49 protein-coding genes and 2 tRNA genes (2 of these 51 cut by a window edge) are annotated in these 57,671 nt (G+C 34.8%); 24 read left to right on the forward strand and 27 right to left on the reverse strand.

All coding sequences use genetic code 11. The features are described from left to right. Both MJQ71_RS03505 and MJQ71_RS03510 read right to left on the reverse strand, forming a co-directional pair. Positions 1-580: the 5' portion of a DUF6503 family protein gene (locus tag MJQ71_RS03505; protein ID WP_238804487.1), read on the reverse strand. The gene continues 134 nt to the left of window position 1, outside the view; only the first 580 of its 714 coding nucleotides appear in the window; its start codon is at positions 578-580; its stop codon lies beyond the left edge, outside the window. Between the two features lie 12 nt (positions 581-592). Then, entirely contained in the window at positions 593-862 is a 270-nt protein-coding gene (locus MJQ71_RS03510; protein ID WP_238804488.1) for a hypothetical protein, read from the reverse strand. 188 nt (positions 863-1,050) lie between these two features. Between MJQ71_RS03510 and MJQ71_RS03515 the strand changes: the two genes are divergently transcribed. Further along, the gene (locus MJQ71_RS03515) at positions 1,051-1,326 is read left to right on the forward strand and encodes a hypothetical protein (RefSeq protein WP_238804489.1); all 276 of its coding nucleotides are present in this window, start codon (positions 1,051-1,053) and stop codon (positions 1,324-1,326) included. Positions 1,327-1,383: 57 nt separating this feature from the next. Here MJQ71_RS03515 and MJQ71_RS03520 read toward each other — a convergent pair whose 3' ends face one another. Both MJQ71_RS03520 and MJQ71_RS03525 read right to left on the reverse strand, forming a co-directional pair. After that, positions 1,384-2,172, reverse strand: coding sequence for a DUF3108 domain-containing protein (locus MJQ71_RS03520; RefSeq protein ID WP_238804490.1), 789 nt, complete (start codon positions 2,170-2,172; stop codon positions 1,384-1,386). A gap of 30 nt (positions 2,173-2,202) precedes the next feature. After that, positions 2,203-3,279, reverse strand: a complete 1,077-nt coding sequence (locus tag MJQ71_RS03525; protein WP_238804491.1) for an aminopeptidase — start codon at positions 3,277-3,279, stop codon at positions 2,203-2,205. Between the two features lie 179 nt (positions 3,280-3,458). Between MJQ71_RS03525 and MJQ71_RS03530 the strand changes: the two genes are divergently transcribed. Further along, entirely contained in the window at positions 3,459-4,001 is a 543-nt protein-coding gene (locus tag MJQ71_RS03530) for a hypothetical protein (RefSeq protein WP_238804492.1), read from the forward strand. A gap of 66 nt (positions 4,002-4,067) precedes the next feature. On the opposite strand, the gene carB is transcribed toward MJQ71_RS03530, so the two are convergent. Then, positions 4,068-6,911, reverse strand: a complete 2,844-nt coding sequence (gene carB, locus MJQ71_RS03535; RefSeq protein WP_238804513.1) for a carbamoyl-phosphate synthase large subunit — start codon at positions 6,909-6,911, stop codon at positions 4,068-4,070. 312 nt (positions 6,912-7,223) lie between these two features. Between carB and MJQ71_RS03540 the strand changes: the two genes are divergently transcribed. After that, the gene (locus tag MJQ71_RS03540) at positions 7,224-7,682 is read left to right on the forward strand and encodes a hypothetical protein (RefSeq protein WP_238804514.1); all 459 of its coding nucleotides are present in this window, start codon (positions 7,224-7,226) and stop codon (positions 7,680-7,682) included. 51 nt (positions 7,683-7,733) lie between these two features. Here the strand turns inward: MJQ71_RS03540 and MJQ71_RS03545 are convergent, their stop codons facing one another. From MJQ71_RS03545 to MJQ71_RS03555, 3 genes are all read right to left on the reverse strand, one after another. Continuing rightward, positions 7,734-9,524, reverse strand: coding sequence for a hypothetical protein (locus MJQ71_RS03545; protein ID WP_238804515.1), 1,791 nt, complete (start codon positions 9,522-9,524; stop codon positions 7,734-7,736). A gap of 155 nt (positions 9,525-9,679) precedes the next feature. Beyond that, positions 9,680-9,752, reverse strand: a tRNA-Thr gene (locus tag MJQ71_RS03550). A gap of 216 nt (positions 9,753-9,968) precedes the next feature. After that, positions 9,969-12,170 carry a DUF349 domain-containing protein gene (locus tag MJQ71_RS03555; protein ID WP_238804516.1) on the reverse strand — a complete coding sequence of 734 codons (2,202 nt, stop codon included), beginning with the start codon at positions 12,168-12,170 and terminating at the stop codon, positions 9,969-9,971. A 135-nt stretch (positions 12,171-12,305) separates the two neighbouring features. Between MJQ71_RS03555 and pdxH the strand changes: the two genes are divergently transcribed. Next, positions 12,306-12,950, forward strand: coding sequence for a pyridoxamine 5'-phosphate oxidase (gene pdxH, locus MJQ71_RS03560; protein WP_238804517.1), 645 nt, complete (start codon positions 12,306-12,308; stop codon positions 12,948-12,950). Positions 12,951-13,080: 130 nt separating this feature from the next. Then, on the forward strand, positions 13,081-14,682 hold the full coding sequence (locus MJQ71_RS03565) for a GMC family oxidoreductase (protein ID WP_238804518.1): 1,602 nt from the start codon (positions 13,081-13,083) through the stop codon (positions 14,680-14,682). Positions 14,683-14,764: 82 nt separating this feature from the next. On the opposite strand, the gene MJQ71_RS03570 is transcribed toward MJQ71_RS03565, so the two are convergent. Beyond that, positions 14,765-15,931, reverse strand: coding sequence for a WG repeat-containing protein (locus MJQ71_RS03570; protein ID WP_238804519.1), 1,167 nt, complete (start codon positions 15,929-15,931; stop codon positions 14,765-14,767). A gap of 344 nt (positions 15,932-16,275) precedes the next feature. Between MJQ71_RS03570 and pheT the strand changes: the two genes are divergently transcribed. Further along, positions 16,276-18,708: a phenylalanine--tRNA ligase subunit beta gene (gene pheT, locus MJQ71_RS03575; protein WP_238804520.1), complete on the forward strand. Its 2,433-nt coding sequence runs from the start codon at positions 16,276-16,278 to the stop codon at positions 18,706-18,708. Positions 18,709-18,755: 47 nt separating this feature from the next. Here the strand turns inward: pheT and mce are convergent, their stop codons facing one another. Continuing rightward, positions 18,756-19,160, reverse strand: coding sequence for a methylmalonyl-CoA epimerase (mce, locus tag MJQ71_RS03580; RefSeq protein ID WP_238804524.1), 405 nt, complete (start codon positions 19,158-19,160; stop codon positions 18,756-18,758). 106 nt (positions 19,161-19,266) lie between these two features. Between mce and MJQ71_RS03585 the strand changes: the two genes are divergently transcribed. From MJQ71_RS03585 to MJQ71_RS03615, 7 genes are read left to right on the forward strand one after another with little or no spacing between them, the layout of a single operon-like run. Next, the gene (locus tag MJQ71_RS03585; RefSeq protein WP_238804525.1) at positions 19,267-19,620 is read left to right on the forward strand and encodes an S-adenosylmethionine decarboxylase family protein; all 354 of its coding nucleotides are present in this window, start codon (positions 19,267-19,269) and stop codon (positions 19,618-19,620) included. Next, positions 19,621-20,919, forward strand: a complete 1,299-nt coding sequence (locus MJQ71_RS03590) for a DUF4178 domain-containing protein (RefSeq protein WP_238804526.1) — start codon at positions 19,621-19,623, stop codon at positions 20,917-20,919. 1 nt (position 20,920) lies between these two features. Continuing rightward, positions 20,921-21,094, forward strand: a complete 174-nt coding sequence (locus MJQ71_RS03595) for a hypothetical protein (RefSeq protein ID WP_238804527.1) — start codon at positions 20,921-20,923, stop codon at positions 21,092-21,094. A gap of 44 nt (positions 21,095-21,138) precedes the next feature. Then, the gene (locus tag MJQ71_RS03600) at positions 21,139-21,357 is read left to right on the forward strand and encodes a DUF350 domain-containing protein (RefSeq protein WP_238804528.1); all 219 of its coding nucleotides are present in this window, start codon (positions 21,139-21,141) and stop codon (positions 21,355-21,357) included. Continuing rightward, positions 21,350-22,867 (forward strand): polyamine aminopropyltransferase, encoded by a 1,518-nt coding sequence (locus MJQ71_RS03605; protein ID WP_238804529.1) that lies wholly within the window; start codon positions 21,350-21,352, stop codon positions 22,865-22,867. The genes MJQ71_RS03600 and MJQ71_RS03605 overlap by 8 nt, the downstream gene beginning before the upstream one ends. Continuing rightward, a complete protein-coding gene (locus tag MJQ71_RS03610) occupies positions 22,849-24,507 on the forward strand; it encodes an NAD(P)-binding protein (protein WP_238804531.1) in 1,659 nt (552 codons plus the stop codon). Before MJQ71_RS03605 ends, MJQ71_RS03610 begins: the two co-directional genes overlap by 19 nt. After that, entirely contained in the window at positions 24,470-25,492 is a 1,023-nt protein-coding gene (locus MJQ71_RS03615) for a hypothetical protein (RefSeq protein WP_238804542.1), read from the forward strand. Before MJQ71_RS03610 ends, MJQ71_RS03615 begins: the two co-directional genes overlap by 38 nt. A 47-nt stretch (positions 25,493-25,539) precedes the next feature. On the opposite strand, the gene MJQ71_RS03620 is transcribed toward MJQ71_RS03615, so the two are convergent. After that, complete coding sequence (locus tag MJQ71_RS03620; RefSeq protein WP_238804544.1) at positions 25,540-27,255, reverse strand: GMC oxidoreductase; 1,716 nt, start codon at positions 27,253-27,255, stop codon at positions 25,540-25,542. 181 nt (positions 27,256-27,436) lie between these two features. Here MJQ71_RS03620 and mutS point away from each other — a divergent pair, with 181 nt between their 5' ends. The 3 genes from mutS to MJQ71_RS03635 all read left to right on the forward strand — a co-directional run bounded on the left by mutS (position 27,437) and on the right by MJQ71_RS03635 (position 31,455). Then, positions 27,437-30,079 carry a DNA mismatch repair protein MutS gene (gene mutS, locus MJQ71_RS03625; RefSeq protein WP_238804546.1) on the forward strand — a complete coding sequence of 881 codons (2,643 nt, stop codon included), beginning with the start codon at positions 27,437-27,439 and terminating at the stop codon, positions 30,077-30,079. 22 nt (positions 30,080-30,101) lie between these two features. Then, positions 30,102-30,668 (forward strand): thioredoxin family protein, encoded by a 567-nt coding sequence (locus tag MJQ71_RS03630; RefSeq protein WP_238804548.1) that lies wholly within the window; start codon positions 30,102-30,104, stop codon positions 30,666-30,668. Positions 30,669-30,750: 82 nt separating this feature from the next. Continuing rightward, a complete protein-coding gene (locus MJQ71_RS03635) occupies positions 30,751-31,455 on the forward strand; it encodes a matrixin family metalloprotease (RefSeq protein ID WP_238804556.1) in 705 nt (234 codons plus the stop codon). A 160-nt stretch (positions 31,456-31,615) separates the two neighbouring features. Here MJQ71_RS03635 and MJQ71_RS03640 read toward each other — a convergent pair whose 3' ends face one another. From MJQ71_RS03640 to MJQ71_RS03660, 5 genes are all read right to left on the reverse strand, one after another. Next, positions 31,616-31,918, reverse strand: a complete 303-nt coding sequence (locus MJQ71_RS03640; protein WP_238804558.1) for a hypothetical protein — start codon at positions 31,916-31,918, stop codon at positions 31,616-31,618. A 216-nt stretch (positions 31,919-32,134) separates the two neighbouring features. Further along, positions 32,135-32,208 (reverse strand) — tRNA-Arg (locus tag MJQ71_RS03645). A 79-nt stretch (positions 32,209-32,287) separates the two neighbouring features. Further along, positions 32,288-32,593: an NADH-quinone oxidoreductase subunit NuoK gene (gene nuoK, locus MJQ71_RS03650; RefSeq protein WP_290370155.1), complete on the reverse strand. Its 306-nt coding sequence runs from the start codon at positions 32,591-32,593 to the stop codon at positions 32,288-32,290. Beyond that, complete coding sequence (locus MJQ71_RS03655) at positions 32,590-33,144, reverse strand: NADH-quinone oxidoreductase subunit J family protein (RefSeq protein WP_238804560.1); 555 nt, start codon at positions 33,142-33,144, stop codon at positions 32,590-32,592. The genes nuoK and MJQ71_RS03655 overlap by 4 nt, the downstream gene beginning before the upstream one ends. 1 nt (position 33,145) lies before the next feature. Further along, on the reverse strand, positions 33,146-34,255 hold the full coding sequence (locus MJQ71_RS03660) for a 4Fe-4S dicluster domain-containing protein (protein ID WP_238804562.1): 1,110 nt from the start codon (positions 34,253-34,255) through the stop codon (positions 33,146-33,148). A gap of 317 nt (positions 34,256-34,572) precedes the next feature. On the opposite strand from MJQ71_RS03660, the gene MJQ71_RS03665 reads away from it, so the two are divergent. The 3 genes from MJQ71_RS03665 (at position 34,573) to MJQ71_RS03675 (ending at position 40,467) form a co-directional block, all read left to right on the forward strand. Then, on the forward strand, positions 34,573-36,168 hold the full coding sequence (locus MJQ71_RS03665) for an NAD(P)/FAD-dependent oxidoreductase (protein ID WP_238804564.1): 1,596 nt from the start codon (positions 34,573-34,575) through the stop codon (positions 36,166-36,168). Positions 36,169-36,228: 60 nt separating this feature from the next. After that, a complete protein-coding gene (locus MJQ71_RS03670; RefSeq protein ID WP_238804567.1) occupies positions 36,229-36,852 on the forward strand; it encodes an NUDIX hydrolase in 624 nt (207 codons plus the stop codon). 264 nt (positions 36,853-37,116) lie between these two features. Beyond that, positions 37,117-40,467 carry a ThuA domain-containing protein gene (locus MJQ71_RS03675; RefSeq protein ID WP_238804570.1) on the forward strand — a complete coding sequence of 1,117 codons (3,351 nt, stop codon included), beginning with the start codon at positions 37,117-37,119 and terminating at the stop codon, positions 40,465-40,467. Positions 40,468-40,567: 100 nt separating this feature from the next. Here MJQ71_RS03675 and MJQ71_RS03680 read toward each other — a convergent pair whose 3' ends face one another. From MJQ71_RS03680 to MJQ71_RS03690, 3 genes are all read right to left on the reverse strand, one after another. Further along, entirely contained in the window at positions 40,568-41,071 is a 504-nt protein-coding gene (locus MJQ71_RS03680) for a hypothetical protein (protein ID WP_238804572.1), read from the reverse strand. A 69-nt stretch (positions 41,072-41,140) separates the two neighbouring features. Next, positions 41,141-42,043 carry a DUF6454 family protein gene (locus MJQ71_RS03685; protein ID WP_238804575.1) on the reverse strand — a complete coding sequence of 301 codons (903 nt, stop codon included), beginning with the start codon at positions 42,041-42,043 and terminating at the stop codon, positions 41,141-41,143. Between the two features lie 112 nt (positions 42,044-42,155). After that, positions 42,156-42,764 carry a porin family protein gene (locus MJQ71_RS03690; RefSeq protein ID WP_238804577.1) on the reverse strand — a complete coding sequence of 203 codons (609 nt, stop codon included), beginning with the start codon at positions 42,762-42,764 and terminating at the stop codon, positions 42,156-42,158. Positions 42,765-43,025: 261 nt separating this feature from the next. On the opposite strand from MJQ71_RS03690, the gene radA reads away from it, so the two are divergent. Together radA and MJQ71_RS03700 are read left to right on the forward strand one after the other, a co-directional pair. Continuing rightward, a complete protein-coding gene (gene radA, locus MJQ71_RS03695) occupies positions 43,026-44,405 on the forward strand; it encodes a DNA repair protein RadA (protein ID WP_238804579.1) in 1,380 nt (459 codons plus the stop codon). Positions 44,406-44,523: 118 nt separating this feature from the next. After that, on the forward strand, positions 44,524-45,426 hold the full coding sequence (locus MJQ71_RS03700) for an aldose 1-epimerase family protein (RefSeq protein WP_238804581.1): 903 nt from the start codon (positions 44,524-44,526) through the stop codon (positions 45,424-45,426). A 10-nt stretch (positions 45,427-45,436) separates the two neighbouring features. Here MJQ71_RS03700 and MJQ71_RS03705 read toward each other — a convergent pair whose 3' ends face one another. Then, complete coding sequence (locus tag MJQ71_RS03705) at positions 45,437-46,459, reverse strand: helix-turn-helix transcriptional regulator (RefSeq protein WP_238804583.1); 1,023 nt, start codon at positions 46,457-46,459, stop codon at positions 45,437-45,439. A gap of 126 nt (positions 46,460-46,585) precedes the next feature. Here MJQ71_RS03705 and MJQ71_RS03710 point away from each other — a divergent pair, with 126 nt between their 5' ends. Both MJQ71_RS03710 and MJQ71_RS03715 read left to right on the forward strand, forming a co-directional pair. Then, a complete protein-coding gene (locus tag MJQ71_RS03710) occupies positions 46,586-47,638 on the forward strand; it encodes a T4 RnlA family RNA ligase (RefSeq protein ID WP_238804585.1) in 1,053 nt (350 codons plus the stop codon). Beyond that, entirely contained in the window at positions 47,635-48,558 is a 924-nt protein-coding gene (locus MJQ71_RS03715) for a phosphatase domain-containing protein (RefSeq protein ID WP_238804587.1), read from the forward strand. Before MJQ71_RS03710 ends, MJQ71_RS03715 begins: the two co-directional genes overlap by 4 nt. 40 nt (positions 48,559-48,598) lie before the next feature. Here MJQ71_RS03715 and MJQ71_RS03720 read toward each other — a convergent pair whose 3' ends face one another. Next, positions 48,599-50,497 (reverse strand): YgiQ family radical SAM protein, encoded by a 1,899-nt coding sequence (locus tag MJQ71_RS03720; RefSeq protein WP_238804588.1) that lies wholly within the window; start codon positions 50,495-50,497, stop codon positions 48,599-48,601. 362 nt (positions 50,498-50,859) lie between these two features. Between MJQ71_RS03720 and MJQ71_RS03725 the strand changes: the two genes are divergently transcribed. Beyond that, positions 50,860-51,408: a hypothetical protein gene (locus MJQ71_RS03725; RefSeq protein ID WP_238804590.1), complete on the forward strand. Its 549-nt coding sequence runs from the start codon at positions 50,860-50,862 to the stop codon at positions 51,406-51,408. Between the two features lie 129 nt (positions 51,409-51,537). On the opposite strand, the gene MJQ71_RS03730 is transcribed toward MJQ71_RS03725, so the two are convergent. The 6 genes from MJQ71_RS03730 to MJQ71_RS03755 all read right to left on the reverse strand — a co-directional run. Next, complete coding sequence (locus MJQ71_RS03730; protein WP_310587513.1) at positions 51,538-52,788, reverse strand: DEAD/DEAH box helicase; 1,251 nt, start codon at positions 52,786-52,788, stop codon at positions 51,538-51,540. A 128-nt stretch (positions 52,789-52,916) separates the two neighbouring features. Beyond that, the gene (locus MJQ71_RS03735; RefSeq protein WP_238804592.1) at positions 52,917-53,816 is read right to left on the reverse strand and encodes a TraB/GumN family protein; all 900 of its coding nucleotides are present in this window, start codon (positions 53,814-53,816) and stop codon (positions 52,917-52,919) included. 175 nt (positions 53,817-53,991) lie between these two features. Next, the gene (locus MJQ71_RS03740) at positions 53,992-54,684 is read right to left on the reverse strand and encodes a hemerythrin (RefSeq protein ID WP_238804594.1); all 693 of its coding nucleotides are present in this window, start codon (positions 54,682-54,684) and stop codon (positions 53,992-53,994) included. Between the two features lie 191 nt (positions 54,685-54,875). After that, a complete protein-coding gene (locus MJQ71_RS03745) occupies positions 54,876-55,439 on the reverse strand; it encodes a YceI family protein (protein ID WP_238804596.1) in 564 nt (187 codons plus the stop codon). Between the two features lie 158 nt (positions 55,440-55,597). Continuing rightward, on the reverse strand, positions 55,598-56,455 hold the full coding sequence (locus tag MJQ71_RS03750; protein WP_238804598.1) for a dienelactone hydrolase family protein: 858 nt from the start codon (positions 56,453-56,455) through the stop codon (positions 55,598-55,600). Positions 56,456-56,755: 300 nt separating this feature from the next. After that, positions 56,756-57,671 carry the end of a TonB-dependent receptor gene (locus MJQ71_RS03755; RefSeq protein ID WP_238804605.1) on the reverse strand. Its footprint extends 1,622 nt past the window's final position, so the window shows 916 of its 2,538 coding nt (coding positions 1,623-2,538); the start codon falls outside the window, past its right edge; the stop codon is at positions 56,756-56,758.

A 57,671-nucleotide genomic window follows, 5' to 3' on the forward strand; every position in this document is an offset into this window, starting at 1 on the left:
TTCCTCCAACCGTTTGGCGATTTTTAACTTTTCTGAATCGCGGTCCACCATTGGCGTAAGCAATATAATCTAATGTATGGGTTTCTTGATTGAACCAATAGCAGTAAATATCTTCAAAATCGTTTCCTCCGCCTTCTTTATCGAACCAAACTTTAATTTTATCGTATTTTTTATTTTCTATAAGCATTTCGCCAAGATATTCTAAATTGACTGCTTTATCACGAAGTTTATAAGGTAGTAAAACAAAATATGCTACCGAATTGACCGCATTGGTATATTTAGTTATGTCTTTCGCTGATAATTTTACTTGATTTCCGTTAATTATTCTCAAAAAACCTTCATTATTAACAATATCCCAAATTTCATTGTTAGCAGTATCTTTTGATATTCTTTCGTATTGAAACTTGCCATTTTCGTGCATAAGTTTTACATGAAATTTTCGAAAATCAAATTCAGCAATAAAACTATCATACTTTTTCCCACCATGGACTTCTATACTTTTTTCAACTATACTCGTTTCTTTGTCTTTGCATGAGACAAGTCCAATAATCACGATTGAAAACAAAATAAGTTTTTTCATAAAATATGTTTATCAAAAATAGGAGGCAATAACCTCTTGTATTTTACTCATGGGTACTATAAATGGTTTTTTTGTAATTGTGATGGCTACTTTGGTTTGTGGACTATTGGGGTCTGAAAGTACTTGATAAGTGCCTTTTACTAAACCAATTAATGTCTGTAAACTAAATGAACCCGTTGTAGGATTTCCATCAAAAATGCCACCTTTATTTTTAATTGCATTAGTTGCACTGAGTACAAATTGATGCGGTGTTCCTGGAAAATCAATACTGAATGATGCCATAATTTTTGATTGAATACTTTTTCTAAGGACTCCAATTTTTAAGCCTAAGATAATATTTTCAAGACCAATGCAATTTAATGTTTTTTTAATTTAAAAAATGGGGGAAAACAGAAAATTAATTGTCTTAGTGATATATTATTTTAAACCATTTAACGTTTTGTTAGTCTAAAATAAAAATATTACAAATTATGAAAAATCAATCTAAATTTCGTTTGCTTACTTTAGTTGGAGTTTTTGCAATTTTATCGGTAAGTCTTTCGAGTTGTTTTTATGGAGGTTATGGCTATCGTGACCGCTATTACAGCCGTCCATCTTATGGATATGGCTATCGTTCTTATTCGAGACCGCAAGTAAGAGTTTATTCGGCACCACCAAGAAGATATTCACATCACGATAATTATAGAAGCTATAATAACAGAAATCACGATAGTTATCGTGGAAATAGTAGATATGGTCGTCGATGAAATTTAGCAAAAACGCCTCTCAAATAAATTTTGAGAGGCGTTTTTATGAAAAAAATGTTAGTTCCAGTCAAAAGCATATTTAACATTACGATATTCCTTTAATTCCATTGTTGCTGATCCAACAGCAAAGTCAACTTCAATTCTTATTGGTACTCTGTTTTTATCATCTGAAACCCAAATTCTGATTGCGTCTTCACCTTCAAACATTTTGTTTTTTGGCAAAACAGGATTCAATTTTATTACTTTAATTTTACCGTATCGCGTTCTGATAACACTTCTACCATTATAACGCACTTTCATGTTATAAATTTCGTCGTCAAAAAACATATTTGACGAAACCGAATCTCCCGCTTTTACTTTAGAGAAATCAATGGTACGTAAAAAATAATAGCCCGAAACCACATCGTGAATATTATCTGGCAATTTAAAATTCTTTTTTTCTTTGTTTCCTTCTCGCACAGCAACGTTACTCACATGGTCAAAAATAATTGTTTGTTCTTTTCGATAATTATTTTCTTGTAAATCCATCAAGAATTTTTGGGGTAAAATAGCAGCTGTATCAAGATATGAACGATAGGTATTACGAATATGAAAAAGGTCTGTTAAGCCCGTCGTACGCCCAAAAATATTTACTCGGTAGCAAGGTCGATTATTGACCAAAAATATTTGTGGACTTACGTCAACGGTTGCTTCTCCGATACTTAGAAACCCATATTTTACTTTATATTCAAAATATTCACCTGCTTTGAAGGCGTTATTGGGCAAAATACGGTACGAATCTCCTGTCACAAAAGAACAAGTTGAAAGTAGAAGTCCAATAAATAGTATTTTTTTAAGAAAATTCATTTCTGTGCAAAATTTTATTAGTGCGGCTTTTTAAAAAACAATGCTACTTGGATATTGTTTCTTTAGGAATGTTAAATAACTGTTAAAATCGTTCTTAAACCTGTTTTTAAATTCTTCTTTAAACTGATTTTGTTTACTCTGATAGGTAAGATAACCAATAAAGTACGCATTATTAGGTAAATTATTGTCATTTAAAGACCATTTTTTACGATTTATTAATTTTTTTTGAAAATCTCCTGCGAGTAAAGTGTCGGTCGAATTGATGATTTTTTTAATTAGGTTGATTTTTTGTTCTTTTTTTGATTCAATCGAAAGATTGCTATCAAAATGTACATATAAACTATCTAGTTTTTTTGCCCCACGAATCAGATGTTGACTATACGCATCGTTGTATTTTTTTGAGAACTGATAACGAAGTATTTCTTTTGAATCTTTTCCATATTTTGCTTCAAGGAAGCGAATTGCACCATAATCACCCACAAAATCGGCTAGATTTTCATTAAATTCTAAATTACTTTTTACAAAAAGTGTACCATGTGTAAGTTCATGAATAATTAATGCTGCCAAACGACCTTCAGATTTATCAAGCATCGAACTGAGAATAGGGTCTTTCAAATAACCCAAAGTACTCCACGCTGAAACTTCATTCAGTTGCGTATCAAAACCTTGTCTTTTCAAGGCTAAGATTTCTTGGTCAGCAATTTCTTTCTCAAAATGCCCTTTATAGCTAAACGTACCTATAATTGGGAATTGCCATTTTCTAGCTTTGAGTTCAAAAGGCTCACAAGCCGTCATTACCCAAAGAATAGGTCTATTATGTTGGTCATAGAAAGTTGTATAATTTTTTGAAGGATTGAGTCCCAAAGAATCAATGGCAAATTGTTTGATTTCTTGAATCAATTTGATTTTGTTTTTTAGGGAATCAGGAAAAGTTTTATCAGACAAAACATCCTTAACTGGGCGAGTATTAAAAATAATGCTTAACTGACCTTTTGCTTGCCGATAAGCATAAATTGTTGAATCATAGTTGTAAGCCAAGAAAATGCTGAATACAGTAAATGCTCCTATAAGGATATATTTTAGTATTTTAATTGTTTTTTGTAACATACATTAGAATTATATTGTCTAGTATTTTTAACATAAATAATGCTTTTTACATTCAACGAAAAAGAAAAAATTATATTTCACAGTAAAATAATGCAATTAAAAGTTGGAATATTCATTTATATTTCTTTACTTTTGAATGTGATTCTCATCCGTCAATTCTTCTTTAAACCCTAATTCCTATGAAAAAAGTAGTCATTGCGTCCATCGTTGGAGGTTTACTCCTCTTTATTTGGCAAACGTTATCTTGGACTGTTCTTGAATTGCATAGTCCGATGCAAAGTTATACGCCTAAACAAGATGAAATACTGAAATTCCTCAATGAAAATCTTGATGAAGGAAATTATTTTTTACCGACAGTTCCAGCAGGAACATCTATGGAAGAAAGTGATAAAGCCATGACTGCTGCAGCTGGAAAACCTTGGGCCGATATTCGTTTTCATAAAGCAATGAATATGCAACAGAATATGGGCATGAATATGATAAGAGGCTTTCTAATTGATATTATTGCGGTATTTTTACTTTGTTGGTTTTTACTAAAAAATACCTCTGATTTTAAAACTACCTTATTGTCATGTGTTGCATTGGGTCTGATTTCCTATTTGACAACTGATTATACTTTTCAAATTTGGTACGAAACCAAAACTATTCCAAATCTAATTGATGCGATAGCAGGTTGGGGTTTGTGTGGAATATGGCTTGGATGGTGGCTTTCGAGGAAGTAATTGTTAGCCACAAAAAAGGTCGTTTGTTATTTACAAACGACCTTTTTTAGATATTATAAACAGAGATTATCTACTTAAATATAGGTTTCTTTCAGAATAAATATTCAAGAAGAAATCATCGTTTAAGTCATCAATGAAGTAAATTCCTTCACCTGTTGATTTCATTTCTGGCCCAAGCTCTTTGTTTACATTCGGGAATTTGCTGAAAGAAAACACAGGAATCTTGATGGCATATCCTTTTTTAATTGGTTTGAAATCAAAATCAGTTACTTTTTTCTCTCCTAACATTACCTTCGTTGCATAATTTACATAAGGCTCTTGGTATGCTTTACAAATGAAAGGAACGGTTCTTGAAGCACGAGGGTTAGCTTCAATCACATAAACCTTTTCATTTTTTATTGCAAACTGAATATTTATTAAGCCGACGGTATTTAATCCTACTGCGATTTTGCGAGTGTAATCTTCGATTTGTGCAATAACATTGTCACTCAAATCGAATGTTGGGAGTAGGGCATAAGAGTCGCCTGAGTGAATACCAGCTGGCTCAATATGTTCCATGATACCGATGATATACACGTTTTCACCATCACAAATTGCATCTGCTTCAGCTTCGATGGCATTTTCTAAGAAATGGTCAATCAAGATATTGTTATCAGGAATATCTCCCAAAATCTTCACTACGTGTTGCTCTAATTCTTGTTCGTTGATTACAATTTTCATGCTTTGTCCTCCCAAAACATAACTTGGACGAACCAAGAGTGGGAAACCTAATTCACGAGAAACTTCAACGGCACGGTCTGCTGTACGAACAGTATCAAATAGTGGATAAGGAATTTCCATTTCTTTTAATCTTTCCGAGAAACGACCTCTATCTTCGGCCAAATCAAGGGCATCATAAGATGTTCCAATGATTTTTATACCATATTTTGTTAACTTTTCAGCCATTTTCAAGGCCGTTTGTCCACCCAACTGCACAATTACACCTACTGGTTTTTCGTGCTGAATGATGTCATAAACGTGTTCCCAAAAAACAGGTTCAAAGTATAATTTATCGGCAATATCAGGGTCAGTTGAAACTGTTTCAGGGTTACAGTTTACCATGATTGCTTCATATCCACATTCTTTGGCGGCCAAAATTCCGTGTACACAAGAGTAATCAAACTCAATTCCTTGTCCGATACGATTAGGTCCTGAACCTAAAACAATAACTTTTTTCTTATCTGAACTAACAGATTCATTGTCAAGATTATCGAGCGAAGTGCTAAATGTTGAGTAATAATAAGGTGTTTTTGCTTCAAATTCGGCCGCACAAGTATCAACACATTTATAAATTCGGTGAATTTTTTGTTCGATACGCTTATTGAAAACTTGGCTTTCTTTACAATTAAGCAAATGAGCAATTTGTCGGTCTGCGTAGCCTTTTTGTTTGGCTGTAAGCAATAATTCTTTAGTAATATCTTCTACAGAATATTGTTCAATTTCTTTTTCAAGAATAATCAATTCTTCGATTTGGCGTAAAAACCACTTATCGATTTTCGTTAAATGTTGAATCGTTTTAAACGAAAGACCTGCTTTGAAAGCGTCATAAACATGGAATAATCGATTCCATGAAGGGTTTGCTAAAGACTTTTTTAGAGCTTCTTGGTCTTTTAGTTCTTTGCCATCTGCTCCTAAGCCATTTCTGCCAATTTCGAGCGATTGACAAGCTTTTTGTAGAGCTTCTTGGAAGTTACGACCAATACCCATTGTTTCACCCACAGATTTCATCTGTAAACCAAGTGAGCGGTCGCAACCTGGGAATTTATCGAAGTTCCAACGTGGTACTTTAACAATTACATAGTCGATTGCTGGTTCAAAAAATGCCGATGTACTGCCTGTGATTGGGTTTATTAATTCGTCAAGGTTATAACCGATGGCCATTTTGGCAGCAATCTTGGCAATTGGATACCCAGTTGCTTTTGAAGCCAATGCCGACGAACGAGAAACACGAGGATTAATTTCGATGGCAATAATCTCATCTGTTTCAGGATGTAGCGAAAATTGAACGTTACATCCACCTGCAAATTGACCGATGGCATTCATCATTTTGATGGCCATGTCACGCATTTTTTGATAAACCGTATCTGGCAAAGTCATTGCTGGGGCAACTGTAATTGAGTCACCTGTATGCACTCCCATCGGGTCAAAATTCTCAATTGTACAGATAATAACGATATTGCCGAGGTTATCTCTTAATAATTCTAATTCAAACTCTTTCCAGCCCAAAATTGACTGCTCCACCAATACTTCGTGTACAGGAGATGCGTGTAAACCATGGTTAAGGGCTTTGTCAAACTCCTCAGCGGTGTGTACAAAACCACCGCCAGTTCCACCTAAAGTAAATGAAGGACGAATTACAAGCGGGAAACCAATTTCTTGAGCAATTTCTTTCCCTTCTAAAAATGAACGTGCTGTGCGACCTTTACAAACGCCAACACCTATTTCGAGCATTTTAAGTCGAAACTTTTCACGGTCTTCAGTAGTTTCGATAGCATTAATGTCAACACCTATAATTTCAACATTATACTTTTTCCAAATACCAGCTTTATCGCAATCAATCGCTAAGTTTAAAGCAGTTTGACCACCCATAGTTGGCAAAACAGCATCAATCGGACGACCCATTGCTTGGTGCTTTGCCAGAATTTCTATGATTGACTTTTTTTCTAGCGGTTTTAAATATACGAAGTCAGCATTGAGAGGGTCTGTCATAATTGTGGCAGGGTTTGAGTTAATTAAACTCACCTCTATGCCTTCTTCTCTGAGCGACCTTGCGGCTTGTGAACCAGAATAATCGAATTCGCAGGCTTGACCAATGACAATGGGGCCAGAGCCTATAATAAGAATTGACTTGAGATTGGGATTTTTTGGCATTTTTTTCTTTGAAGGGGTTTCGATTCCTAGCACTATTTACTGTGGTATCGAAGGACAAAGTTAGCACAGAAATTTCAATTATTCATTAATAAATGCAGAATATCTTGGAAAAGTACAATAAAAAAATGAGAATGTGAAGTTAAATGTTTTTTAATGACGCTAACAAACAAAATGGCCTTGTAAAATATTATATATTTTTTTGCCAAAAAACAGAAATTAATTTGAATATATTTTAATGATTATTGCCTATATTTGAAAAGCCTATTGTAATTTAGAATAATACAGAGTGAACTTTATAAAATAACCCTTACGATGAAACAATTCCTATTGATGTTTGTTGGTGTATGCTTTTTTTCGTGCAGTCTTTATGCCCAAACGAGTCAACCTGAAAAGAAAAAAATTAAAGTTCAGTTATTTGTTGATGGAAAACTACATCCATTTAGTCAAACGCTAACAAGAGCAGATAAAGAGATTCAATTAAGAGTTTACGATGCAGTTTCTAACAAAGAGTTAGCGGTGGCATTAGTGGAGGCTTCACTGATTAGAAATGGTCAAAAAATAGCTAGTGTTACGCTCCCAGGTATCGGTTCTATTGAAAAGTTAGTGATGAAAGCCAAAAACAACGATAATTATGTTTTTGACATCAAGCAAGTCTTAGAAATGGCCGATGATTTAACACTAAAACCATTTTCACAGAAATCTTTCAAGGTGAGTTATTGGTTTTTTGATACTCAAATCGATGCTTCTAAAGTAGCGGTTGGAACAAATTAGTTCATCAATCGAAAACTAGATTTGTTTGTATCTGAAAGTTTGAAAATAAAATCATTTTTTATCAATAACTAAGCAAACCGAGCCAAAACTGGGAACTGTAACCTTAATTCCTTTATTGGTTTGTGCTGAGTTAGCTTTGATATTGGTATAATCTGATGGCCCGCCAGCAACACCTTTTGGCCCGAGTCCATTGACAATAACTTTTCGAGAAAACTCACCGTTGTCGTTACTTCCTTCTAAACTATACCAATAATATCTATTGCCTGCATTGAAATTTTTTGTCTTAATTTCGACGTTTTGCGGTGTAGATGACGTGTTTACAAGCGTTACATTGATTTCTCCCGAGCTATATGTTGAGGCATAAGACTTGATGGATGAAGCCATATTAGCTCCATTAGCAACAACGTTGGATGTTACAAGTCTGTCACCAATATTTTTCTGAAAATAATACATGTGATAAAATGATGGTCGAGGATTCATTCGAGGGTCATCTCCACTACCGCCATCACTAAATAGCCCGTGGTCATTGCCATTTTCCCAACCGTTTAATAAATCCCAACGAGCCGCCATTCCATATTTATTTTTGATTGCTTCAGCTTGAACAATTATAGCAAAAACGCCACTAATATTTGATACTTGTTGTTTTTGGTCTTTTGCCCACATATTCCACTCAGTGAAAGCAATTGGTTTGATTTCACCGCCATTATTCTGAATTTCATTGTTGATGAATGACATCATTTTATTGGGCAATTCAAGAGCAGAATTTAGTATAGTAATTGCATTAGAATTTTGCCCATAAGGTGTAATATAATTGTGTACAATAAAGAAATCTGCTTTGTTATTGAGTTCAGGAATTAAGGTCGAATTCCAAGTTTTTGTGGTGTTATTTTGCCAAGGTTCTGTTTGGGATTCTTGTAAAACAGAGCCAATTTTAATTTTTGCTCCAATTTCGGCAGCAGCTTTTCGCATTGAGTCTGCAAATACTTTAAAATGTTGAGCATACAATTTACCAGTCAAATATTCTGGTTGACCATCTTGATTTTTGCTTACGTCAATTCGGTAGCCTACTTCCCAATCTGCATAATTTTCATTTCCAATTTCCCAATATTCTGTGCGTCCTTTATCATATCGAACCCAATCTGCGGCAAGTTTTGCGGCCATCGCTACTGGATTTTTACTTGTTCCATAGCGTGCAAAACCATAATTCACGCAAATACTTCCTTTACTATTGGTTTGTTTCAAAAAATCATAATAATTATCCAGAGATGCACGCCAATTGTCGTTTGACTTTCCGTAGCCAAACCATGCGTCATTCAAGTTGCCATCTTTGTCCATATACTTTTCAGGAATACCCCAAGTACGCTTAAATTCGGAAGAAGGTGTTTGACGGCTATTATTGTTTGGGTCTTGTGTTGGAGTGGCGTTCCAGAAATAACCATTACTACCGCTCCCAGCAGGCCAACGGATAATGTTTGGTTGAAGTTTTTTTACATCTGAAATTAGACTAGGTGTATCTACAAAAGTCCCCATCCAAGTATTGGCATTATGTCCAAAAATGTTAACAGAAATTTTGGTTATAATATCTGAAGCATCAATAGTAACGGTGTTGAATGTTGTGTTTGGCGAAGCTACATCTGTAAAAAGTGGAGCTGTAAAAGTTTTTGGTTGCCAATTATCAAGAAAGAAGCCAATGGATGGAGCGATTTTAGGGTCAGTTGCTGGTATGATAGTTACTAAGCTATCTTTTGGTGAACTATTTACTGTATCAACAATAGTTTTAGAACACGAAAAAAAAGAAATTCCGACAAAACTTAATACAGATATTTTAAAGATGAAGGTCATACTGATTTTTTTATAAAATCTTTTTGTAGAGCGAAAATAATGAAAATCCTGATGATTATAGCAAAAGAGTGGCAATTTACCTTTTGTAAAATGAGAAATTTAAAAATAAAAAAACCGTAACATTTGAATGTTACGGTTTTAATTTACTTTCTGTGAGCCCCCAGCCGGGATCAAACCAGCGACCTACTGATTACAAGTCAGTTGCTCTATCAGCTGAGCTATGGAGGCAATTTATTTTAATAATTGAGCTAGTTTTTGTTCCTCTCTCCGTTATTGTGATGCAAAATTACTACTGTGAGAGGTACTTTGCAAACATTTTAAAAACTTTTTTTTACTTTTTTTTAAAGTTTTTTGTAACTATTTGTAAACCAATAAGTTAGGAGTGATTTTTTTTTAATTGTCGAGGTATTATTAAACACCTCGACAATTAAACTCAAAATATCATTAATTAGCAGCAACAATTATTTTTAACTTTTGCTTCAATTCTGCTAACTCTTTTTCTGCTCCTTTTATTTTTGTTTCGTATTCGGCACGAACTGAAGAGGCGTTTTTAGAACGAGCAAAGAATTCAATGTTATTTTCCCATAAATGAATGTCATCTTCAATGCTTTTCATTTTACGGCGAATATCACCTTCTTTTTTATCCAATTCTTTTGAACTACCTTTTTCACCTTTTGAAACAGCTTCAACTTCATTTTGAAGAACCATTTTCTCTTTTTCTGCACCACTAATGCCCGTACTTCCTTTGACAAATGAGTTGATAGCATCAACGAAGCGTCTTTGGATGTTTTGCATGTCTTTGCGAGGTACAAAACCAATCGCATTATATTGAGCTTTGAACTCCGAAAGTTTACCTAATTGAGAGTCGCCTGCTTTGGCTAATGCTTCAATTTCTTCGCAAATTGTAATTTTTTGTTTCAAATTTTCTTCATACTCCAATTCAATTGCGTTTCCTTTGGCACGTTTTCCATTAAAGAAAGTATCACACGCTTTTTTGAATCTTTCATAGATTTTGTCTTTCATTTTTTCAGGAACATGACCAATAGTTTTCCATGATTTCTGAAGTTCAACAACTTTATCAGTATATGAAGCCGAATAGTCATCTGATGCAACGAGGGTTTCAACTTGTTCGCAAAGCACAATTTTAGCTTTCAGATTTTCTTCTCTTGTAGCTTCTAATTTTGCGAAGAAATCGCCTTTGTTACGGAAGAAAGTTTTCAATAAACCCCAAAATTCACGACTAATATCTTTACCTTTTTCTTTGGGCATTGCACCTTTGATGGCATTCCATTGGTCTTGAATCGCCATCACTTCTTTAGTTTTGGCATTCCATTCATTGATGCTGTCTGTATTAAACTCTACGTATGGTTTAAGATTTTCAACCAAACGAAGTTTTGCTCCGTATATTTCTTCCTGCAAATTATTGGTTAATGCAGATTGTTCGCGGCGTTTGTTATGAATAATATCGAAAGCTGCTTTCAATCGTTTCCACAATTCGTCTTGTGCATCACGAGCGGCTGGACCAATGTGTTTGTATTCTTCTAATAAATCATTTGCTTGACGAAGCGTAACATTACTCAGTCCACCTTCTTCTAAAGTTTGTGAAATAGCTTCAATTTTAGCAACAATTTCAGCTTTAGCAGTAAGGTTTTTCTTACGGTCAAGGTCTTTTAATTCATTTTGAATATGGCGAATACTGAAATATCTATCTACCAAAGCATTGTAAGCCGACCAAAGAGTAGTATTGTGTGGAGAGTTTACATTGCCAGCATTTTTCCAATCTTCTTGAATTTTCTTAAACTCTTGCCAATTATTTTTTGAACCGCCTTTTTCTTCTTCATCAACTACTTCACGGAGGCGTTGCAACATTTGTGTTTTGCGTTCAAAATAATCTTCTTTTAAACGTTCTATTTTTTGGAAAAACGAATTTTTCGTATCTCTAATTTGTGCATTTAAAGACTCAAATCGTATAATAAAATTGTCGTTTTTATAATCGAAACCTTCATTACTTCCATTTTCGGCAATGTATTTTTTGAGAGCATCAGACTTATCACGAGCCTTCAAATCATCAAAAATTGGTTTAATTTCACGCATAACAATATCGGCATTTTTTACATCCGATACGCTCACACCTTCACTTTTGATTGATGCCAAAAGTTTTTCACCGAGGTCAACAAAATCTTTTTTGGTGAAATTACTATAATCAACATCTTCGAGAGGTGTTACTTCTTCAATAGGTTCGAGGGCTAACTCAGGAGTTGCTATCTCATTGATTGGTATAATATCTTCGCTGTGAGCTACTTCTATTTGAGGCTCGACTGGAGTGTCATTTGTGTTACTTTCTACCGATTCATCTGCCGTAATCACTGCATCAACATTCTCTACTTCAAAGGCTGTTTGGCTTACTACATCTGAAGTAAGGGCTTCGGCTGTTTCATTTTCAACGGTGTTAACTGCTTCTTCAACCGTACTTTCGGTTGCAATTTCGATTGTGTCTTTTTGCTCGTTCATATTATCTTTGGCTGTTTCCTCAATGATTTTACTATCTACATTTTCAGTAGATTTTTCTATGGCTTCCGAAGGATTTTCTTCTTCAACAATAGCATCCGTAGCATTTTCTATCAAATCTAATTCTTTGTTGGTCATTTTTGAATGTTCTAAAAAGTTCTCATTAGATTTGCAAATGTAATAAAATTACAGGGGAATTCTTTTAGGTTTTAAAAACTTCCTGTGTATATCAATGTTATATACGAAAAAAAAACATAAAACGTTGCAAATAGAATGAATAAAATAGACATTACCTCTTTGAGATTGTCATATTCTCAAAACGAGTTGTTAGAAGAAAATGTTTTGGAAAACCCATTTAAACAGTTCGGTAAATGGTTTGAAGAGGCATTGTCGGCCAAAATTTTAGAACCTAATGCCATGCACCTTGCTACGATTTCGGGTAGAAAACCGCATGGAAGAATTGTACTATTGAAAGGGTTTGATGAAAATGGTTTTTCTTTTTATACCAATTATTTGAGCAATAAAGGGCAAGAAATTGCCGAAACGCCTTTTGCTTCACTGACTTTTTTTTGGGGTGATTTAGAACGTCAAGTTCGAATTGAAGGAAGTATCGAACAAGTGAGTGAGCAAGATTCGGACGAATATTTTCATTCTCGTCCACGTGGTAGTCAAATTGGAGCATGGGTTTCTGCTCAAAGTAAAGTTATTGAAGGAAGAAAAATTTTGGAAGAACGCCTCAAAAGTTTGGAAAATGAATTTAAAGACCTTAATATTATTCCTCGTCCTGAGCATTGGGGAGGGTATCGGGTTATTCCTGAACGAATTGAGTTTTGGCAAGGTCGTCCAAATCGTCTTCACGACAGAATTTTGTTTACGAAAGTTGGAGATGATTGGAAAATTGAGCGTTTGAGTCCTTAAAATAATCTTACGAATGCTTCAATGATGAATTTCGTTTGAATAAATATTTAAACAAAATGAATAGAAAATTACGTTTATCATCGAAGAATTTTCTATTACACATACTAATTCAACCTAAAAACTAAAACCTATGAACTACGATTACATCATTGTTGGTGCTGGCTCGGCTGGCTGTGTCTTGGCTAACCGTCTTTCCAAAAATCCAAATAATAAGGTATTACTACTCGAAGCGGGTGGGCCAGACAAAAAAATGGAAATTCATATTCCTGCGGGTTATGCTAAACTTCATCGCAGTGAAGTAGATTGGAAATTTAGTACTGAGCCTCAAAAACACGTCTTGAATCGTAGAATATATTTGCCTCGTGGTAAAACTTTGGGCGGAAGTAGCTCAACCAATGCAATGGCATACGTACGAGGTAATAAAGAAGATTATAATGATTGGTCAAAATTTGGTAATAAAGGTTGGAGCTATGAAGAAGTACTGCCATATTTCAAGAAATCTGAACATAACGAGCAGATTCAGAATAGCTATCACAGCAATGATGGCTTGTTGAATGTGACCTTTGCCAAAGGTTTTGACACGCCTTTTTCGGATGCGTTTATCAAGGCTTGTGTGCAGTGCGGAATTCCTGAAAATCATGATTATAATGGAGAAAAACAAGAAGGAACAGGGAGATTTCAGTTTACAATAAAAGATGTAAAACGCAATAGTGCTGCAACAGCTTTTTTGAAACCTGCTATGAATCGACCAAATTTGAAAGTTATCACCAATGCTCACACAAAACAAGTTTTGATTGAAAATGACCGTGCAGTAGGAGTGGAGTATTTCACTGGAAAAACAGGTACAGAAAAAGTTTTTGCTGACAAAGAAGTTATTTTATCGGCTGGAGCATTTGCATCACCACAATTATTGATGCTTTCGGGCGTGGGCGATGCTGAGGAATTGAAAAAGCATGGCATTGAATGCAAGAAAAATTTGCCTGGGGTAGGAAAAAATCTTCAAGACCATCTTTTTTCGGGTGTGAGTGCTTTGTCGAATCAACAGTTGGGACAAAACCATCATCTCAAACCATTGAACCAACTTAAAGGTTTGATGCAGTACTTTTTTCAAAAAAAAGGAGTTTTAACCATTAGTCCTCTCGAATCGTTTGTTTTTGGCATGACTGATGATAGCCCCGACCGTGTAAATTATCAATTTCATTTTGCGTCCTTACAAATTGGGTCGGATTACAAAACCGATATGTATGATATAAATACATTTCAGCATGATGATGGCTTTACTATTTTGCCAACGCTTTTACGTCCTGAAAGTAGAGGTTATGTAACTTTAGGTAGTAACAATGCGTTTGATGCTCCTGTTATTCAACCCAATTTCTTGGAAGCAGAACAAGACCAAATAACACTATTAAAAGCTGCTAAAAAAGCAATGGAAGTAATGCAAGCTCCAGCTTTTGATGCTTATCGGAAGGAGATGATTACGCCACCAGATAGAAGTTCGGACGATGCAATTATGCTACATTTAAAAAAGCAACTCGAAACGGTTTATCATCCTGTTGGAACTTGTAAAATGGGAAATGATGAAATGGCTGTTGTTGATGACCAATTGCGAGTAAAAGGAATTGAAGGTTTGCGTGTAATTGATGCGTCAATTATGCCAACAATTGTTTCGGGAAACACCAATGCTCCTGTTTATATGATTGCTGAAAAAGGAGCTGAAATGATTTTGAAATGAACTTATTGTTTGTAAAATAAAAAAAGCGAAGCACTTTTGGGTGCTTCGCTCAGAGCAAAAAAAAATGTAAAATATAGGAAAGCTATTGGTCCAATTTACTTAACTCACTTTTATTATAAAGTTGATTTTCTATAAAGATTTCTTTTCCTTTTTTGTTGATGTAGCCATTTTTACCAAAAATGCTGATTCGTGCCATTCCATCTGAAAAACTATATGCTTCATCATAAGTTAGTGGAATTATTTCCAAACCGTTTTTATCTACAAATCCATATTTACCATTAAGAGAAACCCTTGCCATTCCTTCCGAGAAACCTAAAATATTATCGTATTGGATAGCCGAAATTTCTCGACCAGTTTTATCTACAATACCAAATTTATTTTCAACAACCACAACCATCATTCCTTCTGATGCTCCTGCAATAAAATCATATTTTTGAGGAATTATCTCATTTCCAGATTGACCAATTACACCCCATTTGCGTTTGTTACGTACAACGGCTGTTCCTTCGGCAAAATTATCAACTTCATCAAAAGAATCAGGAACAACCATTTTATTATTAACATTAATGAATCCCCATTTTTTGCTTTCAGTTTTTACGGCAGCAAAACCTTCAGAGAAACTTCGTGCGGATTTATAAGCCAAAGGAATAACTTGATTACCTTTTTTGTCAATGAAACCAAACTTTCCTTCAATACTAACGCTCGCTAATCCTTCTGAAAAACTTTCAACTCTATCGAATTTGGGATTTATTACAAATTTATTCTTTATATCAATCACACCCCATTTGCCATTTTGTTTGACAAAAGCCAATCCTTCTTTAAAACTCAACACGTTATCGTAGTCAAGACCAATTTTTGTTGAACCTCTTTTATCAATGAATCCCCATTTGTTGCCAACTCTCACGGCAGCTAAAGACTCTGAAAAATTTTGAACTTCATCATAGTCAAAGTCTATTAATTCTTTGCCAGTTTTATCAACAAAACCCCACTTGCCGTTTGTTTCCATCGCTGCAAGCCCTTCACTTAAATCGAAAGCATTATCATATTTTGCAGAAACAACTTCGCTGCCTTTATTATTAATGAAGCCAACTTTATTGTTTTTTTCGATACGTGCTAGACCCGATTGAAAATCGTTAAGATTGATGTTGCTAGCTGTTTTATTTTTTACTTCCTGAGCAAAAACTTGGCTAGTAAACAATACAAAACCTATCAATAGGCTTTTGTGTAGATTATTTTGGAAACTGTTCATGGGTGTAACATTTAGAAGAAAAAATGACTACTAGTTCATCTTTTCTGTCTGCCAAACTTATGCCAATCAAGCTGATTTAAAAATAATCTTACTAAGCGGATACATTTAAAAAAACAACCTTACTCAACGGATACATTTTTGAGTACGATAAAATTGCTTCTGGAAAACATGCCACTAATTCATTGATATACTACAATCCTCAAACTCAATGCCAAGGTTGCTCATAAATTAATAAAGTTACCCAACGGATACATTTTAGAAGTATGGAGAAATGGCCAAAAAATATTACCTTTGTGCAAAAGTTTCGACAAAGCGAAGTATTGTATAATTTCACAGAATAGTAAATGAAAATTTCGTATAATTGGTTAAAAAGCCTGATTGATATTCAAGAATCAGCCGAAGAAATTGGTAAATTATTAACCGCCACTGGCCTAGAAGTGGAAGGAATTGAAGAAATTGAGTCAGTAAAAGGCGGACTTAAAGGTTTTGTTGTGGGCGAAGTGCTTACTTGCGAGACTTTTATGGTGAAAGAAAAACAACTAAGTCTAACAACCGTTGATATTGGCACAGGCACTCCTTCAAGTATCGTTTGTGGTGCTGAAAATGTGAGAGCTGGTCAAAAAGTGATTGTCGCAACAGTTGGTACAACGATTTATTTTGCCGATGGAAAATCATTTATTATCGAAAAACGTAAAGTTTATGGGCATCCATCCGAAGGAATGATTTGTGCTGAAGACGAAATTGGCGTGGGTAATTCACACGATGGAATTTTAGTGTTAAATACTAATTTGGCTAATGGAACGCCTGCTATTCAGTATTTTGCTTCAATTGGCGTTGAACTTTCTCCTGATTTTCAAATTGAAATTGGATTGACTCCAAACCGTGCTGATGCGGCTTCGCATTTAGGTGTGGCTCGTGATTTAAGAGCAGTTTTAGGGTGTGAAATCAAAATGCCTTCCATTGAAAAGTATAATCCATCTGCTCAAAAAACTGATTTTGAAGTAGTTTTAGAAAATACCGATGCTTGTCCACGTTTTTGTGGATTAGAAATCCGTGGAATAACGGTGCAAGAATCACCCACTTGGTTGAAAAATGCTTTGCAAGCCATCGGTTTGAATCCAATAAATAATGTTGTAGATGTAACAAATTACATTTGTCATACACTTGGACAACCAATGCACGCTTTTGATGCTGATGAAATCAAAGGACGCAAAATAATTGTGCGTGTTCCAGAAAATGGAATAAAATTCACTACACTTGACGGAACTGAACGCAGTCTTTCGGGAAATGATTTGATGGTTTGCAATGCCGAAGAACCAATGGCAATTGCTGGTGTTTTTGGCGGCCAAAAATCAGGTATTAAAACAACTACTCAAAATTTGTTTTTAGAAGTAGCATATTTTAGTCCAGTTTGGGTGCGTCGTACTGCTACTTTTCATGGTTTAAAAACTGATGCGTCGTTCCGTTATGAACGAGGAACTGACCCGAATATGCCTCCATTTGCAATCCGTTTGGCGGCAGTTCTGATGCAGCAGTTGGCTGGTGGCGAAATTCAAGGTGGATTAATTGATGTTTATCCAAAACCGATTGCCAATTTTGATATTACGGTAAAACATAAAAATATTAATCGTTTAATTGGTAAAAATTTAGATGACCGATTGATTCATAAGATTCTGAAAAGCCTTGATATTGAAGTAGTTAGCGACAATGGCAGCGATATGCAAGTGAGTGTTCCGCCGTATCGAGTTGATGTAACTCGTGAAGCAGACATAGTGGAAGAAATCTTGAGAATTTATGGTTTTGATAATATTGAATTGTCAGAAACTTTACAAACTGATTATCTTTCTGCATTTCCTGAAAAAGACCCTGATAAATTACAATTTCGTATCATTGAATTGTTAGCTTCAAATGGATTTAATGAAATTCAGACACTTTCAATTACGAAACCAGTTTATAATCAAGCACTTACGGCAACTGCGAAAGGTGAAGAAGTAGTTCTTTTGAATCCTTTGAGTGAAGAATTATCTGTTTTGCGACAAAGCCTTTTGTTGACTGGAATGGAATCGGTTGCTTATAACATCAATCGTCGTCAGAAAGATTTAAAATTATTTGAATTTGGTCGTAGTTATTTCAAAAAAGAAGATAAATACAAAGAAAACAAACATTTAGGTATTTGGCTTACGGGTAATCGTCAGTCGGAATCTTGGGCTAGTCCGAGTACTGCATTGGCTTTTCATGATTTGGCTTTGGTGGTTCAAAAAGTATTAAAAGCTATGAAAGTAAGCAAATTTGATACACAAGAAGCGGATACGTCAGTTTTTCAATATGGATTAACTTATCTAATTAATAAAAAACCTGTTGTTAGTTTAGGTTTAGTAAAAACGCAATTGGCAAAATTAGCCGATGTCAAACAAGCAGTTTTCTATGCTGATTTTGACTGGGAATATTTATTGAAACAATATTCAGGAAAAGTGGCTTTTACTGAAATTCCGAAATTCCCAGAAGTGCGTCGTGATTTATCTTTGGTTATTGATTCAGAAGTGAAGTTTGAGCAAGTTTCAGCCATTGCTGCAAAAACTGAGAAAAATTTATTGCAAAACGTTAACGCTTTTGATGTTTATGCAGGTGAAAAACTAGGAGAAGGTAAAAAGTCATATTCAGTCAGTTTTACATTAATTGATAAAGAAAAAACCTTGACTGACGAAGTTATCGACAAAACTATGCAGCGACTTATTGCGGCTTACGAAAAAGAATTAGGAGCGGTGATAAGAAAATAGCTCATACAAAAACGCCTTTCGGATAATTTCTGAAAGGCGTTTTGTTTTTATTTTATTTCCTGACACAACTCAATTAATACGCCATTTGTGCCTTTTGGATGTAGAAAACACACCAATTTATTGTCAGCTCCGTGTTTTGGCTCTTTGTTGAGTAGTATAAAACCTTCTTTTTCTAAACGTTGCATTTCAGTTAAAATATCATCAACTTCAAATGCTACATGATGAATTCCTTCACCTTTTTTCTCAACAAATTTTGCAATAGCACTTTCTTGATTTGTAGCTTCTAAAAGTTCGATTTTAGTGGCATTAATTTTGAAAAATGAAGTTGTAACACCTTCACTTTCAACACTTTCTGATTTATAAGGTGCAATGTTGAATAATTTAGTAAATAACTCATTTGAAGCATTAATATCTTTAACGGCAATTCCAATATGTTCGATATTTGTAAGCATGATTTTTGATTTTTTGAATATTTTTTCTTTCAAAGAAGAAGTTTTTTATTAGAAAAATCTAACTTGCATCGTAAATAAACGCTAAACAATATAGAAAACAAATTCCATGACCTATTCAAAGGGGTTGCATATTCTTGCTGAGATTGAAACAAATTCGATAGAAGTATTGAAAAACTTTGCAGAAACCCAAAATTTATTGCAAAAACTCATTGAAAAACACAGATTGACGATTGTAGGTGAAGTTTTTGCTAATTTCGATGGAGGTGGCTTTACTGGAGTTTATTGTTTGACCGAATCGCATATTTCTATTCATACTTGGCCAGAATTTGGGCGTGTTACGTACGACGTATTTTTGTCAAATTTTCGTAATAATAATGAATTCATTGTACGAGATATTCACCAAGAATTGATTGCTTTTTTTAATCCAATTGAAGTAAATTTAAACGAAATTTATAGGTAAATGAAGCAGCATTCATGCCCCAAATGTGCTACAATAATTACTGTAAATGACAACGACAAATTTGTCGCTTGTCCAAAATGCTTTAGCTATCACGAAGTTTCGGCGAGTGGAATAAAGTTCGTTTCTACGTTCCAACTTTCTAATCGTCCAAAAGAAGTGTGTTTTGATTTAGGTCAAAATCTTGTAATAAAAGGATTAGATTACAAAATCACAGGCATTACTCAACGAAATGATGCTACTTATAAATCATTCAAATGGCGAGAATATAATTTAATAAACGATTTAGGCGAACAGGCATTCTTGAATGAATATAATGGTAATTGGCTGTTAGTGAAGCCATTAGCAGAACAACCAAGTGACTATACTTCTGGAAATCATACTTTTATTTATGATGATATTGAATTTGGCATTTTTCAATCGTACTACCAAAATGTCAATTGGGCAATCGGAAATTTCGATTTTGATGTAACTGACTCAGAAAAGATTTACAGTAGAGAATTTATTGCTCCGCCTAAAATGCTAATTTTTGAAGTAAAGAAGGAGTCAAAAGAGAAAAATCCTGAATGGTACGAAGGCGAATACGTAGAAGCCGATAAAATTTATCAAGAATATTTAAAACTAAATAGTGGAACGGGTTTTCCGTCAAAATATGGCGTCGGAGCGACAGAACCTTATCAAAGTAATTTTTATTTTGAAGATGCCAAAAAAATGAGTTTGCTTGCTTTGGCAGCTTTATTGGCAATCCAAATTTTCTTTTTGATTATTTCTCCCACAAAAACTGTTTTTAATAAAACCTTTGGTGTGGCTGAATTGAAATACGATTCTACGAATAACTTTTATACTACTCCAAAACCAATTGTTTCAGAATCATTTACGATTGAAAAATCTGGTAAAATTAAACTTGAATTGGAGTCGAGCGTTGATAATTCTTGGCTTGAATCAAACATTACTTTAATTAACGAAAGTACGCTTGAAGAATTGCCAATTTTGATTGGAAACGAATATTATCATGGTGTTGAAGGTGGTGAAAATTGGACGGAAGGCTCAACCTCAGAAAGCAAAGATTATTCGTCTGTTCCAGCAGGAAAATATCATTTATTAATCGAAACATCAACACCATTTATTTCAGGAACTTACGCAGTAAAGCTCATTACAGGTGGAGTTTATTGGATAAATATACTAATTTTAGCCGTTTTGATTGCTTGCGTACCGACAGTTTTATATTTCCAAGAAAGAGAATTTGAAAAACAACGTTGGGCCGACAGCGATTATTCACCATACATAACCGAAGACGAATAACATGAAATTAGACAATAAATATAAATTGATGTATGCGGCTTTGCTCACGATTATCATTGGTTATTTTGCTTATTCGCTGCACGTTGGGAAGCTTTTTTACGAATTTAGCACCAAAAGTCAATGGGATGGTTCAAATACTCGAACGTCGGGAGTTAATCGTTTTTATCATAAATAAATGCAAGATTCATCATTCATAAATTATTTAAACTTTTTTCAATAATGACCGATTTACTCAATCTAAAATACGTTTATGCCTCAGTTATTTATTCAATTATTGGCATTGTCATTCTCACGATTTCGTTTATAATTATCGAAAAAATAACTCCTCAAAATATCTATAAAGAGATTGTTGAGAAAGGAAATACAGCCATCGCAATCATTGCTGCGGCATTTATTCTTGCCATTGCCATCATTATTAGTGCAGCCATTCATGGATAAAAACGCTACTAAAATTCCTTTTTTGCTGCTTTTTTCGGTGTTTTTGGTGGCAACCTGTGGACTAATTTACGAATTAATTGCGGGTACGCTGGCTAGTTATTTAATGGGTGATTCCATCAGTCAATTTTCAATCATCATCGGATTGTATCTTTTTTCGATGGGAATTGGCTCGTTTTGCTCCAAATATTTTGACGAAAATCTACTCGATTGGTTCATACAAATCGAGCTTTTGGTTGGTCTTGTGGGCGGTATTACTTCGAGTATATTATTCATAATTTTTAATAGTGTTGAGTCTTTTCAATGGATTTTGTATGGATTAATTAGTCTAACAGGAATTTTTGTTGGATTAGAAATTCCGTTGTTGATGCAAATTCTCAACCAAAGTAACTTCGGGTTTAAGGACATTATTTCTAAAGTTTTTACCTTCGATTACGTCGGGGCGTTGCTTGCTTCGATTTTGTTTCCTTTGGTTTTTATGCCAAAAATGGGATTAATTCGTACTTCTTTTTTCTTCGGAATTTTGAATACTTTGGTGGCATTATTGGTGCTTTATCATTATTCAAAAGAATTAAAATATCGCACGACGCTTTGGCTACAAGCCTTTTTTGTTTTTATTTTACTCACTTTGGGCTTCATTTTTTCAGATAAAATACTTTCTTGGGCCGAAGCTAGTACTTACGATGAAAAAATAATATTTGCTAAAACTTCTCCTTATCAGCGAATCGTATTGACTCGCCAAGACAATAATATCAAGCTTTTTTTGAACCGAAATCTACAATTTAGCTCTTTTGATGAATACCGTTATCACGAAGCATTGATTCATCCGTTGATGACTTTTACGAAAAATCCTGAAAAAATCTTGGTTTTAGGCGGTGGCGATGGCATGGCCGTGCGTGAATTGCTAAAATATACAAGCATAAAGTCTATTACATTAATTGATTTAGATGCTGATATGACCAATTTATTTAGGAAAAATGAAATGTTGACCCGCCTCAATCAAAATGCTTTAAACAATATTAAAGTAAAGGTTTTAAATCAAGATGCTTTTTTATGGATTAAGCAAAATAAAATTCTTTTTGATGCCATCGTCATTGATTTCCCAGATCCAAATAATTTTGCTTTGGGTAAACTTTATTCCAATACATTTTATCGAGAATTAACCCATACACTTGCACCCGAAGGCTTCATTGTTGTGCAATCGACATCACCATTTATGGCTCCAAAATCTTATTGGTGCGTAAATAAAACATTGCAATCTGTTGGCTTTAAAACTTTGCCTTACCACGTTTATGTGCCTTCTTTTGGCGATTGGGGTTATGTTTTGGCTAGTAAACAAGCATTTATTAGCAGAAATGTTTTCCAAAGAAACTTGCGTTTTATGAATGATGAAACATTCAAGCAAAGTCAGTTTTTTCCGAAAGATATGGCACAACGAGCAACCGAAATAAATAAACTCAACAACCAAATTTTGGTGCAATATTTTGAAGAAGAATGGGCAAAAGTGATGTAGATAAAATATCTCGTAAGGAATTTTTGGAGTTATCAGGGCTAGCTTTAGTGGGAAGTACGCTTGGTTTGCAATCGCTTGTATCGTGTGAATCTGAAAAAATTCATGGAAAAGTTGTTGGGGCAAATCATGCTATTGGGCATTTGGTCAAAAAAGCTATATCATTGCCTATTTTTCAATCAAAAAAGACCCAAGTGCTGATTATTGGTTCAGGAATTTCGGGTTTGGTAGCAGGTTATTATTTGCAAAAAGCAGGGATTACTGATTATGAAATCTTAGAACTAGAAAATCATATTGGCGGAAATGCTACTTTCGGTGAAGATGCAGTTGGACGCTACCCGTGGGCAGCTCATTATTTGCCGATTCCAAGTCCTGAAAATAAAATTTTAATTGATTTTTTGGCAGAAAATAAGATAATTACAGGTTTTGATGCTAACGGATTACCCATTTATGATGAATATTCTTTGTGTTTTCATCCCGAAGAAAGGCTTTTCGTGAAAGGTTATTGGCAAGAAGGATTAATTCCAAATTTAGATATTTCGGAAGAAGATAAAACTCAAATTGAGCAGTTTTTGGCGAAAATGGAATTATTCAAACATGCCAGAGGAAATGATGGAAAGTGGGCTTTTACGATTCCTTTGGCTTATTCTTCGGCTGATAATGCTTTCACTAATTTTGATAAATTAACAATGAAAGAATGGTTAGCGAAGGAAGGTTTTACGTCAAAAGCACTACTTTGGTATATAAATTATTGCGTATTGGATGATTATGGCACGCCACTTTCAGAAGTTTCGGCTTGGGCAGGAATTCATTATTTTGCTTCAAGAAAAGGAAATGCTGCCAATGCAAAAGGAAATGATGTGCTGACGTGGAGCGAAGGAAATGGGTTTTTGATGAAACTTTTGGCAAAAAATCAGTTAAAAAATATCAAAACACAGCGTTTGGTTTATCAAATCGAAGAGAAAAGTGATAGTGTTTTGGTTGATGTTTTTGATTGGAAAAATGAAAAAAGAGAAACGTACACGGCAAACCAAGTAATTTGGGCGATTCCACAAATGCTTCGACCTTATTTGATGCCGAAACAAGCATCTGAATTTGTGAAGCGTTTTTCGTATTCTCCATGGATTGTGGCGAATTTAGAAACAAAACCATTTGATTCTGGGCGAGGACAGGCTTTATCTTGGGATAACGTGATTTATGAAGGAGAAGGATTGGGTTATATTTTAGCTAATCATCAGAATGTTAATCAAGGACAAAAAACATGGCAATTGACTTATTATAAGCCACTTGTGCGGGAAATGCCAGTAGAAGAAAGGAAAAAAGCCATTGAAAAAACGCACGAAAATTGGTTGTCAGAAATTATTGCCGACTTAAAAAAAGCTCATCCCAAAATTGAAGAAGCGATTTTGAAAATGGATGTGAAAATTTGGGGTCATGCCATGATTCGACCGACGGTTGGCTTTATTCATGGGCGAGAACGGCAAATGGCTCAACAATCGCTCAATGAGAAAATTCATTTTGCTCATTCTGACCTTTCGGGTGTTTCGATTTTTGAAGAAGCATTCTATCATGGATATGAAACTGCCAAAAAAATCATTAAAAACTATGCAAATTCAAACGTGGATACGCTCGCCAAAATATGATTTAGGTTTTATTATTGCTCCATCATTTTTTGTAATTTTTCTTCTTTTTTTCTTTCCTGAAAATTGGCTTTGGAGCAATGAAATGCCTAATTGGGCATGGTTTGTATTGGTTCTACTGATTGATGTTTCACACGTTTATAGTAGTCTTTATCGGACATATTTCGACAAAAAAGCTCTACAAAAACACGCAAAACTTTTTATTCTTACGCCTTTATTTGTGGTTTTGATAGCTGGAAGTGTACATTTGATTTCAAACGAATTATTTTGGCGGTTGGCCGCTTATTTGGCTGTTTTTCATTTTATTCGTCAACAATATGGCTTTTTGAAACTATATACTCGCAGCGAAGGCATTCAAAAAGTAGATATCTGGATGATTTATATTTCCACTGTTTTTCCTGTATTATATTGGCATTTTTCTGAGCCTCGAAATTTTGTTTGGTTTACGGCTAATGATTTTTATTTTTTTCCAAATCAAACTATCGCAGAAAGTTTGAAATACATAATTTGGCTGCTGACGGGTATTTATTATGTATATGTTTTGATAGATTTTATTAAAAATCGCACATTAAATCTACCAAAAATGCTCCTAATTCTTTCAACGCAACTTACTTGGTATTTTGGAATCGTTTATTTCAATGGTGATATGGCGTTTACTATGCTCAATGTAGTTGCTCATGGCATTCCATATATGGCTTTAGTTTATGCAACAGAGCAAAAGAAAAAAGATAAAAAAAGTGGTTTTTGGAAGTTACTTTTCTCAAATTTTGGGGCTTTAATTTTTGTTGGAATCTTATTTTTATTGGCCTATTTTGAAGAAGGTTTTTGGAATGGACTCGTTTGGCATGAATATGATGAGTATTTTTCGTTTTTTCCAACAATAGATTTGACTGATAATCTGTGGCTTTCTATTACAATTGCTATTTTATCAATGCCACAACTTACACACTATATTTTAGATGGTTATATTTGGAAACGCGATTTTTGATTTGTTCGTTCTTACTCAGCTTTCAAATAAGAACGAACAAAACAAAGTTATAAATTCTTCTTTTTTAATTCGTCTATTGCAAAGTTGGCGGCACGAGCTGTAAGTGCCATGAATGTCAGCGAAGGATTTTGATTACCAACTGAAGTCATGCACGCACCGTCGGTTACGAATACATTTTTGCAAGCGTGAAGTTGATTCCATTCGTTGAGGAGTGAAGTTTTTGGGTCTTTACCCATTCTTGCACCGCCCATTTCATGAATATCTAGGCCAGGTGCTTGTTTACTATCAAACATATTGATGTTTTTGCAACCAGCTTTTTCGAGCATTTCGGCTGCTTGAACATGAAAATCTTTCATCATTTTGAGGTCATTGTCATCGTAATCTACTGAAGTTATCAATTGTGGCACACCCCAAGCGTCGGTTTTATTTTTACTCAATCGTACATGATTTTCTTTTTTCGGAATCGTTTCACCTTGCATTTGAATATATACCCCCCAATTTTCACTTGGTTTAGTTAAACTTTCTTTCCAATCCGAACCGAAACCATCTTTGCCAAAGCCATCCTGCCAAGACCCACGTCCTGCCGAAAATGCCACCATATAACCACGCTGAAAATCAGTTTCTTGCTTGTAAACATTTCGAAACGAAGGCATAAATGCAGAAGTTGGTCGGCGACCGAAATAATATTGGTCTGCAAAACCTTCAAAAGTGGCACCACCTTGTCCACGGTATAAATGAAAAGCCAAGTAATGCCCTAAAACGCCACTATCATTCCCCAAACCATTTGGAAAGCGATTGGAAGTAGAATTCAACAAAATGAGATTAGAATTGAGAGCGGCGGCATTCACAAAAATTATCTTTGCCTTGTATTCGATAACTTCTTTTGAGTGAGTGTCAATGACCCTTACACCTGATGCTTTATTTAATTTTTCGTCATAAATAATCGAATGAACTACCGAATCAGGGCGAATCGTTAGATTTCCAGTTTTTGCAGCCCATGGTAAAGTAGAAGAATTTGAACTAAAATATCCTCCGTATGGGCAACCTCGCTCGCACAAACTTCGGGCTTGACATTGACCACGACCTTGCTGAGCATGAATTTCATTGGGTTTTGTTAAATGAGCACAACGCCCGATAATCACTTGTCGGTCTTGATAACTTTTTTTTACACTGGCTTGGATATGTTTTTCAACACAATTCAGTTCCCAAGCAGGTAAAAAATCGCCATCGGGCAAATTTTTGATACCATCTTTGTTTCCCGAAATTCCTGCAAAACGCTCAACATGACTGTACCATGGAGCTAAATCTTTGTAGCGTATTGGCCAATCAACAGCAAAACCATCACGAGCAGGAGCTTCAAACTCGTACTCACTCCAGCGTTGTGTTTGTCTTGCCCAAAGCAAAGATTTTCCTCCAACTTGATAGCCACGAATCCAATCGAAAGGTTTTTCTTGGATGTAAGGATGATGCTCATCTTTCACGAAAAAATGTTTGGTCGCATCCGAATAGGCATAGCAACGGTTTACAATCGGATTTTTCTCGACTTCAGAAGGAATATCTTTTAAACGATGTTCAAATTCCCAAACACCTTTTGTTGCCGTCGGATAATCTTTTAGGTGTTCCACCATACCACCACGTTCTAAAACAAGTGTTTTTAAACCTTTTTCGCATAATTCTTTGGCCGCCCAGCCGCCGCTAATGCCAGAGCCAATCACGATGGCATCGTAAGTTATTTGCTTATCAGCATCAATATTGAAATTCATAGTTTTGTTGAGTTGAAGAAGACAAATATAATGATTTTGATTTTATGAAAAATCCATTTGTCAAAGAGGCTGTTTGTATTGAAGGGTAGATACGGTTTTTCAATTAAAAAAATCGAGCAAAAACAGATATTTTCCCCTAAATTTGAGCTAAAATTAACATTCATTTTAGCATTTTAGAAAAGTGGCAAGACCTTCAAAAGAAGAATTAGTAAAGCAAATAAAGGAAACACCCTTAAACCGTCAATATAACCAAATCAAGTCAAAATATCCCGGTGCGATGTTGTTGTTTCGGGTCGGAGATTTTTACGAAACTTTTGGTGAAGATGCTATTCGTGCCTCAAAAATACTTGGTATTGTGCTAACACGCCGAAACAATGGTGGAGCTCAAGAAGAATTAGCTGGTTTTCCGCATCATTCGCTTGATACTTATTTGCCCAAATTGGTGCGGGCAGGCGAGAGAGTTGCCATCTGCGACCAACTCGAAGACCCTTCTACTGCCAAAGGAATTGTGCGTCGTGGAGTAACTGAACTCGTAACTCCAGGCGTTTCGTTCAATGACAATGTATTAAACCATAAACAAAATAATTATTTAGCATCCATTCATTTTTCAAAACCTGATTATTTTGGTGTTTCATTCTTAGATGTATCGACAGGGGAGTTTTTGACAACCGAAGGGAATACGGCTTATATTGATAAATTACTGCAAAGTTTTGCACCTTCAGAAGTACTTTATTGCAAAAAACATCGTGCAGAATTTCAAATACTTTTTGGTGATAAATTCAATGATTTTACTTTTGAAGATTGGGCCTATAAATTCGATTTTGCCTATAATTTATTATTAAATCATTTCAAAGTTGCTACTTTAAAGGGTTTTGGTGTTGAAAATATGCCCGATGGAATTATAGCAGCGGGAGTTATTTTAAGGTATTTGTCCGATACTGAACACAAAGAAATGGGGCATATTTCTCGCCTTACACGCCTTGATGAAGACAAATATGTTTGGCTTGATAAATTTACGATTCGTAACCTCGAATTGGTTTTTGCTCAGCATGATGGAGGTGTTCCGTTGATTCAGGTACTCGACCAAACTATCACGCCGATGGGAGCGAGGTTACTAAGAAAATGGCTAGTTTTACCGCTAAAAGAGCGTTCATTGATACAAGAAAGATTGGATACGGTTGAGTTTTTTGTTAAAAATGAAGACATTTTAGAACAACTTACAGGATTATTAAAACCAATTGGAGATTTAGAACGATTGATTTCAAAAGTGGCAGTTCGACGCATTAATCCACGGGAATTGGTACAGCTCAAAAGAGCTTTATTGCAGATTGAACCTATCAAAAAACAATTGGCTTCGGGAAGTGAACAATTTACTATTTTACAGAAATATATCACACAACTGACGGATTGCCAATATCTTATCGAGAAAATAGAAAAAGAATTGCGTGATGAATCCCCCGTAGTGACGAATCAAGGAAACATGATAAAATCAGGTGTTGATGCTGATTTAGATGAATTACATAAAATCGCTTTTTCGGGCAAAGATTTCTTAATTGAAATTCAAAATCGAGAGTCGCAACGCACAGGGATTCCTTCTCTAAAAATTTCTTACAATAAGGTTTTTGGTTACTATTTGGAAGTTTCTAATGCTCATAAAAATAAAGTTCCACCCGAATGGATTCGCAAACAAACGCTCGTCAATGCTGAAAGATATATTACAGAAGAATTGAAAATTTATGAAGAAAAAATTCTTACTGCTGAATCAAAAATCTTTGAAATTGAGTACCGAATTTTTAATGAATTAGTACTGACAGCCAATGAGTTTGTAGCTCAAATTCAACAAAATGCCCGTGTTATTTCGATTTTAGATGCACTTTCTTCTTTTGCAAAAACTGCCCGAAAAAACAATTATTGTAAGCCGCAAGTGACTGATAGTAAGGTGCTTAACATCAAAGAAGGGCGTCACGCAGTAATTGAACAACAGTTGCCTTTGGGTGAAGCATATATTCCAAATGATTTATTTTTGGATGACCAAACCCAACAAATAATTATTATCACTGGACCAAATATGGCTGGAAAATCGGCTTTGTTAAGGCAAACCGCTTTGATTGTTTTAATGGCACAAGTCGGCAGTTTTGTGCCTGCTGAAAGTGCCGAATTAGGCATCGTCGATAAGATTTTTACGAGAGTAGGAGCGAGCGATAATCTTTCTCGTGGTGAATCTACTTTTATGGTAGAAATGACAGAAACAGCCAGTATCTTGAATAATTTGAGCGATAGAAGTTTGATAATTATGGATGAAATTGGTCGAGGAACAAGCACCTACGATGGCGTTAGTATTGCTTGGAGTATTGCCGAATATTTGCATAATCATCACAAATGCAAGCCATGGACACTTTTTGCGACGCATTACCACGAGTTAAATCAATTAGCAGAAGATTTTAGTCGTATCAAAAATTTCAATGTTGCGGTCAAAGAATTAGAAAATAAGGTAGTATTTTTACGAAAACTCAAAGAAGGTGGTAGCGAGCATAGCTTCGGAATTCACGTTGCACAAATTGCTGGTATGCCTCAATCGGTCGTTTTACGTGCGAACGAAATTTTACATCACCTCGAAAAAGACCATATCAAAGAAAACAATAAAGAACGCATCAAAGAAGCTCCCCGAACGGACGCCGCTAAGAATAATTTTCAGCTCAGCTTTTTTGAGCCACAAGACCCCAAAATAGAAGAATTGAAAAATAAATTAAAAGCAATTGACGTCAATACTTTATCGCCAATTGAAGCGTTGTTGAAACTGAATGAATTAGTGAAATTAGTTTAAAAAAAAGCAAAAAAACATCAAAATGGCTCTTACGGAATCAAATATGTTGCCGATTGGAACACTTGCTCCAGAATTTGTTTTATTCGATACTGTTTCTGGTAAACAGCTTTCTATTAATGAGTTATGTTCTGAAAAAGCAACAGTTGTGATGTTTATTTGTAATCATTGTCCTTATGTTATTCATGTAAAAGATGAGTTGGTAAGATTAGCCAAAGATTATGAGCCAAAAGGAGTTTCGTTTATTGCCATTAGTTCAAATGATATTGAAAAGTATCCACAAGATGGCCCACAAGCAATGAAAGTTTTTGCTAAAGAATCAGGTTTTACTTTTCCATATTTATACGATGAAACGCAAGAGGTAGCTATTGCGTATGATGCCGCTTGTACGCCAGATTTCTACATTTTTGATAGTCAAAAAAAACTTTGTTATCGTGGGCGTTTGGACGAATCTCGACCGAGAGTAGAAAATCCTAAACCAGTTACTGGAAGCGACCTGAGAAGTGCCTTAAATGCGGTTTTAGCTAATCAAATGATTTCTGAAATCCAATATCCGAGTATGGGTTGTAATATAAAGTGGAAAGCTAAATAATAGAGTAGCTTTATATTTGCCCAATTTATCATTCATTCAATATTTGAAAGTAAGCCATTTGTATAAAAAGCCAAGTGAAACTATGTTTTTTCGACTGCTGATTTTTTCAATATTTATATTTGTTTTGGCTTGTTCTAAGACCGAAACACCAACGCCTGATTCAAATTGGGAACCCACAAGTATTGATGGACAATTTGTATTTAATACATTTAAAAGTGCTGGTTTGGGAGGAAGTAGAGGTAAAATTCAGAAATGGGCAAAAAGTGAAGTTTATTATTGGTATGATACTGAAAGTGTGCCAACAAATGCCTTGATTGAAATTTCGGATAGTGTTTTTACTCAAATTAATCAGTTGAGCCAATCGACAAAGTTTATCAGAACGAGCGATGAATCGAAGGCAAATATTAAATTTTATTCTGGTCGAAGTGCCGATTTTGAAGAAAAATACAAATTAAGCTTACAAGGCGAATTACAAGTTGGAGGAACGGCGTTTATGTCAATTTCCAACACAAAAAATGAAATTGAAAAAGTAGTAATTTGGGTGACAAGTGTGTTCCCAATACTTGACAGACGATTGGTTTCTCGCCATGAAATAGGCCATGCAATAGGCTTTTCTCATGTTCCAACCAAACGCTCTATTATGTGGGATACGATTGATTTGGAATACAATCCAATTGATTATACCGACGTTGATAAATCTTATATAAAAATTTTATACGATTCTCGCACCAAAGCAGGAATGACACAACAAGATTTAATACCAATTTATAAAGATTATTTGAATTGATTTTGTTGCAATAGTCAATGTGATAGTTTTTAATACTTCAATGGTTTCAGCAAGTAAAGACTGTGGTTGGTTATATAAAGTAGCAAGTCCATTTCCTCTAGTCTTCAACTGCTTCAATACCAAGTTAGCCTTGCGAGAAGTTATTGCAATCGCTTAAAAATCAATAAAATGATGGAATAACACGGTCAATCATAATTACAAATGTCATCCATAGCACGACTAAGATTGAAATTAAATTGATAATTGAGAGGGTTGTGTAATAATTCTTATGAGAAACATTAGACTTAATAATATTTTTTTTAGCGTAAAACTTAGAAGCAATAGGAATTAGAGCCACTAACATTAATACAAAAACACCTGTATAAAGCCCTGTAATTGCAATACCCAAAATACTGAGTATAGCTGCTGTTAAAGTTAAAACTATTGATATAGAGGTTATAACACTAAATATTTTGGATTTCATTGGAATTCAGTTTATACCTGATCATTATTATGGAAATATATTATGCAAAGTAGCGGTTCTACCTAACGACCAAAAGAGCGATGCTCGTAAAATAAATGTTGAGTTAATTACTTATCAATCCTAAACAAGAAAAATATTTATATTCACAATTTTACTTAAAGTAAAAATAAAAAAATGCCTTCAGAGACTATTCTAAAGGCATTTTTTGTTTTTTTGTGACCGCGTAGGGATTCAAACCCCAAACCTTCTCATCCGTAGTGAGACGCTCTATTCAGTTGAGCTACGCAGCCATTATTTATTTTTCAACTCTGTTTCCCTCATTTGGGACTGCAAAGGTATGACTTTAAAATACCTTTGTCAAGTGTTTTTTTATTTTTTTAATTGATTTATTTCATCTAGGTCAAGATTCTTGAAATAATCATATATTTTCAAGATAATTGCCAATGCTACGGTTACTTCGGCTGCAGCAATCACCATTACAAACAAAGCAAACATTTGTCCTTGCAAACGATTTGGGTCATATTGACTAAAAGAAACTAGATTGATATTAACAGCATTGAGCATTAATTCTATTCCCATCAAGATTAAAACTGCATTGCGTTTTGTAACGGCAACAGCTAAACCTATCGAAAATAATAAAGCACTGATGATTAAAAAATGTTGAATTGGAATCATGCTTTTTCTTTTTTTGCGATATAAACAGCCCCTATAAGAGCTGCCAACAATAATATTCCGATTACTTCAAACGCAAAAACATAATCAGTCATCAAATTAACCCCGATTTGATTAACGGTGCTACCTTTCTGCATTTGTTGGCCTAAAATGTGGAAATTAGCTTCTAAAATTATTTTTAAATAACCTAAAAACAATAAAAATGCCACTAAAACTGCCCAAAAACGATTATGGTGTTTAACAATAATTTTATTGGCTTGTGCATTATTTCGCTGAAAACTTTTGTTGTTTGTAAGCATTATTCCAAATATCATCAGCACTAAGATTCCTCCCACGTAAATCATAATTTGACTTACAGCCAAAAAATCAGCTCCAGCAAATACATATAAACCCGAAATACCCAAAAGCGTAAACAACAAACTGAAAGCAGCATAAAGTACGTTTTTGGTAAACAATAAATACAATGCACCGCCTATAGTTGCAGCTCCAAACACAAAAAATATAATTTGCTGAACTATTTTATAATCAATATTTTTTAAAAAATCTTCTAACAATTTAATTGGTATTTTTAGGTGTAATTTTCATTGTTGGTCTAAAAACAGGTTTTGATTTCGGAATTTCTTCAGCTATTTCCTGTTTGTTTTCTTGGTTTTCCGAATTTTCAACTGTTTTCGGAGTAGGTTTAAAACTTGGTTTGAAAACAGGTTTTGGTTTGGGAATTTCTTCAGCTATTTCTTGTTTGTTTTTTTGGTTCTCCGAAATTTCAACTGGTTTAGCAGTAGGTTTAAAACTTGGTTTGAAAACAGGTTTTGGTTTGGGAATTTCTTCAGCTATTTCTTGTTTGTTTTTTTTGTTCTCCGAAATTTCAACTGGTTTAGCAGTAGGTTTAAAACTTGGTTTGAAAACAGGTTTTGGTTTCGGAATTTCTAGGGCAATTTCTTGTTTATCTTCTCTGTTTTCTGAATTTTCGAGAGATGCCGCTGTTTGCACCTCAATATTTTGAACAGGCTTCAATGTCGGTTTAAACGCTGGTTTGAAAGCTGGTTTTGGTTTAGCATCTACGGCAATAGTTGCTTGACTTTCAATTGTTGGTTTATTGCTTTTCTTTAAAGCTTCTTTTTCTTCTACAAATTGTTCATAAAGTTTTCGTTTTTTATCAGCTTGCTCAGCAGAAAGATTAGAAAACTCAAAATTCATTTGTGTAATATCAACTACGCTAAAATCATATTCATTGGTCATCGTGAGACATTCGGTCGGGCAAACAGTTGTGCAGAGACCGCAAAAACAACATTTAGCCATATCAATGTCAAACTTGGCAGCATAAAGCCGCACAGGTGAGCCATCTGAGGTATAGCTAATGACTTCGGACGATTTGATTGGTTCAATATCAATGCAATCAACTGGACAAATTTTGGCACATTTATCACATACAATACAGTCATCAATTTCACAATCTAATTGATAACGACCGTTGTCAGGTACGGGAAGTGTTTGATGGGGATATTGGAGCGTAACGATACCTGTTTGCAAATCAAAATAACTAGAATCTTGCATTGCATAAGGTTTTCGACTACGACGAGCATTCCAGAAATGCTTGAGCGTGAGACTCATGCCTTTCATTGTAGTTTTTATCCCACGACTAATATTCTTAAAATAAGTGGACATCCGATGCTTTTAGGCTCACATTTGATTGTTTACGCAAAGATAGTTTCAAAATCGCAATTTAGTCTATCTTTTTTGTATGATAAAAATTATTTTGTTGGTCTTGCTTAAACTTTTAAAAATTTGCAGATGATTATTTGAAACCTTTTTTGTTTTCACTCGAAATACAAATTTTTATTAAAGAAAGAAACACAAATATCATATACTCAAAGTTTGTGCCTAAAAACAGTTTTTAATAATGGATAATTGTAGTTTTAATTATTATATCCAGAAATTTAGTAATTTTGCTCAATAATTTAAAGGATAAAAACCTTTCAACGATGCAACAAATAATTAGTCTTACCCTTGAGCCAGAAGTTGCTCTTGATGATGCCATTCTTCGTCAATATATTCAAAAAACATATCTAAAGATTGCTGATAGCGAAGATTTTAATTTCAGAAAACTTCGTCAGTCAATTGATGCCCGAAAAGGACAAGTAAAAATTAATCTTGACATAGAAGTTTTTGCTGGAGAAATTCCACCACCAGAAATGGAATTTCGGAAAGATTATCCTGATGTAAGTAAAAAAAAACAAGCAATTATAGTAGGAGCAGGGCCAGCAGGAATGTTTGCAGCTTTGCGGCTGATTGAGTTAGGAATTAAGCCAATTTTACTCGAAAGAGGAAAAGATGTGCGTGCCAGAAGAAGAGATTTGGCCGCCATTAATAAAGACCATGTGGTGAATCCTGAATCGAATTATTGTTTTGGTGAAGGTGGAGCAGGAACTTACTCTGATGGAAAACTCTATACTCGTTCCAAAAAACGAGGAGATGTAAGAAGAATTTTGGAGATTTTGGTTGCACATGGTTCAACCAATGAAATTTTGTACGATGCTCATCCACACATTGGCACTAATAAATTGCCAAGCGTGGTTGCTGACCTCCGAGAAAGTATTTTGAAAGCAGGTGGTGAAGTGCATTTCGATACAAAAGTTATTGATTTTAAGGTAGTTAATGAAGAAATTAAAGGCGTAATTACGGCTGATGTACGTGAATTAACGGGCATTGGTGTAATTTTGGCAACAGGCCATTCGGCACGTGATATTTTTGAACTATTGCATCAAAAAAGTATTCTCATCGAAACAAAACCTTTTGCTATGGGAGTTCGGATTGAACACCAACAAAGCCTCATAGATGCATATCAATATCATCGCCCCGAACGAGGTTTACTTCCTGCGGCATCATATAGTTTAGTAGCACAAACATATTATAAAAATATACAAAGAGGGGTATTTAGCTTTTGTATGTGTCCAGGTGGATTTATTGTTCCTGCTGCTACTGCTGAAGGTGAGCTAGTGGTCAATGGAATGTCGCCGTCACGGCGTGATTCAAAATATGCAAATTCGGGTGTTGTTGTAGCAATAAATGAAATTGATTGGCAGAAATACAAGCATTTAGGGCCATTGGCGGGTTTGCAATTACAGAAAGATGTTGAACAAAAAGCCTTTCAACGTGCTGCCAATAGTAGTTTGTCAGTTTCAAATAAGCATTGCCAATTAGCTCCATCACAGCGATTAAATGATTTTTTGACTGGTAAAATTTCGAGAGAATTATTGCCAACTTCGTACCAACCAGGCTTAGTTTCGATGGATATGGTAGAAGTACTGCCTGACATCATTGCTCGACCTTTACAAGAAGGATTACGAGAATTTGGCAAAAAAATGAAAGGATATGTGAGCAATGAAGCCCAACTCATTGGTATCGAAAGTCGAACTTCTTCACCAGTCCGCATTCCACGAGACAAGGAATCTTTGGAGCATTTGCAAGTTAAAAGATTATTTCCTTGTGGAGAAGGTGCAGGGTTTGCAGGAGGTATTGTTTCGGCTGCAATGGATGGTGAAAGGTGTGCCGAACAACTTGTCAGGATTTATGGTTAAAATAAAAACCTTTTTTTTGTATATTGCCAAGAATATACTACCACCAAAGCACCTATCACCGTGAATTTTGCTGAATTTACAAAGAATATAACCAATCGTCTGACCGAGAAAGCACTTCCAGGCCACGAGAATATCGTACAGAAGATGTCGCCAAATCGTTTGCGTTTGAAAGCCGAACCCAATGAGAAAACTCGTCGAAGTGCCATTTTGATGATGTTTTATCCAAAAGGAGACGATATTTTTATGCCTTTGATTTTACGTCCACAATATGATGGTGTACATGGTGGTCAGATGGCTTTTCCTGGTGGGAGAGTAGAATTGAAGGACAAAAATATTCAAGCAACGGCTCTTCGTGAAGCTCAAGAAGAAATCGGTATTAAGGCAACTGATGTAAAAATTATACAAAACCTTACCGAATTATATATTCCTCCGTCAAATCTTTATTGTCAACCTGTGTTGGGTTATTTGCCTTATCGTCCAGATTTTTATCCTGATGAAAGAGAAGTGGCTGGCGTTTTTGAAGTAACAATCTCCGAAATCCTCGACCCATCAATCGTACAAGTGCGAACCGTTGAAACAAGAGGAATAAAATTTGAAACACCTTGCTTTGTGATTCAAGAACAAATTGTTTGGGGAGCAACTGCCTTGATGATTGCTGAATTAATAGAGGTTTTGAAAGATTAACTTTATTGTATTAATGCTTTTTACTGATTTATTAGGCATAGTTACGCAAATTTGTTTAGAAACTCCTCGTTAAAAAATCATACTATATCTACAAAAAATACTTTTTAGTGTCGAAATGACATTTATCCGAAAGTTTTTTGTTTATCTTTGCTAATGTTATAAAATAGATAAAGAGGTCGAATGAATAAATGCTATTCTTTGCATCTAAGAAATCAAACTACGACAAACCAGTTTTGAATTTAAACTCCAACCTACATCTAACAAATGAAAAAAGTTATTTTGTTTTTTGCACTCCTCATCGGTGCTTTTACTTCGCAGGCACAGAAGCGAGTCTTAGTTTTCTCCTTAACAAAGGGGTTTCACCACAACTCTATCAAAGAAGGGAACCAGTTTTTTCTTGAATTAGGAAAAAAACAAGGTTTTGCAGTTGATACAACAACTGACGCAACCAAATTTAATGATAATAATCTGAAAAAATACAGTGCAGTTGTATGGCTAAGTACAACAGGCGATGTATTGAATCCTGTTCAACAAGCTGATTTTGAGCGTTATATTCAAGCAGGAGGAGGTTATGTTGGTATTCATGCTGCTTCTGATACAGAATATAGCTGGCCTTGGTACAATGATTTGATGGGTGGATTTTTTGCGAGTCATCCTGGAGGAAGAGTTTCAAATGTTCAAAAAGGTAAGATGATTACTTTGGATAAAACATTTCCTGCGTCAGCTCATTTTCCTGATACTTTTGAAAGAACTGACGAGTTTTATGATTTCAAATCCTTGAAAAAAGATATTTTGAAATTTATCGTAAGAGTTGACGAATCAAGCTACGAAATGGGAAAAATGGGTGATTTTCATCCAATGGCTTGGTACCACGAATTTGACGGTGGAAAAGCATTTTATTCAAATTATGGACATACGCCTGAAACTTTCAGCGAACCTTTAATGACTGAGCATTTTTGGCAAGGTTTGAAATGGGCAATGGCCGATAAATTAGATTATTCCAAAGTAAAAACCCAAAGAACTCCTGAAGAAAATCGTTTTGAGCGTACAACTTTGGTGGGAAATTTGGATGAGCCAACCGAATTAGCAGCAATGCCAAACGGAAAAATTATTTTTGTAGAACGTAAAGGAGCTATAAAATTATGGAATCCTGCTACCAACAAAGTAAAATTAGTTGGACAAATGCCCGTTTATACCAAATTTGAATATGGTTTAATGGGCGTTGGTGTTGACCCAAATTTTGCACAAAACAACTGGGTTTATTTCTATTATACGCCTAACGAAACCCGTGAAGTTACAAAAGATAATTTCTTGTCGAGATTTGAATATGATAATAAAAAAGATACAGTTGTTTTTTCTTCGGAAAAAGTTGTATTGCGTGTAACTGTAAAGCGTGACGAATGTTGCCATACTGGCGGTTCGATTGATTGGGATGGCAAAGGAAATCTTTACCTATCAACAGGTGATGATACCAATCCATTTGCTTCTGATGGCTATGCACCAATCGATTTTCGTGATGGTCGTGATGGTTGGGATGCTCTTCGTTCATCAGGAAGTACCAATGATTTACGTGGAAAAGTTTTGAGAATTACGCCTCAAATGGATGGTTCATATAAAATTCCTGAAGGAAACTTATTCCCTGTCAATGCTAACGAAAAACGAACTCGTCCCGAAATTTATGCAATGGGTATGAGAAATCCATATAGAATTGCAGTTGATAAACGTAGCGGATATTTGTATTGGGGTGATGTAGGCCCAGATGCTGGAAAAGGAAATGATAAACGTGGCCCAGAAGGAATAGTAGAGTTTAATCAAGCTCGTAAACCAGGTTTCTTTGGTTGGCCAATTTTCACGGGAGATAATTTTGCTTACAATCATTATAATTTTGAAACAAAAGAATCTGGTGAAAAATATGACCCATTAAAACCAATCAATGATTCTCCACATAATACTGGTTTGAGAGAATTACCTCCAACCCAAAAAGCATGGATCTATTATGGTTATGGTGATTCAAAATTATACCCAGATTTTGGTAAAGGTGGCTGCAATCCGATGGCTGGCCCAGTTTATTATTCAGAAGATTATGATAAAAATCCGAAGAAATTACCAAGTTATTTTGATGGCAAATTCTTTGCTTATGAATGGATGCGTGACTGGATTTATTTAGTAAGCATGGATAAAGAAGGCAATTATACTGGAATGGAGCGTTTTATGCCAAATACAAAGTTTTATCATCCAATGGATATGACTTTCTCTAAAGATGGCCGCTTATTTGTTTTGGATTATGGAATGAATTGGTTCTCACAAAATGAAGAAGCTACGCTATCTGTAATTGAATATAATGCAGGAAATCGTAAACCAGTTGTGGTAGCAAAAGCTGATAAAAAAGCAGGTGCAGCTCCATTGACCGTAGCTTTTTCATCGGAAGGAACGATGGATTATGACAAAGATGCTTTGAAATATTCTTGGAATTTTGGTAAAGGTTTACCTATTAGCACACAACCAAATCCTAAAATTACTTTTACGAAAGCAGGTGAATATAATGTTATCTTGACCGTTAGTGATGTGGCAGGCAATAAAGTTACTCAAAATGTTAAATTGAAAGTAGGTAATGCCGAACCGAAAGTAAACATCGCCGTGAAGAGTAATAAAACATTTTTCTTTGATAATGAAAAAATTGACTACGAAGTAAATGTTGCAGACAAAGAAGACGGTACAACTGCCAAAGGTATTGATGCCGCAGATGTTGTGGTAAATATCAATTATTTGGAAGGTTACGATAAAACAATGATTGAACAAGGTCATAAAGAAAATATGAACTTTGCTGCTGGAAAGCGTTTGATTGACTTGAGTGATTGTAAAGCTTGTCACGCAATTGACAAAAAATCTATCGGGCCAGCTTATATTGATATAGCTAAAAAATATCGTCGTGGACAAACAGCAATTAACCAATTAGCTGAAAAAGTTATCAAAGGTGGTGGCGGCGTTTGGGGTGAACAAGCAATGGCTGCTCATCCACAAGTTTCAGTTTCTGATGCTCGTGATATGGTAGATTATATTTTATCATTAAACGATACTAAAAAGGCCTCACAGCCAATCAAAGGAGCTTACGAAACTGCTGCTCACAAAGGCAAAAAAGCTGGTGCTTATATTATTCAAGCAACTTACACCGATAAAGGTGGGAAAGTAATTGGTCCTTTAACTACCTCAGAATCAATAGCTTTGCGTAGTTCAAATGTAAAAGCGGCTTCGTATGATGAAGCAAAAGGTGCATCTAAATTTAATGTTGAGGCTTTAGGTGGTGAAATTGTCGCTGCAACTGAAGACGGAAGTTACATTGTGTTTAAAAATATTGACTTGACAGGTGTAAAAACCTTAGTTATTAGTGCTTTTTCACAAAAAGGACAAACCGTTGGTGGTAAAATCGAAGTACGTACAGGCTCACTTACTGGAACATCTTTAGGCGAAGTTGAAATACCAGAGATGAGTATGGCTCCATTAAAATTGCCTGTTAATGTTACTGGAACTCAAAATGTATATTTAGTATTCAAAAATCCAAAAGCAGAAGGAAAACCATTATTTGGTCTAAGTTCTATTGATTTCTTGAATAAATAATTGTACGAAGTGAATATCATAAAACCTTGCTTGAAAAACTCAAGCAAGGCTTTATAATTTTTATACAATTAAAATGTATGTTTATAAATTTCCTCAAAAATCACTTTACAAATCTTCTCCAACCAAGATAAATCAAAGCAAAAAGAATAATAAAAACACCAATCAAATATTGAAACGGAAGATATGAGAAAACTACGATATGAATTTTTTCGAGTAACCACATCAAAAACATCGTTGAAAAGAGCATAAACCATAGTCCAGAAATTTTATCAAAGCCTGGAACAAGCGATAAATCTACATTTCTACGAATCAAGAAAATGGTTACAAGCATCACGATAACTGGCAAAATCTGCAAATACACATCAGTTTGCATGACATCGCCTCTTTGAAACAAAAAGAAATAAGCATTGAGAGCCACAGCAAAGATTCCTGGCACACTTACCAAATATATTAATGCCGAATACAAGTATTTCCACGGTGAAAGATGCCCTTCATTTTTTCCTAATATTCCTGCCATAATGGCTGCCAACGGAATAACCAAAAAATAAAAAAGTAAGAAATTTGGGTTGTCTCCGATTCGCTGAAAAAGTTGTTGTAATGTCATCTTTGAGTAAGTTTTACTTATTATTTCGACAAATGTAAAAGTTTTTTCAAGAAAACTCCAAGACAAATATTATCTCAATTCAGCTTCATACATAAAAAGTGTTGAGGTTTTATCATCGTCGGGAATAAAATATGCTTTGATTCCTTCCACAGTTGATTCCACCCAAAAAGGATTATTGGTCATGGCTAAACCGCTGGGCGACCATAGTTTTATTGGAACTTGATGAAGCGGTCGTTTGTCTAAAAGATTTATTAACTCAAAACCACCTAATCGAAAAACTATTCCGTTGGTATTGGTATATTTTTGAAAACCCGAACATAGCATTTTATTATTACCGATATAATGACAATCTTGATAATCAATGTAAAATGAAGGGTTGGGAATACGGATTTTGTCTGGCAAATCAGCTTCATTAATTATTTTGCCTTCGGCGTTTTGCTTCCATTCGTAGAAATTTCTTGAACCCCAACTCATCCCCATGATGAAGTTTGAATCAAAATTATGTATGATTGCTCCAATATGTTCATCAAAACGTAGCATTTCTGTTACTTTCAACGTTTTTGGTTCAACTTTATAAATGATTGATTTACTTTTGGGGCGATATTCGGCCACAGGAATCCAAATAAATTTTCCATCAAAATCAATTCCTCCAGGATGATAAATTGTTGTTTCACCCAAAATCAAATCTGCGAGTAAAGTTCCAGTCGAATCAAACTTAAAAAGATGTCCAATTCCTTCTCCAGCGTCGCCATTTTTTGGAGATTTTGTTACTTCAACCGAACTCATGTAAAACTGATTTTCAATTTTGACCATTCCTTGCGGATGAAAACTTGGAAATTGTAATGAAACAGCCTTTTTCAGTGCCCAAATGGTATTTGGCGTAAGTTTTAATATTTTTTCTTCAAGTGGTTTTTGAGCATTTACTTGAAAAATAACAAAAAAGAAGAGAAAACTTTGTACGAAATGCTTCATTTGAATAGATTTTAGGCAAATGTATTGATTTTAAGTAGAACACGAATACAGCCTAAACAAGAAAATCTCCCCAATTGGAGAGATTTTCTTAAATGAATACAATGTTTTAAAATTAGATAATTTTAAAACCAACGGTAAATTGCCAGCCTTTATCTTTAAATTGATTATTACTCATGTTAAGCGATGAAATTTCGGATAAGCTTCCAACTTTTCTCAAATCAAGATTTATACCCAAGATTTTTACACCAACCCCTAATTGATAACCATAAGAAGCATCTTTGATGGCATTGTCAGAAGTTGTCAAACCTTTGAGAGCGTCTTTAAGCTTTTGGTCTTCTGATAGCTTGAACGTTGCCACAGGCCCTGCATTCACTCTAAATATTTTTAAAACACGAAAACCTACCAAAAGAGGTACATCAAGATTGCTATAAGAAAATTTCACTTTTCCCACGTTTTGAATATCAATTGTTCCGCCTTTTTGTGCCAAAAGAAGTTCGGGTTGAAAGAAAACTCTATTTCCGAAACGTCCCCAAATACCAGCTACATAGCCAGTTTTGGTATCATAACTTTGTGAAATATTTTTTCCGAGCGAACCCGCATCGGTAGTAATTTGGTTAAAAGTAACCCCGCCTTTGATTCCCAATTGGAAACCTTTTTGTGCGTAAGTGCTAGAAGCCAAACAAATAATTGCAAAAAGGCTAAGGAATGTGATTTTTTTCATGTCAATTTTTTGTTAAATGATTAGTAAACTTAGAAAAATATAGTTGTTTTGACATAAATATTTATTAAATGCTTTAAAAAATATGTGATAAAGAGCTAAATCTTTTTAATGTTCGTTTGCGTTGAGGAAATAACGTAGATTATTCGCAAATTCGTATTTTATTAACAGAAGATTAACAAAAGTTGCAGAATAGATTTATAGTCTTTTTGCATAAAATTTGGACAATTAATTTTACATCGAAAATAAAAGATAAGTAGGTAAATGGCAAAAATAAAAACGGCATATTTCTGCCAAAGCTGTGGATTTAGTTCACCAAAATATTTAGGTAGATGTACTTCGTGCGGCGAATGGAATACGATGGTAGAAGAAGTTTTAACCAAAGATGAACCAGAAAAAGGAAATTGGAAATTCACTTCTTCGGGAACGCCAAAAATATCAAATAAACCAAAAACACTTACCGAAATTACAACCCAAGAGCGTTATCGAATCGTAACAGAAGACGATGAGCTAAATCGAGTTTTGGGTGGCGGAATCGTACCAGGTTCATTAATTTTGATTGGCGGAGAACCTGGAATAGGAAAATCGACTTTGATGTTACAAATAGCATTGAGTTTAAAAGATTATACAATTTTATACGTTTCGGGCGAAGAAAGTGAACAGCAAATTAAAATGCGTGCCGAACGAATGAATTATGTCAATGAAAAATGTTATATCTTGAATGAAACATCAACTGACAATGTTTTTCGTCAGATTGAACTCATCGAACCAGATATTGTGATTATTGATTCGATTCAAACGCTGGCGTCGCCGCTGATTGAATCGGGTGCGGGAAGTGTATCGCAAGTGAAAGAATGTGCAGCCGAATTGATGAAGTTTTCCAAAGAATCTGACATTCCAGTGTTTATGATTGGGCATATTACGAAAGATGGTGGTTTGGCTGGGCCAAAAGTTTTGGAACACATGGTTGATACTGTTTTGCAGTTTGAAGGAGACCGCCACATGACATATCGAATTTTACGAACGACTAAAAATCGCTTTGGAAGTACCTCAGAGCTAGGCATTTATGAAATGCAAAGCAGCGGACTGCGACAAGTGAGCAACCCTTCAGAAATTCTAATTTCTCAGCGAGAAGAAGATTTAAGTGGCATAACAATTGCTGCAATGTTAGAAGGAAATAGGCCACTTTTGATTGAAATTCAGTCGCTGGTGAGTGTTGCAACTTACGGCACTCCACAGCGAACTAGCAATGGTTTTGATAGCCGAAGGACGCAAATGTTGCTGGCAGTTTTGGAAAAAAGAGGCGGTTTCAGGCTAGGAACACAAGATGTTTTTTTGAACATTGCAGGCGGATTAAAAGTAGAAGACCCAGCTATTGATTTGGCAATTTGTGTGTCAATTGTTTCTTCTTATGAAGATATTAGTGTGCCGAGTTCGTGTTGTTTTGCGGCTGAAGTTGGTTTAGGCGGCGAAGTCCGAGCTGTCAATCGTATTGATAACCGTATTTCAGAAGCAGAAAAACTGGGTTTCAAGAAAATCTTTATTTCGAAATATAACCTTAAAGGATTGGATGTAAATCAATATAAAATTGAAATTTTCTCTGCAAGTAAGTTAGAGGAAATTTTTAGTGAATTGTTTGGATAGAAACTATAAATTAGATTTTTAATCTAAACTTTTTAAGTGAAAACTTCAATGATTGCTTAATAATTTATTCAATTGAAAAACACCAAAATCTGAGTCTTAAAAACTAACCTCAAATAGAATGTACACAATAGAAAACGAGTATTTAGAAGTTACAATTGATGCCAAAGGTGCCGAATTGGCGAGTTTATATCATAAAGACCACGATATAGAATATATGTGGGGAGCAGACCCAAATTTTTGGGGTAAATCTTCTCCTGTACTATTTCCGATTGTTGGTGGATTGAAAGAAAATAGCTACACTTTTAATGGTGAAAAATATAATTTACTTCGACATGGTTTTGCTCGTGACTATGTTTTTGAAGTGGAAGACCATTGGGATGATGGTATTAGTTTTTTACTTCGTTCCGACGAAAATACCGTGAAAATTTATCCATTTACTTTCGAGTTTCGATTGGTTTATGAATTGTACGCCAATTTGTTGAGTGTTACTTATCACATCACTAATTTGGGTGAAAATGATATGTATTTTTCTGTGGGTGGGCATCCTGCTTTTGTGGTACCGTTTGAAGAAGGTTTATCTTATGATGATTTCTATTTAGAATTTGAACAAGATGAAAAGTTGATGCGATGGCCTTTGAGCGAGCAAGGACTTATTTTAGAAGAACCAGAAGCATTATTTGGTGAAAAAATGATTGATGAAGAATTAGTCGTAGAAGAAACCAAAACTTTACCATTGACGAAAGAATTATTTCATCAAGATGCCTTAGTTTTTAAAGCATTAAATTCAACAACGGTAACTTTGAAATCGGATAAAAGTGAACATTCACTCCGATTTGATTTTGCTGGATTTCCATTTTTAGGCATTTGGGCTGCAAAAAATGCCGATTTTGTCTGTATCGAACCGTGGTGTGGTATTGCTGATTCGGTAACTCATACGCAAGAATTATCTGAAAAAGAAGGGATAAATATTCTCACTGCGGGGGATGTTTTTGAACGTGCCTGGGCTGTTAAATTGAGCTAGTTTTACAATTTTAATTTGTGAACGATTCATAATTTTTTAAACCTTTACTGATTCGATGGTAAATACGTTTTTTGAGTTTGTCGGGTGCTAAAATCTTCATTCCTTCACCAAAACCGAGTATTTCTTTTTCCAATTCAAAGTTTAATTGTACTTGAATCTGAATAACTATACCATCGTCAAGCCTTTGTAACACAACTTGCGAATGATGCAAAGGCTTGGTTTCAACATAAGGTGCATGCTCGTTATTAACCCAAATTTGTACATTTTCGGCCAGCAAACTTTCCGAAACGGTTACACCGATGGTGTCTTTATAGAACAATTCAGGGTCTATGTTTGTGTTTTCACGATAAGCTATTTTTTCATCTAAACTTAACGCTACAATGCGGTCAAGTGCCAAGTGAATTACTGTATTTTGTCCATTTCGTACGCCAACTGCAAACCATCTATTTTTAAATTCCTTCAACCACCACACATGAAAATAGAACACATTTGCTGCCCGTGCCTTAAATGATTGATAAGTCATTTGCACCGTTTTTTGATGAATTACCGAATTATAAAGTAAATCTAGGTGTGAAAGCCCACGTAGATTATCATTTTTCTCGAAATCAATAATTGAGCGTTTCTTGTTAGCTACCGAATAAACGTGGTCTTCGAGTTTCTGCACAACTGCATTAAGTTGTTGAAAATGTGAAAAGCCCTTAAATTGCTTCAAAAGTTCAACAGCTTCGTTCATTCTACCCAAATCTGCATCCGAAATTGGAATATTAGTAATGCTATAATTGGGGTCTTCATAAGTATAATATTTTTTATCTAGCACCACAATAGGGGCGAAGTAACCTAATTTATCGCTTCGCATCATCTGAATATCGGCCTGAATTGTGCGTTTGCTAATGCCTTTATCCATACCTTCGTATTCATAAAGAGCCTCAGAAACTTGCTCAATTAAATCTTCTAGTGTCCATTTTCTGTTGCGTCTTTGCAGACAGCTATCAATGACTTTATAACGAATAAGTGCGTTACGGTTGACGGGCATTTTTAGATTTATTTTAAAAATTTGCAATTTGCAAATTGTGCATTTCAAAAATAATAAAAATATTTTTCATCTACGCAAATAGACTGCGTAATTGTGCTTTTACTTTGTAGCATCAAACTAAAAGAAATGAATATTCAAGACTTAAAACAACTCATTGCCAACGATTATATTAATGTACAAAAGCACCCAACAGCGGATTTATATATTTATAACTATTCGCCTAAAGCTCAGTATGACAGGCTCTGGAATGAATGGACAATGATTTGTAGAGGATTGATAATGAATGAGTTGCATGAAATTGTGGCTCGTCCGTTTCAGAAATTTTTTAATTTGGAAGATTCAGGAAATTTGATTTTACCTGACGAATCATTTGAGGTTTACGAGAAAATGGATGGCTCGCTCGGTATTTTGTATTGGGTCGATAGAAAACCTGCGATTGCCACTCGTGGTTCGTTTACTAGCCAGCAGGCAATTGTTGCAACTGAGTTACTTCACACAAAATATGCTGATTTAATTAAATATTTAGACCAAACAAAAACCTATTTATTTGAAATTATTTACCCCGAAAACCGAATTGTAATTGATTATGGAGATGACCGAAAATTGGTTTTGTTAGCCATTATTGATACAAAATCGGGTGTAGAAATTCCATTGCCGACCGTAGAGACAGGGCACGCACTATCTTTACCACATGAACATTTTGAAATCGTAAAACGATATGATGGATTAAACGATTTGCAACAATTAAAGGCTTTGGAAGAAGACAATCGTGAAGGTTTTGTGGTGAAATTTAGAAGTGGTTATCGTTTGAAAGTAAAATTTGAAGAATATGTAAGAATTCATAAAATTATTACGAGGGTTACAAGCGTAAATATATGGGAATACCTAAAAGAAGGCCAAGAATTGTTGCCAATTTTGGAACGAGTCCCTGACGAATTTTATGATTGGGTAAAAGCAACTCATTCCAAATTACTCAATGATTTTGCCGAAATTGAGGCCGAAGCCAAATCAGAATTTAAGATTTTAGCAACCAAAAAAGAAACGGCTCTTTATTATCAAACTTGCAAATACCCAGCAGTTTTGTTTAAAATGATAGAAAATCGACCTTATGACCACATCATTTGGAAATTGATTCGACCAAAATTTGAAAAGCCATATACCAATAAAATTGAAATATGAAAACAATATTAATACTAAGAGGCTTACCAGCCAGCGGGAAATCAACCTATGCTCGAAAGTTGATTGATGAAAATAGAGGGGCGTGGAAACGACTCAACAAAGATGAACTTCGTGCGATGCTTGATAATTCTCAACATTCTACTAATAATGAAAAATTTGTTGAGCGAGTGCGAGATATGATGCTTATTGAGGCATTGAAAGAAGGTAAGCACGTGGTGATTGATGATACCAATTTGTCAGACCGACCAGTTGAGCGTATTCAACAAGTAATTGGGCGATTCAAAAAAGAAACTGGACAAGAAGTGAAAATTGAATTTAAAATCATGGAAACGTCACTCGAAGAATGTTTGGCCCGTGATGAGGTACGTGAGAAAAAAGTTGGTCGAGAGGTAATTATGAGAATGTATAACGACCATATTGCTAAAGAAAAGTCGCCGATAAATACAACCAAAAAACAAGTTGACTTGAGCAAACGAGGCCCTCATTATCAGTCGCAAGATGATACTTTACCGCCCGCAATTTTATGTGATATTGACGGTACATTGGCAATTATCCATAACCGAAGCCCGTTTGATACGCAACGTTGTGAAACTGATTTATTGAACGAACCGATTGCCGAACTTGTGAAAAATTATGCTTCAATGGGTGTGAAAATCATTTTGATGTCGGGTCGAGATGAAAATGCTCGACGACCAACAACGAATTGGCTGACTTATAATAAAATTCCGTTTGATGCACTTTTTATGCGTGCTGCTGGCGATTCTCGAAAAGATTCGATAGTAAAAAAAGAGCTTTATGAAGCCCATGTAAAAGATCAGTATTTTGTGAAATTTGTACTTGACGACAGAAACCAAGTAGTCGATTTATGGCGTTTAGAACTCGGTTTGCCTTGTTTACAAGTCAATTATGGCGATTTTTAAATAGAAAGAGACGATTTTAACATCGTCTCTTTTTAATATTTTACCACTTAAATTTCTTTTTCTTCTTTTTATCTCCTAGAGTAACTGAGTCTTGTTCTTTTTTCTTTGGACTCGCCAGTAATCTATCTGCTAAATCTGGGCGATTAAGTTTGTGCAATCTACTACGAATCCATGTTCTAAACTCAGGTTTATACCAAAAGAAAAAACGGTTTTGAGCTAATTTTTCTTCACGAGTTTTGGCCGTTTTGATAGGTTGTAAAGTATAAGGATGTACACCCGAATAATAAATAACTTCCGCAACGGTCATTGGAGTTGGCGTAAAATCTTGTACTTGCTCCAACTGGAAACCTAAATCTTTGGTTTCTGCGGCTAAATTTGCCATATCAGCCTCTTCGCAACCTGGGTGAGACGAAATAAAATACGGAATCAAGGGCTGTTTCAAGTTGTGTTTATCTTGAATCTTGTCGTATTTTTCCTTGAACTTTTTGAAATATTTAAAAGATGGTTTACGCATCACACGAAGTGTATCATCTGATGTATGTTCAGGAGCAACTTTTAATCGACCCGATACGTGACGAGTAACTAACTGCTCCATATATTCATCATGATTTCCGTCTTTGTTATTTTTATTGAAATCATCAACCAATAAATCATACCGAACTCCTGAGCCAACAAAAGCTTTTTTTACTTCGGGATGTGCATCAACTTGTTGATAAATTTTGGTCAATGGTTTATGAGAAGTATCCAAATTTGAACAAATTACAGGATGAATACAACTTGGACTTTGGCAACGGTTACAAATATCTTCGTCTTTGCCTTTCATCTTGTACATATTAGCCGAAGGCCCACCCAAATCAGATATATAACCTTTAAATTCTGGATGTTTTACAATTTGTTCGACCTCTTTCATAATTGAGTTTTCGGAGCGAGAAGCAATAAATTTGCCTTGATGTGCCGAAATCGTACAGAAACTACAACCTCCGAAACAACCACGGTGCATATTTATCGAAAACTTAATCATATCATAGGCAGGAATCGGCCCACGATTTTTGTATTTTGGGTGTGGCAATCGAGTATAAGGCAAATCAAATGATTGGTCAATTTCCTTTTCATCCATGATTTTGAATGGTGGATTAATAACCAAAGTTTTGTTACCAACTTTCTGAATAATTCGATTTGCTTGCCATTTATTCGATTCTACTTCAACAATCTTAAAGTTGGACGCATACTTAATTTTATCCTGCAAACAAACTTCGTGACTAGCTAATTCGACGGTATTCCAGTTTTTATAAGTTGGCAATTCTTCGTTAGAATCATGCAAATAAGCAATCTGATTGACATCACGTATTTCGTTGAAAGGCACTCCTGCTTTGAGTAAATTGAGCATTTCACGCAAGGGTTGCTCGCCCATTCCATAAACCAACATATCGGCCTGTGAATCTGCCAAAATCGTTGGCATTAATTCATCTTTCCAGTAATCATAATGTGTAACTCTACGAAGCGAAGCCTCAATTCCGCCAATCAAAACGGGTACGTCTGGATAAAGTTGCTTTAAGATTTTGGAGTAAACAGTTGTAGCATAATCAGGTCTGAAACCAGCCTCGCCACCTGGCGTATAAGAATCATTGGAGCGTAAACGTTTGTTGGCAGTATAATGATTTACCATCGAATCCATGCAACCTGCCGTTACACCAAAGAAATATTTAGGTTTACCAAATTTCTTGAAATCACGCAAGTCGTCTTGCCAGTTTGGTTGAGCCACAATCGCAATTCTGAATCCTTCGCTTTCTATGATTCGTCCGATTACGGCAGTACCAAAAGCAGGATGGTCAACGTAGGCATCGCCCGAAATCAATACTACATCTACATCGGTCCAGCCTCTTTTTTCGACCTCTTTTTTGGTAAGTGGCAACCAGTCGGTTATTGGTCTTTCTATCATATAAATAGTTTATATTCTTTGGTTCACCGTCGGCAGATATTGCCAAATGCTCCCCAAAAGCTATTTAGTTGTTTGATTGAGTATACAATCTTATCAACTTTCTACAAAATTACGCATCTTTTGCTTAGATTAACTAAAAATCTGATGATTTGGTTATAACAAAGTTTATTTTATTTCAATGAAGGTTGAGCAAAATACACGCCTAATTGATTAAAAATGATGTAAATTTGGTTAGTTTATGCTATTTAGAAATTCATTTTACTGTGAATTTATTTTTATTAAAAGAAAAATAAATTCAGCAACAAATGACATAAAAAAACGTTTTCTATGTCTAAAAACAGATTACTTACAAACCATTTTTAATGAAAAACCTAACGTTATTATTACTTACAGTCGTAGTATTTTCGTCTTGTCGAAAAGATTTTGCAAGCTTTCAAAAATCATCCAATCAAAGTTATTCTCAAAAGAAAAAAGTTCAAAATTCAGAAATACAGATTAATGTGCCTGAACCGATTTTGGAGGCTTCTATAAAAGAATCTGAAGTGTTTTTTGAGCAAAAAGAGATAATTTCTATTGAAATCTCAGAAAATGAATCAAATAAACCGCTGTTTGATGATGATAGAAAGAGAAAAAAACGAAAAAATGTGAGTGAAAAAGAAGGTACATTGATTCATAAAATATTTCCTAATCTGCATCCGAAAGACAAAAAAACTACAAAAAAAAGTAGAAAACCAGTTCCACTTAATTCGACAATTTATACAGGTTTCATCATTTTAGGTATTGCTATTTTGCTAGCCTTGGTCTCTCTCAATTCGCTTTCATTACTTTTTGGAGTAGCTTCAATTGTTTTTCTATATTTTGGTTTTAAACGTTATTTTAGAAGAAAAAGAAGAAGAGATATTTTTCGATAAAAATTAAACAATGATTGCATAAAAATTGCTTGTCAATGGTAAATTTAATATCCAATTATCTTGTTTTAATCAACAAAAAGCTAACAAATATTACTTTATTTGATAGCTTTTGTGGGTGATTAATATTGATTAAACCGCTGGAGGAAGACTATCTGAAGGCTTCTTTTTCTTAAAAAACTTCTTTTTTCCACTCCCTTCAGGTTTTCGAAAAGGCTTTCTCGGTTGTGAACCTTTGTATTCGGGAGCTTTGCCAAGCCCTAAACTTTCAGTGATATTTCGTTTTTCAACCTCTCTCTCAAGTAGTTTTTCAATATTTGCAATGCGGTATTGGTCTTTCTCGTTAATGAAAGTATAAGCTGTTCCTGTTGTTTCTGCTCGAGCTGTTCGGCCGATGCGGTGGATATAATCTTCGGCATCGCGTGGCACATCAAAATTTATCACAAGATTGAGGTTATTAATGTCAATTCCACGTGAAAGTACGTCAGTTGCAACCAAAATTTTAAATTGCTTATTTTTAAATCCACGCAAATATTCTTCTCTTTCTTCTTGCGAATTATCTGAGGAAATACCTTTTGCATCAAATTTTGCTCTTCCCAGAGCCCTTACAATGCGTTCGATCATGACTTTTTGGGAAGAAAAAATAATGACAGATGTTGCGTCGGTGTTTTTCATTAAATGAACCAACAAAGGCAACTTTTGTTCGTCGGAAGCTAAGTAAAATTGTTGGTCAATCCCAACGGCAGGTTTTGAAACAGCTAACCGTATTTCTTCAGGATTATGGAGAATTTTATTGGCAAAATCTCTTATTTTCTTTGGCATTGTGGCCGAAAACATCAAGTTTTGACGTTTTGGCGGCAAATGCTTCAATACAAAAAGTATATCATCCGAAAAACCCATATCGAGCATTTTATCGGCTTCGTCCAAAACCAAACACTTAATATGGTCAAATTTCACCTCGCCCGAATTCATGTGAGCCATCAAACGGCCAGGCGTTGCAATGATAATATCAGCTCCTTTTACAAGGGCTTTTCGTTGTTGGTCCCAATCTTCACCTTTTCCACCGCCATAAATGGCAATGCTTGTAGCATTGATAAAATAGCTAAATCCTTCTATTTGCTCATCAATTTGTTTAGCAAGTTCACGGGTCGGAACTAATATTAAAGCTGAGGTTTGATTGCTTTGTTGACGGATAATTTGGTCGAGTAAAGGAATTAGATAGGCTGCGGTTTTTCCAGTACCAGTTTGGGCGGAAGCTATCAAATCTTTTCCATCAAGAATGATTGGAATTGCCTGCTCCTGAATGGGAGTGACCTGCAAATAATTCATGGCATCCACTCCAGTTAGGACATCTTCATGAAGGTTAAGTTCGTTGAATTGCAATTGTTTTCTATAAATTAATAGGATTGTGAAAGCTTTAATATCTACAAATATATCATTATTCTATGATTAATGAAACAAAAAGGCACAAAAAGTCAGTCGGTTTTTGTGCCTTTCTTTATACTCGTACTTTATTTTTCTACTCTCTTAACAGAATATCCTTTTAGTTGTAAAAATTTTAAAACACCTTGTTCACCGCCTAAATGTCCAGCTCCAACTGCAAAGAAAGTAGGTTTTTCTAGACTAATTTTCTCAATTAATGGAATCCATTTTTTGTTTCTATTGACTAACATTTCTTCTTTTAAGCCTTTCATTCCAACCATTTCTTCGCCAATCATTTTTGTAAGTGATTCAATATCTTGGTTTTTATAAAGCGTTAACATTTGCTGGTAAGTATCATTTTCTTTTGTTGCTTCTGTAACCAAATCCATTAACCACGCAATTTGTTGTTCAACAGGAGCTTTGTCCATCAATTCCATTTGCTCTTCGATGGCTTCTAATCCATAAATTTCTAATTTTATCTCTTTTGCCTGTTTTGCAAAATAATCTTCATACGATTTTGGTATTGCACAGCCCGCAGTTTTCATTAATGCAACACTCATGTATAACATTGGTTTTGCTGAACCAAACATTGCTACGTCCATTCCGATTGTTTTTTTGAAATACTCACTAAAGGTTTTATAATCAGCTTCTTTCATCAAATCTTTTAGTTTTTTTCCATCAACAGAAAGCATGAGTTTTTGAGCTTTCATCATCATTTGGGGGTCGTCCATGTCTATTTCTAAATAAACTTGTTGGGCTGTTTTGAACTTGTCTTCCGTTCCTGCTGGAAGAAAAAAGTTATCTGGACAAATCAAGTGAATTGTACCAAAAATGTAAGAAGGCTTTTCGAGTCCATTCCCAGAAATCTCCCATAATAAACCACTATTGATTTGTTGAGCTTTTGTGAAAAATGGAAAAAGTACAATAACGAAAATCTTGAAATAAGTTAATATTGGCTGTTTTTGGATAAATGAGTTTATTTTCCACATACTCGAAAAGTTATTTATAAATTCTATGTAAAGAAAACAATTTTTAAAAATAGACAATGATTATTCATTAAAAAGAAATAATATGGCTTTTGGCTAAACCAAAAAGAAAAAGCACTTATCGGTTCAGATAAGTGCTTAGAAATCAAATTTTTAGTGGTATTGTGGTTTTATTGACTCAAATGACTTTTAGTTTTTTTTCTAATTCAATAACCATCGGTACGAGTACGTGGTCTTCAATAATAGCGTGTTTTCTTAGTTCAAGCTCAAAAAGCTCTACTTGATTTAAGAATATTTTGTAAGGAAGTGGCGTTGCTTCATTGCCCGAATATTTCTTTATTATTTCGCTTACTTCTTGCAATTCATCCTCAATAGGAGAGTGGCTTGCAATAAATTTTTCTATCGAAAATTCAGGGTTAATCTCTAAGCTTTCGGCACAAACAGAGTTTATTTTAGACGCAACAATTATTTTTCTTATATAAGGAAATAATTGTTTTTCTTCCATTCTTATGTGGTCAACGAGTTTATTTTTGTAGTTGTTGAAGAATATCGCAAGACTTGCCAGTAAATGGTGGCTTTGTCCATATTTACTGAAAATATGCAGCAAAGATTGTTCAATTTCAGGTAGTTTTTTATTCAGATAATATTGGTGAGTAACCTGTAAATAATTGAGAATATCATCGACCGAAAATTTTTGCATTTTTTCAAATGGAAAATCTTCATCATCGTTGTACAAATCCAAGATTAACTCAATTAATTCATGGTTCATCTCAAGCCGATTAATTACTTTAGTTTTAGGCGTAGAATCTAGCCTTTCAGTAATTAGCTGAAGCATTTTTGAGTTATCAATGAGGTCATTCACGGTAGTCATGGTATTTATTTTTGATATATTCTACAAACATATCGAAGTAGTTTGAGGCAAAATATGAGCAATGTCATAAAACCGATGTTACCGCTACTCAATAAAGATTCTGAAATGTTAGAAATGCAAAAAAGCATTCCGAATGCCTTGGCTTCAGAATGCTTTTAATCTTTCTTTATTATCTATGATGAAACGCCTGATTAGTTTGCTGCGAACTCACCACTTGCTCTCAATTCAACTTCTTCGCTAACAACTGCTGATGGCATTGCACCAACACCAAATGCAGTACGGTTGATAGTACCAGTTGCTTTAAAACCAACTAATTTTTTACCTTGACGGTTAGTACCTGTACCAACCAAAGTTAGGTCTAATGTTACAGGTTTTGTAACACCTTTCAATGTCAAATCACCTTTTAAAACATATTTTTTTGCTCCTGCTGGTGAAATTGAAGTACTTTTGAAAGTCATTGTTGGGAATTTCTCAGTATCAAACATATCAGCTTTTTGAAGGTGACCATCACGCATTTCTTGGTTAGTAGTTACTTGTTTCAAATCTGCTGAAAGTTCAAAAACTGCATCTGAAAAATCTTCTTTTGAAGAAGTAATACTTGCATCAAAACTTTTAAAAACGCCATCAACTTCTGACATCAATAAGTGAGTTACTGTAAAAGTCAATTTTGCATGAGCTTTGTCAACTGACCATTTTTGAGCATAAGATGCTGCTGAAACTAATAATGCTACTGCGAGTACTGTGATTTTTTTCATTGGATTTTTTTTGGTTAATATTTAACAAATAAATTTAGATTAAATGCTTGAACAAATGTAATAACATATAATGTATTAACAAACTAATTATGCCTTGTTAACAATCTATTAACGAATAGAACTTATAGACTTTATGGATTAATTAACGATTTTGTTTTTTATAAAGTTTCTTTGAATAATCGTAAAGTTCGTTCCCAAGCTAATTTGGCCGCTTCTGGACTATAACGAGTTGGTGCGGTATCGTTATTAAACGCATGATTAGCTCCTTCATAAATAAATATTTCATGTTTAGTGCCAGCCGCTTTAAGTGCAGTTTCGTATGCAGGAATACCAGCATTTACTCTTTCGTCCAAACCTCCATAATGTAATTGAAGTGCTGCTTTTATCTTAGGTACATCAGCTGCATCAGCTTGACGGCCATAATATGCAACTGCTGCTTTTAGTTGCGGTGAATTGACCGCTAATTGATTTACTAAACCTCCTCCCCAACAAAAACCAACGCAAGCCGTTTTTCCGTTGCTATCGGAGCGTGAAGTTAGATAATCGAATCCTTTTAGGAAATTATTGATATTTTTGGGAGCATCTAATTTAGCGAATAAAGCTCTGGCTTCGTCTTCATTTGTAGGAGTTCCACCAAATGGTGATAGAGCATCAACGCCCAAAGCCAAATATCCTGCTTTGGCAACTCGACGAGTTACATCTTTAATATGCGGATTTAAACCCCTGTTTTCATGAATAACAATGACTGCACCCAATTTTCCTGTGGCAGCTTTTGGCTTAGCAAAATAAGCTTTCATGGTTGTTCCATCGCCTTCATAAGTGATGTCTTCGGTAAATATGTCCTCGTCATTCTCGGCGATAGTTGCCGCATGAGCATAATTTACTTCCAATAATGGTAAAATAGCCAGAGCAGCAGCAGTACTTCCAGTGAGTTTGGCAAGGCGTTTCATAAACTCATTCCGACTGAGCGGTTTATGAGTAAATTCATCGAAAAGATTAATGATTTCTTGATTCATAGCTTTAATGATAGGATGGTTTTTTATGAAAGTTTATAAAAAATTAATGCAATTTGAGTTTCTTAAAAGCTTCATTCGATTCAAAGATATTTTCATTAAATAAGTTTTAACACATAAAAATTAATATTATTTAAATGAATACGATAAAAAGTCAACATTCGTTTACTCGATGCAATTATAAAGAAAGAAGGGGCTTGCATAAAATTACAAGCCTTCTAATTTTTCAACCTAATCAAAAAAAAGACATATAATTGAAAGAGAGTTATAAGATTCAATAGTCTTATAACTCTCAGATATATTTTAGTTGTTATCAGCACCAGCTTTTACATCATCATTTTTAACTTTAGTCTTTTTAGTTTCTGTAAATTTCATTTTACCGATTTTGTAGCTAAATGTCAATTTAATGTTTTGGTTGTAAATATTGTTGACACTTACTTGGCTAAATTGTGGCGAATTAAGTGTGCTTCTCATCACCATTCCTCCAAAAATATTGTCAACAGCTAAACCAAGGCTACCTTTTTTGTTTTTGAAATCTTTTCTTGCTCCAATCGAATACATTCCCATACCACCTTGAGTACCTTGTAATTGTACACGATTTCCTCTATATCCACCGAATGCTTGAACTGCCCAACCATTTTTAAGTGATAATTGTGATTGTAAACGTCCGCCAATTACAATACCCGAATTGCTAATAGTTGATGATATTCCATTCACGCCCACTTGTTGTCCTTCCAAATAATTATAGAATAAGTCGATTCCGCCATTAATTGTCCATTTTGAAGTAATAAAGAAGTTACCAAAAATGTTTGTTCCGAAAGTTTGTTCTTTACCGATATTTTGGAAAGTTGAGATAACCGCTCCAGCCAATGTATCAGATGGTGTTGTGATACGCGTAATTGAGTTATTTGTTTGGCGTCCAAAAAGTGATACGTTCAAATATGTTTTCTTGATATTGGTGCTTAAACTCAACTCAACGTTATTAGAAATTTCTGGTTTTAAGCTTGGATTTCCAATTGAAATACTTTGTGGGTTTGCAGCATTATAATTCGGATTTAATTGTTGCAAACCTGGGCGTTGAATACGGTTATTATAGGCCAATTTCAGCGTTGAAGATTTTCCAACAGGTTTTGAGATATTGATACTCGGAACTAAATTTCCGTAAGCAGGAATTACAATATCACTATTTTGGTCGTTGGCTGTAATTGACGTGTATTCG

Source organism: Emticicia aquatica (assembly GCF_923079645.1).
GTDB lineage: Bacteria > Bacteroidota > Bacteroidia > Cytophagales > Spirosomataceae > Emticicia > Emticicia aquatica.

Excerpts from the sequence above, each read along its gene's own strand:
- MJQ71_RS03530 (WP_238804492.1), top strand. The coding sequence starts at position 3,459 with ATGAAAAAAGTAGTCATTGCGTCCATCGTTGGAGGTTTACTCCTCTTT.
- MJQ71_RS03545 (WP_238804515.1), bottom strand. The coding sequence starts at position 9,524 with ATGACCTTCATCTTTAAAATATCTGTATTAAGTTTTGTCGGAATTTCT.
- MJQ71_RS03630 (WP_238804548.1), top strand. The coding sequence starts at position 30,102 with ATGGCTCTTACGGAATCAAATATGTTGCCGATTGGAACACTTGCTCCA.
- MJQ71_RS03710 (WP_238804585.1), top strand. The coding sequence starts at position 46,586 with ATGAATATTCAAGACTTAAAACAACTCATTGCCAACGATTATATTAAT.
- mce (WP_238804524.1), bottom strand. The coding sequence starts at position 19,160 with ATGCTTACAAATATCGAACATATTGGAATTGCCGTTAAAGATATTAAT.
- MJQ71_RS03660 (WP_238804562.1), bottom strand. The coding sequence starts at position 34,255 with ATGTCCACTTATTTTAAGAATATTAGTCGTGGGATAAAAACTACAATG.
- MJQ71_RS03690 (WP_238804577.1), bottom strand. The coding sequence starts at position 42,764 with ATGAAAAAAATCACATTCCTTAGCCTTTTTGCAATTATTTGTTTGGCT.
- MJQ71_RS03520 (WP_238804490.1), bottom strand. The coding sequence starts at position 2,172 with ATGAATTTTCTTAAAAAAATACTATTTATTGGACTTCTACTTTCAACT.
- MJQ71_RS03525 (WP_238804491.1), bottom strand. The coding sequence starts at position 3,279 with ATGTTACAAAAAACAATTAAAATACTAAAATATATCCTTATAGGAGCA.
- MJQ71_RS03615 (WP_238804542.1), top strand. The coding sequence starts at position 24,470 with ATGCAAATTCAAACGTGGATACGCTCGCCAAAATATGATTTAGGTTTT.
- MJQ71_RS03750 (WP_238804598.1), bottom strand. The coding sequence starts at position 56,455 with ATGAATCAAGAAATCATTAATCTTTTCGATGAATTTACTCATAAACCG.
- MJQ71_RS03600 (WP_238804528.1), top strand. The coding sequence starts at position 21,139 with ATGACCGATTTACTCAATCTAAAATACGTTTATGCCTCAGTTATTTAT.
- MJQ71_RS03685 (WP_238804575.1), bottom strand. The coding sequence starts at position 42,043 with ATGAAGCATTTCGTACAAAGTTTTCTCTTCTTTTTTGTTATTTTTCAA.
- MJQ71_RS03540 (WP_238804514.1), top strand. The coding sequence starts at position 7,224 with ATGAAACAATTCCTATTGATGTTTGTTGGTGTATGCTTTTTTTCGTGC.
- MJQ71_RS03745 (WP_238804596.1), bottom strand. The coding sequence starts at position 55,439 with ATGAAAAAAATCACAGTACTCGCAGTAGCATTATTAGTTTCAGCAGCA.
- MJQ71_RS03620 (WP_238804544.1), bottom strand. The coding sequence starts at position 27,255 with ATGAATTTCAATATTGATGCTGATAAGCAAATAACTTACGATGCCATC.
- MJQ71_RS03675 (WP_238804570.1), top strand. The coding sequence starts at position 37,117 with ATGAAAAAAGTTATTTTGTTTTTTGCACTCCTCATCGGTGCTTTTACT.
- MJQ71_RS03740 (WP_238804594.1), bottom strand. The coding sequence starts at position 54,684 with ATGACTACCGTGAATGACCTCATTGATAACTCAAAAATGCTTCAGCTA.
- MJQ71_RS03555 (WP_238804516.1), bottom strand. The coding sequence starts at position 12,170 with ATGACCAACAAAGAATTAGATTTGATAGAAAATGCTACGGATGCTATT.
- MJQ71_RS03610 (WP_238804531.1), top strand. The coding sequence starts at position 22,849 with ATGGGCAAAAGTGATGTAGATAAAATATCTCGTAAGGAATTTTTGGAG.
- MJQ71_RS03585 (WP_238804525.1), top strand. The coding sequence starts at position 19,267 with ATGACCTATTCAAAGGGGTTGCATATTCTTGCTGAGATTGAAACAAAT.
- MJQ71_RS03700 (WP_238804581.1), top strand. The coding sequence starts at position 44,524 with ATGTACACAATAGAAAACGAGTATTTAGAAGTTACAATTGATGCCAAA.
- MJQ71_RS03595 (WP_238804527.1), top strand. The coding sequence starts at position 20,921 with ATGAAATTAGACAATAAATATAAATTGATGTATGCGGCTTTGCTCACG.
- pheT (WP_238804520.1), top strand. The coding sequence starts at position 16,276 with ATGAAAATTTCGTATAATTGGTTAAAAAGCCTGATTGATATTCAAGAA.
- MJQ71_RS03570 (WP_238804519.1), bottom strand. The coding sequence starts at position 15,931 with ATGAACAGTTTCCAAAATAATCTACACAAAAGCCTATTGATAGGTTTT.
- carB (WP_238804513.1), bottom strand. The coding sequence starts at position 6,911 with ATGCCAAAAAATCCCAATCTCAAGTCAATTCTTATTATAGGCTCTGGC.
- MJQ71_RS03680 (WP_238804572.1), bottom strand. The coding sequence starts at position 41,071 with ATGACATTACAACAACTTTTTCAGCGAATCGGAGACAACCCAAATTTC.
- MJQ71_RS03605 (WP_238804529.1), top strand. The coding sequence starts at position 21,350 with ATGGATAAAAACGCTACTAAAATTCCTTTTTTGCTGCTTTTTTCGGTG.
- nuoK (WP_290370155.1), bottom strand. The coding sequence starts at position 32,593 with ATGATTCCAATTCAACATTTTTTAATCATCAGTGCTTTATTATTTTCG.
- MJQ71_RS03715 (WP_238804587.1), top strand. The coding sequence starts at position 47,635 with ATGAAAACAATATTAATACTAAGAGGCTTACCAGCCAGCGGGAAATCA.
- radA (WP_238804579.1), top strand. The coding sequence starts at position 43,026 with ATGGCAAAAATAAAAACGGCATATTTCTGCCAAAGCTGTGGATTTAGT.
- MJQ71_RS03515 (WP_238804489.1), top strand. The coding sequence starts at position 1,051 with ATGAAAAATCAATCTAAATTTCGTTTGCTTACTTTAGTTGGAGTTTTT.
- MJQ71_RS03665 (WP_238804564.1), top strand. The coding sequence starts at position 34,573 with ATGCAACAAATAATTAGTCTTACCCTTGAGCCAGAAGTTGCTCTTGAT.
- pdxH (WP_238804517.1), top strand. The coding sequence starts at position 12,306 with ATGAATAAAATAGACATTACCTCTTTGAGATTGTCATATTCTCAAAAC.
- MJQ71_RS03725 (WP_238804590.1), top strand. The coding sequence starts at position 50,860 with ATGAAAAACCTAACGTTATTATTACTTACAGTCGTAGTATTTTCGTCT.
- MJQ71_RS03705 (WP_238804583.1), bottom strand. The coding sequence starts at position 46,459 with ATGCCCGTCAACCGTAACGCACTTATTCGTTATAAAGTCATTGATAGC.
- MJQ71_RS03720 (WP_238804588.1), bottom strand. The coding sequence starts at position 50,497 with ATGATAGAAAGACCAATAACCGACTGGTTGCCACTTACCAAAAAAGAG.
- MJQ71_RS03640 (WP_238804558.1), bottom strand. The coding sequence starts at position 31,918 with ATGAAATCCAAAATATTTAGTGTTATAACCTCTATATCAATAGTTTTA.
- MJQ71_RS03565 (WP_238804518.1), top strand. The coding sequence starts at position 13,081 with ATGAACTACGATTACATCATTGTTGGTGCTGGCTCGGCTGGCTGTGTC.
- MJQ71_RS03590 (WP_238804526.1), top strand. The coding sequence starts at position 19,621 with ATGAAGCAGCATTCATGCCCCAAATGTGCTACAATAATTACTGTAAAT.
- MJQ71_RS03735 (WP_238804592.1), bottom strand. The coding sequence starts at position 53,816 with ATGTGGAAAATAAACTCATTTATCCAAAAACAGCCAATATTAACTTAT.
- MJQ71_RS03635 (WP_238804556.1), top strand. The coding sequence starts at position 30,751 with ATGTTTTTTCGACTGCTGATTTTTTCAATATTTATATTTGTTTTGGCT.
- MJQ71_RS03510 (WP_238804488.1), bottom strand. The coding sequence starts at position 862 with ATGGCATCATTCAGTATTGATTTTCCAGGAACACCGCATCAATTTGTA.